57 protein-coding genes (2 of these 57 only partly in view) are annotated in these 54,639 nt (G+C 69.3%); 24 read left to right on the top strand and 33 right to left on the bottom strand.

Annotated elements, in window-relative coordinates:
- Both ACFVWL_RS04540 and ACFVWL_RS04545 read right to left on the bottom strand, forming a co-directional pair.
- A protein-coding gene (locus ACFVWL_RS04540; RefSeq protein ID WP_387179071.1) for an ABC transporter ATP-binding protein crosses the window boundary here: on the bottom strand, positions 1-2,216 show its 5' portion. 46 nt of this gene lie to the left of the window's left edge; only the first 2,216 of its 2,262 coding nucleotides appear in the window; the start codon lies at positions 2,214-2,216; the stop codon falls past the left edge of the window.
- Positions 2,213-3,940, bottom strand: coding sequence for an ABC transporter ATP-binding protein (locus ACFVWL_RS04545; protein ID WP_387179074.1), 1,728 nt, complete (start codon positions 3,938-3,940; stop codon positions 2,213-2,215). Before ACFVWL_RS04545 ends, ACFVWL_RS04540 begins: the two co-directional genes overlap by 4 nt.
- A 266-nt stretch (positions 3,941-4,206) precedes the next feature.
- On the opposite strand from ACFVWL_RS04545, the gene ACFVWL_RS04550 reads away from it, so the two are divergent.
- Positions 4,207-5,271: a hypothetical protein gene (locus tag ACFVWL_RS04550; protein ID WP_387179076.1), complete on the top strand. Its 1,065-nt coding sequence runs from the start codon at positions 4,207-4,209 to the stop codon at positions 5,269-5,271.
- Entirely contained in the window at positions 5,268-5,657 is a 390-nt protein-coding gene (locus ACFVWL_RS04555) for a GntR family transcriptional regulator (RefSeq protein WP_387179079.1), read from the top strand. The genes ACFVWL_RS04550 and ACFVWL_RS04555 overlap by 4 nt, the downstream gene beginning before the upstream one ends.
- On the opposite strand, the gene ACFVWL_RS04560 is transcribed toward ACFVWL_RS04555, so the two are convergent.
- Complete coding sequence (locus ACFVWL_RS04560) at positions 5,654-6,736, bottom strand: enoyl-CoA hydratase/isomerase family protein (protein WP_387179082.1); 1,083 nt, start codon at positions 6,734-6,736, stop codon at positions 5,654-5,656. The genes ACFVWL_RS04555 and ACFVWL_RS04560 overlap by 4 nt on opposite strands.
- 113 nt (positions 6,737-6,849) lie before the next feature.
- Between ACFVWL_RS04560 and ACFVWL_RS04565 the strand changes: the two genes are divergently transcribed.
- Positions 6,850-8,790, top strand: a complete 1,941-nt coding sequence (locus ACFVWL_RS04565; protein WP_387179085.1) for an ATP-binding cassette domain-containing protein — start codon at positions 6,850-6,852, stop codon at positions 8,788-8,790.
- Between the two features lie 106 nt (positions 8,791-8,896).
- On the opposite strand, the gene ACFVWL_RS04570 is transcribed toward ACFVWL_RS04565, so the two are convergent.
- Positions 8,897-9,346, bottom strand: a complete 450-nt coding sequence (locus ACFVWL_RS04570; RefSeq protein WP_387179088.1) for a hypothetical protein — start codon at positions 9,344-9,346, stop codon at positions 8,897-8,899.
- A 133-nt stretch (positions 9,347-9,479) separates the two neighbouring features.
- On the opposite strand from ACFVWL_RS04570, the gene ACFVWL_RS04575 reads away from it, so the two are divergent.
- A complete protein-coding gene (locus ACFVWL_RS04575) occupies positions 9,480-10,949 on the top strand; it encodes a DUF222 domain-containing protein (protein ID WP_387179091.1) in 1,470 nt (489 codons plus the stop codon).
- 12 nt (positions 10,950-10,961) lie between these two features.
- Here ACFVWL_RS04575 and ACFVWL_RS04580 read toward each other — a convergent pair whose 3' ends face one another.
- The 10 genes from ACFVWL_RS04580 to ACFVWL_RS04625 all read right to left on the bottom strand — a co-directional run bounded on the left by ACFVWL_RS04580 (position 10,962) and on the right by ACFVWL_RS04625 (position 19,100).
- Entirely contained in the window at positions 10,962-12,284 is a 1,323-nt protein-coding gene (locus tag ACFVWL_RS04580; RefSeq protein ID WP_387179094.1) for a glutamate-1-semialdehyde 2,1-aminomutase, read from the bottom strand.
- A gap of 22 nt (positions 12,285-12,306) precedes the next feature.
- Positions 12,307-13,284, bottom strand: coding sequence for a porphobilinogen synthase (gene hemB / locus ACFVWL_RS04585; RefSeq protein ID WP_387179097.1), 978 nt, complete (start codon positions 13,282-13,284; stop codon positions 12,307-12,309).
- Positions 13,281-14,078, bottom strand: a complete 798-nt coding sequence (locus ACFVWL_RS04590) for a uroporphyrinogen-III synthase (RefSeq protein WP_387179099.1) — start codon at positions 14,076-14,078, stop codon at positions 13,281-13,283. The genes hemB and ACFVWL_RS04590 overlap by 4 nt, the downstream gene beginning before the upstream one ends.
- Positions 14,075-15,070 carry a hydroxymethylbilane synthase gene (gene hemC, locus ACFVWL_RS04595; protein ID WP_387179102.1) on the bottom strand — a complete coding sequence of 332 codons (996 nt, stop codon included), beginning with the start codon at positions 15,068-15,070 and terminating at the stop codon, positions 14,075-14,077. Before hemC ends, ACFVWL_RS04590 begins: the two co-directional genes overlap by 4 nt.
- 4 nt (positions 15,071-15,074) lie before the next feature.
- A complete protein-coding gene (hemQ, locus tag ACFVWL_RS04600) occupies positions 15,075-15,755 on the bottom strand; it encodes a hydrogen peroxide-dependent heme synthase (protein WP_387179105.1) in 681 nt (226 codons plus the stop codon).
- A gap of 79 nt (positions 15,756-15,834) precedes the next feature.
- Entirely contained in the window at positions 15,835-16,107 is a 273-nt protein-coding gene (locus ACFVWL_RS04605) for a hypothetical protein (protein ID WP_387179108.1), read from the bottom strand.
- Complete coding sequence (locus ACFVWL_RS04610) at positions 16,094-16,501, bottom strand: phage holin family protein (RefSeq protein ID WP_021198266.1); 408 nt, start codon at positions 16,499-16,501, stop codon at positions 16,094-16,096. Before ACFVWL_RS04610 ends, ACFVWL_RS04605 begins: the two co-directional genes overlap by 14 nt.
- 1 nt (position 16,502) lies before the next feature.
- Positions 16,503-16,949, bottom strand: coding sequence for a hypothetical protein (locus ACFVWL_RS04615; protein WP_387179111.1), 447 nt, complete (start codon positions 16,947-16,949; stop codon positions 16,503-16,505).
- Positions 16,950-17,114: 165 nt separating this feature from the next.
- Complete coding sequence (locus ACFVWL_RS04620; protein WP_387179113.1) at positions 17,115-18,701, bottom strand: protoporphyrinogen/coproporphyrinogen oxidase; 1,587 nt, start codon at positions 18,699-18,701, stop codon at positions 17,115-17,117.
- A 66-nt stretch (positions 18,702-18,767) separates the two neighbouring features.
- The gene (locus tag ACFVWL_RS04625) at positions 18,768-19,100 is read right to left on the bottom strand and encodes a metalloregulator ArsR/SmtB family transcription factor (protein WP_017829549.1); all 333 of its coding nucleotides are present in this window, start codon (positions 19,098-19,100) and stop codon (positions 18,768-18,770) included.
- Positions 19,101-19,167: 67 nt separating this feature from the next.
- On the opposite strand from ACFVWL_RS04625, the gene ACFVWL_RS04630 reads away from it, so the two are divergent.
- Positions 19,168-20,070, top strand: a complete 903-nt coding sequence (locus ACFVWL_RS04630) for an NAD(P)H-binding protein (RefSeq protein WP_387179117.1) — start codon at positions 19,168-19,170, stop codon at positions 20,068-20,070.
- A gap of 3 nt (positions 20,071-20,073) precedes the next feature.
- On the opposite strand, the gene hemE is transcribed toward ACFVWL_RS04630, so the two are convergent.
- Positions 20,074-21,096: a uroporphyrinogen decarboxylase gene (gene hemE / locus ACFVWL_RS04635; protein WP_387179119.1), complete on the bottom strand. Its 1,023-nt coding sequence runs from the start codon at positions 21,094-21,096 to the stop codon at positions 20,074-20,076.
- An 87-nt stretch (positions 21,097-21,183) separates the two neighbouring features.
- On the opposite strand from hemE, the gene ACFVWL_RS04640 reads away from it, so the two are divergent.
- The 4 genes from ACFVWL_RS04640 to ACFVWL_RS04655 all read left to right on the top strand — a co-directional run bounded on the left by ACFVWL_RS04640 (position 21,184) and on the right by ACFVWL_RS04655 (position 24,311).
- Positions 21,184-22,479, top strand: coding sequence for a glutamyl-tRNA reductase (locus ACFVWL_RS04640; RefSeq protein WP_387179121.1), 1,296 nt, complete (start codon positions 21,184-21,186; stop codon positions 22,477-22,479).
- Between the two features lie 67 nt (positions 22,480-22,546).
- Entirely contained in the window at positions 22,547-23,302 is a 756-nt protein-coding gene (locus ACFVWL_RS04645) for a class I SAM-dependent methyltransferase (RefSeq protein WP_387179124.1), read from the top strand.
- Positions 23,303-23,316: 14 nt separating this feature from the next.
- Positions 23,317-23,889 carry an HhH-GPD-type base excision DNA repair protein gene (locus ACFVWL_RS04650; protein WP_387179127.1) on the top strand — a complete coding sequence of 191 codons (573 nt, stop codon included), beginning with the start codon at positions 23,317-23,319 and terminating at the stop codon, positions 23,887-23,889.
- Entirely contained in the window at positions 23,886-24,311 is a 426-nt protein-coding gene (locus ACFVWL_RS04655; protein WP_387179129.1) for a DUF1801 domain-containing protein, read from the top strand. Before ACFVWL_RS04650 ends, ACFVWL_RS04655 begins: the two co-directional genes overlap by 4 nt.
- 30 nt (positions 24,312-24,341) lie before the next feature.
- Here ACFVWL_RS04655 and ACFVWL_RS04660 read toward each other — a convergent pair whose 3' ends face one another.
- Both ACFVWL_RS04660 and ACFVWL_RS04665 read right to left on the bottom strand, forming a co-directional pair.
- On the bottom strand, positions 24,342-24,824 hold the full coding sequence (locus ACFVWL_RS04660; protein ID WP_387179131.1) for a hypothetical protein: 483 nt from the start codon (positions 24,822-24,824) through the stop codon (positions 24,342-24,344).
- 72 nt (positions 24,825-24,896) lie between these two features.
- On the bottom strand, positions 24,897-26,054 hold the full coding sequence (locus tag ACFVWL_RS04665; protein WP_387179134.1) for an epoxide hydrolase family protein: 1,158 nt from the start codon (positions 26,052-26,054) through the stop codon (positions 24,897-24,899).
- 69 nt (positions 26,055-26,123) lie between these two features.
- Here ACFVWL_RS04665 and ACFVWL_RS04670 point away from each other — a divergent pair, with 69 nt between their 5' ends.
- Positions 26,124-27,083 (top strand): helix-turn-helix transcriptional regulator, encoded by a 960-nt coding sequence (locus ACFVWL_RS04670; protein WP_387179137.1) that lies wholly within the window; start codon positions 26,124-26,126, stop codon positions 27,081-27,083.
- A 49-nt stretch (positions 27,084-27,132) separates the two neighbouring features.
- On the opposite strand, the gene ACFVWL_RS04675 is transcribed toward ACFVWL_RS04670, so the two are convergent.
- A complete protein-coding gene (locus ACFVWL_RS04675) occupies positions 27,133-28,518 on the bottom strand; it encodes a glycine--tRNA ligase (protein WP_387179140.1) in 1,386 nt (461 codons plus the stop codon).
- Positions 28,519-28,633: 115 nt separating this feature from the next.
- Between ACFVWL_RS04675 and ACFVWL_RS04680 the strand changes: the two genes are divergently transcribed.
- Positions 28,634-30,103 carry a peptide MFS transporter gene (locus ACFVWL_RS04680; RefSeq protein WP_387179143.1) on the top strand — a complete coding sequence of 490 codons (1,470 nt, stop codon included), beginning with the start codon at positions 28,634-28,636 and terminating at the stop codon, positions 30,101-30,103.
- A 27-nt stretch (positions 30,104-30,130) separates the two neighbouring features.
- Here the strand turns inward: ACFVWL_RS04680 and ACFVWL_RS04685 are convergent, their stop codons facing one another.
- The 3 genes from ACFVWL_RS04685 to ACFVWL_RS04695 are packed head-to-tail and all read right to left on the bottom strand — an operon-like array spanning position 30,131 to position 32,849.
- Positions 30,131-30,820: a GNAT family N-acetyltransferase gene (locus tag ACFVWL_RS04685; RefSeq protein WP_387179146.1), complete on the bottom strand. Its 690-nt coding sequence runs from the start codon at positions 30,818-30,820 to the stop codon at positions 30,131-30,133.
- Between the two features lie 50 nt (positions 30,821-30,870).
- Positions 30,871-31,491 (bottom strand): hypothetical protein, encoded by a 621-nt coding sequence (locus ACFVWL_RS04690; protein WP_387179148.1) that lies wholly within the window; start codon positions 31,489-31,491, stop codon positions 30,871-30,873.
- A 32-nt stretch (positions 31,492-31,523) separates the two neighbouring features.
- Positions 31,524-32,849: an alpha-hydroxy-acid oxidizing protein gene (locus tag ACFVWL_RS04695; RefSeq protein WP_387179151.1), complete on the bottom strand. Its 1,326-nt coding sequence runs from the start codon at positions 32,847-32,849 to the stop codon at positions 31,524-31,526.
- Positions 32,850-32,910: 61 nt separating this feature from the next.
- On the opposite strand from ACFVWL_RS04695, the gene ACFVWL_RS04700 reads away from it, so the two are divergent.
- Positions 32,911-34,353 (top strand): MFS transporter, encoded by a 1,443-nt coding sequence (locus tag ACFVWL_RS04700; RefSeq protein WP_387179154.1) that lies wholly within the window; start codon positions 32,911-32,913, stop codon positions 34,351-34,353.
- A gap of 20 nt (positions 34,354-34,373) precedes the next feature.
- Here the strand turns inward: ACFVWL_RS04700 and ACFVWL_RS04705 are convergent, their stop codons facing one another.
- Together ACFVWL_RS04705 and ACFVWL_RS04710 are read right to left on the bottom strand one after the other, a co-directional pair.
- Positions 34,374-34,775, bottom strand: coding sequence for a hypothetical protein (locus ACFVWL_RS04705; RefSeq protein WP_387179157.1), 402 nt, complete (start codon positions 34,773-34,775; stop codon positions 34,374-34,376).
- 17 nt (positions 34,776-34,792) lie between these two features.
- Positions 34,793-35,737: a zinc-binding dehydrogenase gene (locus ACFVWL_RS04710; RefSeq protein ID WP_387179159.1), complete on the bottom strand. Its 945-nt coding sequence runs from the start codon at positions 35,735-35,737 to the stop codon at positions 34,793-34,795.
- Between the two features lie 72 nt (positions 35,738-35,809).
- Between ACFVWL_RS04710 and ACFVWL_RS04715 the strand changes: the two genes are divergently transcribed.
- Positions 35,810-36,229 (top strand): MarR family winged helix-turn-helix transcriptional regulator, encoded by a 420-nt coding sequence (locus tag ACFVWL_RS04715; protein ID WP_387179161.1) that lies wholly within the window; start codon positions 35,810-35,812, stop codon positions 36,227-36,229.
- A 53-nt stretch (positions 36,230-36,282) separates the two neighbouring features.
- Here ACFVWL_RS04715 and ACFVWL_RS04720 read toward each other — a convergent pair whose 3' ends face one another.
- From ACFVWL_RS04720 to ACFVWL_RS04735, 4 genes are all read right to left on the bottom strand, one after another.
- Positions 36,283-37,248: a serine hydrolase gene (locus ACFVWL_RS04720; protein ID WP_387179164.1), complete on the bottom strand. Its 966-nt coding sequence runs from the start codon at positions 37,246-37,248 to the stop codon at positions 36,283-36,285.
- 110 nt (positions 37,249-37,358) lie between these two features.
- Positions 37,359-39,323, bottom strand: coding sequence for a M13 family metallopeptidase (locus ACFVWL_RS04725; RefSeq protein WP_387179167.1), 1,965 nt, complete (start codon positions 39,321-39,323; stop codon positions 37,359-37,361).
- A 10-nt stretch (positions 39,324-39,333) separates the two neighbouring features.
- The gene (locus tag ACFVWL_RS04730; protein ID WP_387179169.1) at positions 39,334-40,488 is read right to left on the bottom strand and encodes a sensor histidine kinase; all 1,155 of its coding nucleotides are present in this window, start codon (positions 40,486-40,488) and stop codon (positions 39,334-39,336) included.
- Positions 40,485-41,183 (bottom strand): response regulator transcription factor, encoded by a 699-nt coding sequence (locus ACFVWL_RS04735; protein ID WP_387179171.1) that lies wholly within the window; start codon positions 41,181-41,183, stop codon positions 40,485-40,487. The genes ACFVWL_RS04730 and ACFVWL_RS04735 overlap by 4 nt, the downstream gene beginning before the upstream one ends.
- A gap of 167 nt (positions 41,184-41,350) precedes the next feature.
- Between ACFVWL_RS04735 and ACFVWL_RS04740 the strand changes: the two genes are divergently transcribed.
- Both ACFVWL_RS04740 and ACFVWL_RS04745 read left to right on the top strand, forming a co-directional pair.
- Positions 41,351-41,797: a DM13 domain-containing protein gene (locus tag ACFVWL_RS04740; RefSeq protein ID WP_387179174.1), complete on the top strand. Its 447-nt coding sequence runs from the start codon at positions 41,351-41,353 to the stop codon at positions 41,795-41,797.
- A complete protein-coding gene (locus ACFVWL_RS04745) occupies positions 41,794-42,282 on the top strand; it encodes a DoxX family membrane protein (protein ID WP_387179176.1) in 489 nt (162 codons plus the stop codon). Before ACFVWL_RS04740 ends, ACFVWL_RS04745 begins: the two co-directional genes overlap by 4 nt.
- Before the next feature lie 63 nt (positions 42,283-42,345).
- On the opposite strand, the gene ACFVWL_RS04750 is transcribed toward ACFVWL_RS04745, so the two are convergent.
- The gene (locus tag ACFVWL_RS04750; protein WP_387179179.1) at positions 42,346-42,897 is read right to left on the bottom strand and encodes a DUF1992 domain-containing protein; all 552 of its coding nucleotides are present in this window, start codon (positions 42,895-42,897) and stop codon (positions 42,346-42,348) included.
- 96 nt (positions 42,898-42,993) lie between these two features.
- On the opposite strand from ACFVWL_RS04750, the gene ACFVWL_RS04755 reads away from it, so the two are divergent.
- Positions 42,994-44,316 carry an MATE family efflux transporter gene (locus tag ACFVWL_RS04755; RefSeq protein WP_387179182.1) on the top strand — a complete coding sequence of 441 codons (1,323 nt, stop codon included), beginning with the start codon at positions 42,994-42,996 and terminating at the stop codon, positions 44,314-44,316.
- A gap of 160 nt (positions 44,317-44,476) precedes the next feature.
- The gene (locus tag ACFVWL_RS04760) at positions 44,477-44,776 is read left to right on the top strand and encodes a hypothetical protein (RefSeq protein ID WP_387179184.1); all 300 of its coding nucleotides are present in this window, start codon (positions 44,477-44,479) and stop codon (positions 44,774-44,776) included.
- A gap of 26 nt (positions 44,777-44,802) precedes the next feature.
- On the opposite strand, the gene ACFVWL_RS04765 is transcribed toward ACFVWL_RS04760, so the two are convergent.
- Positions 44,803-45,270: a VOC family protein gene (locus ACFVWL_RS04765; protein ID WP_387179186.1), complete on the bottom strand. Its 468-nt coding sequence runs from the start codon at positions 45,268-45,270 to the stop codon at positions 44,803-44,805.
- Positions 45,271-45,340: 70 nt separating this feature from the next.
- Positions 45,341-46,021 (bottom strand): TrmH family RNA methyltransferase, encoded by a 681-nt coding sequence (locus tag ACFVWL_RS04770; protein ID WP_387179189.1) that lies wholly within the window; start codon positions 46,019-46,021, stop codon positions 45,341-45,343.
- A 153-nt stretch (positions 46,022-46,174) separates the two neighbouring features.
- Between ACFVWL_RS04770 and ACFVWL_RS04775 the strand changes: the two genes are divergently transcribed.
- Positions 46,175-47,443, top strand: coding sequence for an Nramp family divalent metal transporter (locus tag ACFVWL_RS04775; protein WP_387180919.1), 1,269 nt, complete (start codon positions 46,175-46,177; stop codon positions 47,441-47,443).
- A 19-nt stretch (positions 47,444-47,462) separates the two neighbouring features.
- Complete coding sequence (locus ACFVWL_RS04780; protein ID WP_387179192.1) at positions 47,463-47,762, top strand: hypothetical protein; 300 nt, start codon at positions 47,463-47,465, stop codon at positions 47,760-47,762.
- Positions 47,763-47,793: 31 nt separating this feature from the next.
- Here ACFVWL_RS04780 and ACFVWL_RS04785 read toward each other — a convergent pair whose 3' ends face one another.
- Positions 47,794-49,257, bottom strand: a complete 1,464-nt coding sequence (locus tag ACFVWL_RS04785; RefSeq protein WP_387179195.1) for a Na+/H+ antiporter NhaC family protein — start codon at positions 49,255-49,257, stop codon at positions 47,794-47,796.
- Positions 49,258-49,316: 59 nt separating this feature from the next.
- Entirely contained in the window at positions 49,317-50,930 is a 1,614-nt protein-coding gene (locus tag ACFVWL_RS04790; protein WP_387179198.1) for an amidohydrolase, read from the bottom strand.
- Positions 50,931-51,013: 83 nt separating this feature from the next.
- Here ACFVWL_RS04790 and ACFVWL_RS04795 point away from each other — a divergent pair, with 83 nt between their 5' ends.
- The 5 genes from ACFVWL_RS04795 to ACFVWL_RS04815 are packed head-to-tail and all read left to right on the top strand — an operon-like array spanning position 51,014 to position 53,924.
- Positions 51,014-51,670 carry a TetR/AcrR family transcriptional regulator gene (locus tag ACFVWL_RS04795; RefSeq protein ID WP_387179199.1) on the top strand — a complete coding sequence of 219 codons (657 nt, stop codon included), beginning with the start codon at positions 51,014-51,016 and terminating at the stop codon, positions 51,668-51,670.
- Positions 51,671-51,679: 9 nt separating this feature from the next.
- Entirely contained in the window at positions 51,680-52,312 is a 633-nt protein-coding gene (locus ACFVWL_RS04800) for a metal-dependent transcriptional regulator (RefSeq protein WP_387179202.1), read from the top strand.
- Between the two features lie 53 nt (positions 52,313-52,365).
- Positions 52,366-53,178: an HAD-IIA family hydrolase gene (locus ACFVWL_RS04805; protein ID WP_021198233.1), complete on the top strand. Its 813-nt coding sequence runs from the start codon at positions 52,366-52,368 to the stop codon at positions 53,176-53,178.
- Positions 53,179-53,181: 3 nt separating this feature from the next.
- Positions 53,182-53,760, top strand: a complete 579-nt coding sequence (locus ACFVWL_RS04810; protein WP_387179205.1) for a YdeI family protein — start codon at positions 53,182-53,184, stop codon at positions 53,758-53,760.
- Positions 53,757-53,924: a hypothetical protein gene (locus tag ACFVWL_RS04815; protein ID WP_387179207.1), complete on the top strand. Its 168-nt coding sequence runs from the start codon at positions 53,757-53,759 to the stop codon at positions 53,922-53,924. Before ACFVWL_RS04810 ends, ACFVWL_RS04815 begins: the two co-directional genes overlap by 4 nt.
- Before the next feature lie 2 nt (positions 53,925-53,926).
- Here ACFVWL_RS04815 and ACFVWL_RS04820 read toward each other — a convergent pair whose 3' ends face one another.
- Positions 53,927-54,639: the end of an ABC transporter ATP-binding protein gene (locus tag ACFVWL_RS04820; RefSeq protein WP_387179210.1), read on the bottom strand. The gene runs 916 nt beyond the window's last position; 713 of the gene's 1,629 nt are visible here — the last part of the coding sequence; the start codon falls outside the window, past its right edge; the stop codon is at positions 53,927-53,929.

Raw genomic sequence — 54,639 nt, forward strand, 5'->3', positions numbered from 1 at the left:
TGCGCTGCGGCCGTCTCGGCTGCGGGCACCTGAGCGCCCACCGACGCACCGGCGACGGCGGCAGCAGCCTCCGCGCCCGTACCTTCGGCGTTGCTCGCGTCGCCGGTGACGACGACGGGCGTCGTGCCGGTGAGGGCGTCTTCGGCGTCGATGTCGGTCGCCGCCTGCTCGAACTGCGACTGGTACAGACGCCAGTAAGCGCCCTGCGCGGCGATGAGCTCGTCGTGCGTGCCCTTCTCCACGATGTCACCGTGCTCCATCACCAGGATGAGGTCGGCGTCGCGGATGGTCGACAGTCGGTGCGCGATCACGAACGACGTGCGTCCTTCACGAAGCGCGGCCATTGCGTGCTGCAGCAGCAGTTCGGTGCGGGTGTCGACCGCCGACGTGGCCTCATCGAGGATGAGGATCGACGGCTGCGCGACGAATGCCCGCGCAATGGTGATGAGCTGACGCTCGCCCGCCGACACGTTCGCGGCATCCTCGTCGAGCACCGTGTCGTAGCCCTCGGGGAGGGCGTGCACGAAGCGATCGACATAGGTCGCCCTGGCAGCGGCGAGAACCTCGTCGTCGGTCGCGGTGGAGCGACCGTAGCGGATGTTCTCGCGGATGCTGCCGGCGAACAGCCACGGGTCCTGGAGCACCATGCCGGTGCGCGACCGCAGTTCGTCGCGGGTCACCTCGGCGATGTCCTGGCCGTCGAGCATGATGCGCCCGCCGCTGAGCTCGTAGAAGCGCATGATCAGGTTGACCAGGGTCGTCTTGCCCGCACCGGTCGGACCGACGATGGCGACGGTCTGCCCCGGCTCCACCCGGAACGACAGGTCCCGGATGAGTGGACGCTCAGGCGTGTACGAGAACGCGACGTTCTCGAACTCGATGACACCCTTGCCCTCCACCAGCTCGGGAGCATCGGCGTCGTCCGCCTCCTGCTCTTCCGCGTCGAGCAGCTCGAAGACCCGCTCGGCAGACGCCGTGCCGGACTGCACGACGGCGGCCATTCCCCCCAGTTCGGACAGCGGCTGCGTGAACTGCTGCGAGTACTGGATGAACGCCTGCACGTCACCGAGACGGAGCTGACCGTTCGCGACCATCAGCCCGCCGAGCACCGCGATGCCCACGTAGCTGAGGTTTCCGACGAACATCATCGCCGGCATGATGATGCCGGAGAGGAACTGCGCCTTGAAGCTCGCCTGGAACAGCTCTTCGTTCTCGACCTGGAACTTGTCCAGCGCGTCCTTCTCGCGACCGAACACCTTCACCAGCGCGTGGCCGGAGAATGCCTCCTCGACGCGGGCGTTCAGTCGACCGACCTTGCGCCACTGGGTGCCGAAGGCCTTCTGCGAACGCGGTCCGATGATGCCGAAGATGACGCCCATGAGCGGCAGCGTGACGAGGGCGACGAGGGCGAGCTGCCACGAGATCGAGAACATCATCACGAGCACGCCGATCACGGTGAGCACCGAGGTGAGGGCACCGGAGAGCGACTGCTGCATCGTCTGCGTGATGTTGTCGATGTCGTTGGTGACGCGCGAGATCAGCTCACCGCGCTGCACCTTGTCGAAGTACGCCAGCGGCAGACGGTTGATCTTCGCCTCGACCGACTCGCGCAGCCGCCACATGGTGCGGACCATGATCACGTTGATGACGTAGCCCTGGATCCAGGTGAGGAAGGCCGCGGCCACGTAGATGCCGAGAACGGCGGCGATGACCAGCCGCAGTGCGTCGAAGTCGACACCCTGTCCGACCGTGAAGTCGCCCAGCGCACCGACCTGGTTCGCGAAGTCGTCCTGCCCACCGGCACGCAGCGCCTCGACGACCACGTCCTGCGACGTGCCGGCGGGGAAGCCGGGGAAGCCATCGGTCGGCTGCCCGAGCTGGATCGAGATGAAGCCCTTGTAGACGAGGTTGGTGGCCTCGGCGAGCACCTTGGGCGCCGCGACCGTCAGGACCACACCGATCGCACCCAGGATCGACACGAAGACGAACCAGATGGCCGACGGCTTCAGCAGACCGATCATGCGCGCGAAGCTGGGGCCGAAGTTGTCGGCCTTGCCCGGTGCGACGCTGTCCCAGTCGCCGGAGTTCTGACGGGCCTGCTCGGCGAGCTCGGCCTCGTACTTCTCCTCGGCGCTCAGCTCGACCTCGGCGACGGCGGCTGCTGCCTTGCCGCGGCCGCGCTTGCGCCCTGCCTGTTCGTTGTCCTGCGCGCTCATGCGTCCACCCCCAGCTGCGACTCGACGATCTCTCGGTAGGTGTCGCTCGTCTCGAGCAGCTCCTCATGCGTGCCGACGCCGACCATGGTTCCACCGTCGAGGACGACGATGCGGTCGGCATCCGTGATGGTGGAGATGCGCTGCGCGACCACGATCTTCGTGACGTGCGGGAGTTCCCGCCACAGCGCCTGGCGAAGCCGGGCGTCCGTGGTGAGGTCGAGCGCCGAGAACGAGTCGTCGAAGACGAGGATCTGCGGCTGGTGCACGATCGCACGGGCGATCGCGAGTCGCTGACGCTGACCACCCGAGACGTTCGTGCCGCCCTGGGCGATGCGGGACTCGAGACCGTCGGGCATCTCTTCGACGAAGTCGCGACCCTGTGCGATGTCGAGCGCGTGCCAGAGCTCCTCGTCGGTGGCGTCTTCACGGCCGTAGCGCAGGTTCGACGCGACGGTGCCGGTGAAGAGGAACGGACGCTGCGGCACCAGGCCGATGCTGTCCCAGAGCGACTCCACGTCGGCCTCGCGCACGTCGGTGCCCCCGACGTGGACGGAACCGCCCGAGACGTCGAACAGACGCGGGATGAGCGACACCAGGGTCGTCTTGCCCGAGCCCGTGGATCCGACGATCGCGACCGTCTCACCCGGCTGCGCGGCGAAGCTGATGCCGGTGAGCACGGGGGAATCGGCGCCGGGGTAGGTGAACTCGACGTCGTCGAGCGCCACCGATCCGGGGACCGGGAACGAGGTGACGCCGTTCTCGGGGCGGACCAGCGTGGACTCGGAGTCGAGCACCTCGCCGATGCGCTCGGCCGAGACCGCGGCGCGGGGGATCATCATCGCCATGAAGCTCGCCATGATGACACCGCCCATGATCTGACCGATGTACTGCATGAAGGCGAACAGCGTGCCGACCTGCACCGTGCCGTTGTTGACCTCGATGCCGCCGAACCAGATGACCGAGACGACGGTCACGTTGAGGATGAGCATGAACAGCGGGAACAGCAGCACGAAGAGCGAGCCGACCTTGCGTCCGACGACCATGATGTCGGTGTTGGCGCCGCGGAAGCGCTCTTCCTCGATGCGCTCGCGCACGAACGCGCGCACCACGCGCACACCGGTGAGCTGCTCGCGCATGATGCGGTTGACGTTGTCGAGCTTGCCCTGGTAGCTGCGGAACAGCGGCACCATGCGCCCGATCACGAGGGCGGCCAGGATCAGCAGCAGCGGCACCGAGACGGCGATGAGCCAGCTGAGGGTCACCTCGGTTCGCACGGCGAAGATGATGCCGCCGATCGCGAGGAGCGGGGCGGTGACGAGCATGGTCGCACCCATCATCGCGAGCATCTGCACCTGCTGCACGTCGTTGGTGTTGCGAGTGATGAGCGAGCCGGCGCCGAACTGCGACACCTCGCGCTCGGAGAAGCCGCTGACCTTGCCGAACACATCGGCCCGGATGTCGCGGCCGGCACCCATCGCGGCGCGCGCGGCGAAGTAGGTCGCGGTGACCGAGGCGATGATCTGCCCCAGGGACACCGCGAGCATGAACAGCCCCGTGCTCCAGATGTAGCCGGTGTCACCGCGGGCGATGCCGTTGTTGATGATGTCGGCGTTCAGGCTCGGGAGGTAGAGGGTCGCCGCCACGCTGGCGAGCTGGAAGACCAGCACCGCGAGCAGCAGCCATCGGTATCGGGAGAGATAGCGGAGGAGAATTTTTCCCAGCACAGGCGGACTTTCTAGGAAGGATGAAGCGGCGGATTTCTCGGCAGACGGATGCCGACCGACAATCGGCCACAAGACAGAGTGCCACGATCCACGGACATTCGTATCCCCCTCACGGTGGACCTTCGCTCACAGCGAACCGCTTCCCGTCCCGATCAGCGGTTTCTGCACACGGGCGAACAACGGCGAGCCGATCCCTCTCTCCTCCTTTGTGTTTACTCACTGATACAACTTGTGATAGACATATGACACAAAGAGGACGGACTCCCATGCTCGCGACCACCGCATCCCCGCTCCGACCCGGCCAGCTCCTGCTGGACCCCGGCCAGGTGCTCGGCGCCGTCTTCTCGATGCCCTGGGTGTCTCTGATCCTCGCGGCGATCATCGCGGTCGGCATCACCGTCACACCCCGCTGGCGCGCACGGACCGAGAGCCGGGTGCGCCTCGCCGCGGCGGCATCCGGCGGGGTCTTCGCCCGTTACTCACCGGAGCACCGCACCCTCGGAGTCGCCGCGATCGCGGTGATCGTGATCTTCGTCGCCGAGAACCTGATCACCGGGTACGGCGTCGACCTCCACGACGTCGTCTCGTGGTGGCGGTACGCGACGCCGGTGTTCACGGCAGGCGTCGCAGTGGCCATCCTGCTGACCCTGATCGCGACGAGGGGCAGCACCCCGCCGGAGCGCCCCGTCTTCTCCGCCCGCCGCACCTGGCTGAGCTTCAGTCCGCGCATCGGAGCGGTGGCTGCCGCCGCAACGCTGCTCGCTCTCACGGTCACGACACTGCTCGCTGGACTCGCCTCCTCGAACATCGACGGCGGCCCGTACGTCTTCCTCGAGATCGACGTGCCCAACGAGACGATCGATCCGATCCGGCCCTGGTTCTACGGGTGGGCATACGGCGTCCCCGTCCTGATCTGCACCGCCGCGCTCATCGCCGTGGCCATCGCAGCGCTGCGCGCCAATGCGGTCCGCCCCTTCCTGCGGCCGGAGACGATCGTCGCCGAGCAGCGCGAACGACGCGACATCGCGACGGGGATCACCCGGATCGCCACATCGGCTGCGATTCTCGCTCTGGCGGGCGCATGGCGGTTCATCGCCGACGCCGGTTCGATCAACGGACTCACCATCCAGGGCGACGGGCGCAGCGACTCCTACGACACCTTCTGGCGATACGGCGAAGTCGCGGCCGTCGGCGGCTGGCTGGCGCCGGCACTCGAGATCACCGCATTCGTGCTCCTGCTCCTCACGACCGCACAGCTGTGCCCGCCGAGGCATGACCTGGAGTCTGCTGTCGACGTCGAGAACTCGGCCGAACGGGAGAGCGCACGGTGACTCCGACGCCCAGGCTCTCACCGGCCGATGAGACGAATCCGGCACTCGACATCTACCGACAGCTCCGCGGCCTCATCGTCTCGGGGCAGCTCGGCGCCGGGGAACGGCTGCCGACGGTCAGGCAGACGGCGAGCGATCTGGGCGTCGCCCCCGGAACCGCCGCGCGTGCGTACAAGATGCTCGAGGGCGAGGGACTGGTGGTCTCGCGCACGGCTGCCGGCACGCGGGTCGCTGAGACGGCGGGAGTCCTTCCCGCATCCGTGATCCGCCGCATCCGCGAGCTGGTCGATGAGGCCGACGTCGTCGAGGCGGATCCGGACGACGTCATCGACGTGCTCCGTGCGATCTGGCAGGCGCGTTCGAGCCCCGACCAGACCCCCGACTAAACCCCCGAGTCCGCCGACGAGAACAGGGCGGGCTGCGGAACGTACTCGCGCGCGGGGGCACCGGCGTCCGGGGCGAGCTCCGCCAGCGTCGGCGGGTCCCACTTCGGGTCGCGGTCCTTGTCGACGATCTGCGCGCGGATGCCCTCGACGAGGTCGGGGTGCTCGTTCACGAACCACAGCACGCGGCGGTACTCGCCCTCGAGCGCGGCACGAAGCCCCGGCAGCGCGCGCGCCTCGCGAACGGCGTCGAGCGTGACCGTGAGGCCCGTCGGCGCGAGGCCCTCGAGAAGATCCGCGGTCGCGGCGGCCTCGGTCGTTCCCTGCGCCTGCAGACGCTCGATGATCTCGCTCACCGTGGGGGCGGAGAAGGCGTCGTCGATCCATTCTCGCGACGCGGGCAGCTGCGAGGGCTCCGGCGTCTCGTCGAACAGCAGGACGATCTCGCTGGGACCGGTCGGATCGGCGCGGAAGGCGAGAGCCTCGCTCAACGCGTCGAGCCGGTCCGACGGCACGAAGTGGTCGGCGAAGCCGAGGTACACGGCATCCGCGCCACTCATCGTCGCCCCGGTGAGACCGAAGTACTCGCCGAAGCGTCCCGGCGCACGGCCGAGCAGCCAGGTGCCGCCGACGTCGGGCGTGAATCCGATGCGCGTCTCCGGCATCGCAAGCTTCGAACGCTCCGTGACGATGCGGATCGCCGCGTGCCCGGCCAGGCCGATGCCGCCACCCATCGTGATGCCGTCGGCGAAGGTCACGACCGGCTTGGGGTACTCGGCGATCATCGCGTTCAGCGCGTACTCGGCGCGGAAGAACTCCGCGGTCTGAGCGGACTGCCCCGCGACGATCTGCGCATGCAGAGCGCGGACGTCACCCCCGGCGCACATGCCCCGATCGCCCGCGCCGTCGAGCAGCACGATCTGCACGTCGGTGTCGTCGCGCCAGGCGTCGAGCGCTGCGGTCAGGCTCTCGATCATGTCGACATCGAGGGCGTTGATCGCCTCAGGACGGTTGAGGGTGAGCCGCCCGAGGGCTCCTTCGGTGCGGACGAGGACACGGGATGCAGCGTGAGAATCGGTCACGCTGGCCAGGCTACCCCTTTCGGCAAGGGCGGTATTCCGCGCGAAATGCGGGATCCGACAGGCTTTTCCGGCAGGATAGGGAGGAACTGTTCAAATGCGACGAGAGGTCACGGATGCCTGAAGGACAGGTGCTCGAGTTCACGCACGTGACGAAGCGCTTCAATGAGGTGACCGCTGTCTCGGACTTCTCCGCGCGCGTCGAGCCCGGAGCGGTCACCGCCTTCCTCGGCCCGAACGGAGCCGGCAAGACCACGACGCTGCGCATCCTGCTCGGCCAGGTGCGCGCCACATCCGGCACGGCGACGATCGGCGGCACGGCGTATGCCGAGCTCCGTCAGCCGCTGCGCACGATCGGCGCCGTGCTCGAGGAGACGGTCTACCGTCCTCGTCGCACCGCCGAACGCCAGCTGACCATCGCCGCCAAGGCGAACGGCATCCCGCTGGCACGCGTCGGCGAGGTGCTCTCCCTGGTCGGCCTCGAGGGCGAAGGAGACTCCCGCATCGGCGGCTTCTCCCTCGGCATGCGTCAGCGGCTCAGCGTCGCGCACGCGCTCCTCGGCGACCCCGGCGCCCTTGTCTTCGACGAACCGGCCAACGGACTCGACCCCGAGGGAATCCGCTGGATGCGACTCCTGATGCGTCGTCTCGCCGACGAAGGACGCACGGTTCTCGTGTCGTCGCACGTCCTCAGCGAGGTCGAGCAGGTCGCCGACAACGTTCTGGTGCTCTCGAAGGGCACGCTCGTGCTGGCCAGCGGCATCGAGACGCTCGCCGACCCGAAGGGCGGCTCCGTCATCGTGGATGCCGCCGATCGCGGCGCGCTGACGTCCGCTCTCGCTGCGGCCGGTTTCGACATCGAAGTGCTGCGCTCGGGTCTGACGGTACGCGGCGGAGATGCCGGCACGGTCGGAGCCGTCGCGGCCGACGCGGGCATCGCCCTGAGCACCCTGGTGCAGCGTGGACCGACGCTCGAAGACGTCTTCATCGACCTGATGCGTGGCGGCCGGTTCGTGCCGAGCGCTCCGGCGACGCCCCCGCCCCTCGCGGCGGCCCCCTCCGAGTCCGCTCCCGAAGATGCCGCCCCCTCCGAGCCAGCCCTCGAAGACGCACTGGGCGAGTCCACTCCGGCACCCGTCGATTCCGTGGTGGCCATCCCGGTCGCGGCGGCGGCGGCGTGGGCGGCCGAGGCCGCCTCCGCTCCTGCGGGCGAGGCCGTGGCCGACGACCTCGCGGCCTCCGTGCGCACCGACGACGACTCGGAGCGCATCACGGACGAACCGGGCACCCCTTCCGACGACGCAGATGCGGCCCCGCAAGAAGTTCCCGCCGACGACGCCTCCGCCGGTGCTGCCACCGAGGGTACTTCTCCCTCCGGCGCGGACGCCCCGGCAGTCGATAGCGCGGAAGCCGGCAGCGCGGAGGCCGACGCCCTCGCAACCGAGGACGAGCACTCCGAGGACGAGCACTCCGAGGGCGAGCACTCCGAGGACGAGCACTCCGAGGACGAGCAGAGCCCCGTCGCCCACGACGACGACGCCACCGTCGAGGAGGCTCCGACACGATCGTTCGATGAGATTCTGTTCGGCGCCGCGGCACCGGCCGAGGCGTCCGACGCACCCTCGGCGGACCTCACGACCGGCGACGAGCACCACAGCGGCGTCGAGGTCTTCGCCGATCTCCACGACGGGACCGACGCCACGGACGTGAGCGGCTCCGATGACGAGCAGGCCGCGGCCTCCGAGGACGACGACGCTCTCGAGTCCGGCACCGACGACGTCGCCTCTTCTGCCGATGACGAGGATCCCCGCTCTGCGGCGGTGAGCTCCATGCTCGCGGCGGCTGCGCGCGCCTACTACGAGGACGAGCCCAAGGACTACCCGCTGAGCGCCGAGAGCGAGACGGCCGAGGGTGAGGACGAGACGGCCGAGGAAGAGACGACGGTCGGCGAGGACTCCGACACCGACGAACACCTCCAGAACCACGACACCGACAATCACGACGCCGAGAACCACGACACCGAGAACCACGACACCGACGAGCACCGTCACGGCTGAGCGTCTCGGCTGACGAGAACGCCCTCCAGACCTCGGGTCGTGGAGGGCGTTCTGCGTTCACGGGGAGGCCGCGCGTCTGACCGCGCGGGCTCGTGGGTGCGTCGCGTCAGGCGGGACGAGGGCGGATGACGGGACGACGACGTCCCTTCGAGACGGGGACCGGTGCAGTCGCTACGATCTCCTCGACGTTCGCCGGCTCGTCCGACACCTCGAGTCGCAGGGCCTGCGTGAGCGCGAGCCCGTGGCTCGTGGTGAGGATCAGACGTCGGTATTGCTCGTCGCCCTCGAGGTCGATCACGACACTCGGACGGCGTCGGCGGATGAGCACGAAGTCGAGGCTGCCTGCGGCCTTCCAGCTGCCTGCAGCGAGAACACCGGGGATGTGCGTCCCGGGGTTGGGAACTCCGCGGAGCCAGGTCCACGCGTCTTCCGTCAGCTGCACCTTGGTGATGGTGTCGCGCGCGATCCGCAGGTTGTCGCGGTGGAAGGTGGCGGCACGTTCGATCGGCGAGAGCACGACCTCCAGTTGCGTCTGGTCCAGCAACAACGTCACCATGTCACCCAGTCTGCCAGCGCCGCCCTGCCAGTTGTCTGGAAGTTGTTCACAGGAACGCAACAATCCCTTGTCGATCAGCACCAGTCATCATGATTCCCCTTCCGCTTTCGAACATATGTACTATACTCGAAGAATGAAGGCATCCACGAACAGCATCGATCAGCGCGAGGCGCTGCTCGATGCCTGGGTGGAGAAACGGCGATGCATCGCGGCGCTCGAAGCGGAAGCCTCCACCCTCCTCGCCGATCGACTGCGGCTGCTCGACGACGATGTCCGCGAGCAGCCGCAGCATCGCGAGTCGATCCATCGGTCGATGATCGCGGAGTACTCTGCGGCCGGTCGCATGTCGAAGGGCAGCATCGAGTACGCCTTCAGCGACGCCCACTTCCTCGAGGCCGAGCACCCCATCGTGCGAGACGCGTTTCGCCGCGGTGCGATCAGTGCGGCCCATGTCCGAGAGATCGTGCGGGAGGGAGTCATCGTGCGGCAGGGGGTCCGCGAGGGTCGAACAGACGCCGAGACCCTCACCGTCTACGACACGGGGGCGCTCGTCGTGGCCGAACAGGACTCTCCCGCGCGCACCCGCACGATGGTGCGCCAGATCGCCTCCTCCCTCGCCGGCGAGACCGTGGTCGAACGTCACCGACGGGCCCACGGCGAACGATCGGTCACGCTGAGGGCGCTCGACGACGGCCTCGCACTACTCCAGGTCGTGCTTCCGGAGCACCTCGCCCACGCGATTCTCGACCGCCTGACCCGGCTCGCACAGCACGTCATCGCCACGCGCGGTGATCGCGCCGCTCGCGCCGACGAGGTGCCGATGCTGTCTCCGGACGAGCTCGACTCGGGCGCCGACCAGGTCTTCCTGCAGGATCTGGCCGCCGACGACTCCCGCCGAGACGACCCTGTGCTCAATAGGTATCCCGTCAACGACCCCCGATTCGATGCCCACGTCATCTTCGGTGAGGGCGACACCTTCACGACCGATCCATCCCTCGGTGGCCCGCACCTCCTGACCGACGAGCGCGGCATCGATGCGGTGCGCACCGATCTGCTCAGCGACCTGCTCCTGACCACCGACCCCTCTGCGGCCGAGGGCACCGCGCTGGAGAGCATCCAGGCGCGCATTCAGGTCACGATCGCTGCCGAGACGCTGGCAGGAGGAGACGAACGGCCGGCCGAGCTCGATGGGATCGGCGCGCTGCATCCGGACGTCGCCCGCGATCTCGCCGGTCGCAACGGAGGCTGGTCCCGCCTCTTCCTCGACGGCGCGGGCACCGTGACGGCCACAGCCGCCTACGCCCCGACGACGGCGATGCGGCGGCACCTTCAGGCCCGCGATCAGCATTGTCGATTCCCCGGGTGCCGCACACCGGTCCACAGGTGTCAGGTCGACCACAATCACGACCGTGCCAAGGGCGGAAGCACGTCGATCGATAACCTCAGCCACTTCTGCGTGGGACACCACTCGCTGAAGCACCCCGACATCGCCGAGAAGCACCGTTGGCGTGCGAGACAGCTCCCCGGAGGCGACATCGAGTGGACCAGCCCACTCGGCCGCCTCTACACAGACGCATCACCGCGCCGCGTCATGTTCGTCTGACCGGAGTCGCCCCTACGGACGTGCTGCCGCCGCGGCAGCAGCAGCGACCGGAAGCGCGGCCTCGATCAGCTGCAGCTCCTCCTCGCCGTGTGCCGCCGTGAGGAACCACGCCTCGAACACGCTCGGCGGAAGCGCCACGCCCTGCTCGCGCAGCGAGTGGAAGAACGGTGCGTAGCGGAACGAATCCTGCGCCTGGGCTTCGGCATAGTCGCTCGGCGCCGAAGCACGGAAGGAGGCGTTGAACAGGTTTCCGGCGGTAGCGACCGCGTGCGTGACGCCGGCCGACGTGAGCGCGGCATCGAGAGCAGTCGACACCCGTGCGGAGGCGGCGTCGACGGTCGCATAGACCTCCGGCGTCGCGAGCCGCAGCGTCGCCAGACCCGCAGCGACCGAGAGCGGGTTGCCCGAGAGCGTGCCCGCCTGGTAGACCGGCCCGAGCGGCGCGAGCAGATCCATGACGTCGGCCCGTCCTCCGAGCGCGGCCAGCGGCATCCCTCCGCCGACGACCTTGCCGAACGTGAAGATGTCGGGCAGGTAGTCCTCGCCCGCTGCCGCCTGCAGACCCCAGTAACCTGCCGGGTGTACCCGGAACCCGGTGAGCACCTCATCCAGGATCATCAGCGCACCGTGGCCGTGCGCGGTCTCGGCGATCAGACGGTTGAATCCGGGGAGCGGGGCGACGACGCCCATGTTCGCTGCCGACGCCTCGACGATGACGGCGGCGATGCGCTGACCGTGCTCGGCGAACACCGCAGCCAGCGCATCCGGGTCGTTGTAACCGATCACGAGGGTCTGTGCGGCGATCGGCGCCGGCACCCCGGCCGAGCCGGGAAGGGCAAGTGTCGCGACCCCGGAGCCCGCCTCGGCGAGGAGGCCGTCGGAGTGACCGTGGTAATGCCCGGCGAACTTCACGAGCAGATCGCGACCGGTGGCCCCCCGCGCGAGCCGGATCGCCGTCATCGTCGCCTCGGTCCCGGTGGAGACCAGCCGCACACGCTCGACGGGACGGATCTCGCCGAACCGCACACGGTCGGCGATCAGCGCGGCGAGTTCGACCTCGCCCTCCGTCGGAGCGCCGAAAGACAGCCCACGGGACGCGGCTTCCTGCACGGCGGCGACGATCTCGGGATGCGCATGCCCGAGAAGGGCAGGGCCCCATGACGCGACGAGGTCGACGTACTCGCGGCCCGCCGCATCCGTGACCCGCGCGCCCTTCGCCGAGGCGAGGAACCGCGGCGTGCCACCGACCGACCCGTAGGCGCGCACCGGGGAGTTGACCCCGCCGGGGATCACCGCACGGGCAGCGGAGAACAGGTCGTCATTGCGGTCGGTCATGAAGGAGAGCTCCTCGGAGAGATCAGTCGCGCAGCCAACCGGCCGCTTCGGTGGCCCAGTAGGTGAGCACCGCATCCGCACCGGCGCGGCGGATGGAGAGAAGGGATTCGAGGATGGCAGCGCGACGATCGATCCAACCGTTCGCACCGGCGGCCTCGATCATCGCGTACTCCCCGGACACCTGATATGCCCACACCGGAATGCTCACGGTGTCTCGCACCTCGCGCAGCACGTCGAGGAAGGCCATGGCCGGCTTCACCATGACGATGTCAGCGCCCTCGGCCTCGTCGACGACAGCCTCCCGCACGCCCTCGCGCCGGTTGCCCGGATCGAGCTGGTACGTGCGGCGGTCGCCCTTCAGCTGAGAGTCGACGGCCTCGCGGAAGGGTCCGTAGAAGGCACTCGCGTACTTCGCGGCATAGGCGAGCAGAAGCGTGTCGGTGAAGCCCTCGGCATCAAGGGCGTTGCGGATCACGGCGACCTGGCCGTCCATCATCCCGGAGAGACCCAGCAGCTGCGACCCGGCACGCGCCTGCGCGAGCGCCATGGACGTGTACCGCTCGAGCGTCGCGTCGTTGTCCACGGAGCCGTCGGCCGCGAGCACGCCGCAGTGTCCGTGATCGGTGAACTCGTCGAGACACAAGTCGGTCTGCACGACGAGCGCGTCGCCGACCTCGGCGGCCAGCGCTTCGGTCGCGACGTTCAGGATGCCGCGCGGATCATCGGCACCCGAGCCGACGGCGTCACGCACTGCGGGTACACCGAACAGCATCACGCCGCCGACGCCGGCTTCCGCAGCCTCGACCGCTGCCGCACGCAGCGAGTCGAGCGAATGCTGGGCGACGCCCGGCATCGACCCGATCTGCACCGGCTGGTCGATGCCTTCGCGCACGAAGAGCGGCAGCACGAGCTGCCGCGGCTGCAACGAGGTCTCGCGCACCAGATCGCGCACCGCACGAGACTGACGCAGCCGCCTCAGCCGGACGTCGGGGAAGCTCACGGCGCGAACTCGTCGGCCGCGTGCGGAAGGGTGAAGTGCGAGACCGCGTCGATCAGCGCATCGATGGTCTGGCGGTCGGCGACCACCGACACCGGCAGACCCGCGCGCTGGGCGTCGTTCGCGGTCCGAGGGCCGATCGCCGCGAGCAGCGTCTCATCGGGGATCTCCGGGAATTGCTCTCGCACCTGCTCGGCGACCGAACCGCTCGTGATGAGGATCGCGTTGATCCGGCCGTTCTCGACATCGCGGCGGATCCGCTCCGTGACCGGGACGCCGACCGTGCGATAGGCGACGACACCGTGCACATCGTGACCCGCCTCCGAGAGCAGCCGGCTGAGCACGGGCTTGGCGATCTCGCTGCGAAGCGCGAGGATGCGACGCGGCTCCTTCTCGAGGGCGATCAGCTGCTGCGCCATCCCCTCCGCGGAGTTGTCCTGCTCCGGCACCAGCGTGACCTCGTAGCCGACCGCCTGCAGAGCTGCTGCGGTCGTCTCGCCCACGGCGGCGATCTTGGTCGCACGCGGCACGACGGCCCGATGGGCGAAGAGCACGTCGACGGTGGTGGCACTCGTGACGGTCAGCCAGTCGAACTCCCCCGCGGCCAGCTGCGCCAGCGCGGTATCGAGCGTCGCCTGGTCTGTCGTCGGAGCGAAGTTGATGAGGGGCGCGACGACGGGGACGGCGCCCAGCGCGCGCAGACTCGCGGCGACGCTGTCGCCCCACGGCCCGCCACGGGGCACGAGGATGCGCCAGCCGTCCAGCGGTCGGTCCTGCTTGATTTCGGAAGTGGTCATGAGGATTGCTCTCGGGATACGAGGCCGGCCGCCCCTTGATCGAGCAGCCGACGGGCAACAGTGAACCCGAGCTCGCGCGCTGCGTGCATCGGGTCTGCACCATCGGCAGCATCCGCTCCATTGCCACTGCCGTTCCGACGAATATACTCCCCGTTCAGGTCTTCGGTGACGTCGAGGCCGATCCGGCGCCCGCCGTCAGCGGCGTAGACGACCGTCCTGACCCGGACCGAGGAGCCGTCGACCACCGCGTGCGCGGCCATCGGCGCCTGACATCCCGCATCCAATCCCTGGAGGATCGCACGCTCGACGGTGATGGCCAGCCTGGTGTCGGCGTCGTCGAGGCCGGCGAGGGCCGTGAGCAGTTCGTCGCCCGCATCCGCACGGGTCTCGACGGCGAGAGAACCCTGACCTGGCGCTGTGGGCCACTCGGCGAGGCCGAGTTCCTCGCGCCGCAGCGGCGACTTCGCTCCGAGCCTGGAGAGGCCTGCCGCCGCGAGGATCACCGCATCGAGCTCGCCGGAGGCGACGCGGGCGAGACGCGAGTCGACGTTGCCGCGGATGTCGACCACCTCGGCACCCGGCGCACGTCGATGAACCTGGGCGATGCGACGCGGCGAACCGGTGCCGACGGTGCTGCCGGAACGCAGCTCATGCAGCGCGGTCCCGTCGCGGGTGAGGACCACGTCGCGCGGGTCCTCCCGCTTCGGTGTCGCCGCGATCACGAGGCCCTCGGGGATGGCCGTCGGCAGATCCTTGAGCGAGTGCACGAGGAAGTCGCACTCCCCCGCGAACAGCGCCTCGCGAAGGCGCGTGGCGAAGATGCCCTGGCCGCCGATCTCGGAGAGGGACGCACGATTCGTGTCGCCCTCGCTGGTGATCGGGACGAGCTCGACCGGGCGCCCCGAGAGCTTCTCGAGGGCCGCGGCGACATGACCCGACTGCGCCTGCGCGAGCGCGCTGCGACGGGTGCCCAGACGAATGGGGGTACTCATGCGCTTACTGGAGGACGTCCGCGATCTCGTCGAACCGGAGCCTGCGCCCGGTGTAGAAGGGCACCTCCTCCTTCACGTACATGCGGGCGTCGGTGTAGCGGAGGTCGCGCATCATGTCGACGAGGTCGGTGAGCTCATCGGCTTCGAGCGGAAGCAGCCACTCGTAGTCGCCGAGCGCGAAGGAGGCGACGGTGTTGGCGAGCACTCCCTTGAAGGCGGCACCCTTGCGTCCGTGATCGGCGAGCATCTTGCGACGCTCCTCCTCCGGGGCGAGGTACCACTCGGGCGTGCGCACGAACGGGTACAGGCACAGCCAGTCCTTGGGGTCGACTCCGCGGAGGAAACCCGGGACGTGCGAGCGGTTGAACTCCGCATCGCGGTGCACACCCATCACGTTCCACACCGGAAGGAGGGAACGCAGCAGCTCGGTTCGACGCAGGCGGCGGAGCGCCTTCTGCAGTTCCTCGGCCGTGTCGCCGTGCAGCCACACCATGAGGTCGGCATCGGCCTTGAGACCGGAGACGTCGTAGAAGCCGCGGACGGTGACGCCCGAGTCCTCGATGTAGGAGACGATCGTCTCGAGCTCGGTCGAGTCGTTCTCCGTCACGGGGACGTCGGGGTTTCGTCGCCAGACAGCCCAGAGGGTGAAGCCGGACGGGTTCTCATCGCGCTCTTCGGACATCATGCTCCCCAGTCTGCCTCGTTTGCGCAGGAGCCGCTAATCACCCCGGAGGGCTCGTCACGGCATCCCGGAATGCTACGTCTCAGCGTGAGAGGAAGCGCGCGATCGCCCAGACCGCGCCCCCCACTGCCGCAGCGATGCCCACTGTCGCGGCGATAGCCCCGATCGGGTTGCGATCGGCGAACACGCGGGCCTTCGCCACCGCACGCGTCGACGCCTTCTCGACTCGGCGCGGGATGTTCCCCTTGACCTCGATGGCCGCGAGAGCGGCCTTCAGCTCGGCACGGGCCGAGGCGACAGGGTCGACGATCCCGCCGGGAACGGCGGTGCGCGGCAGCGACTCAGAATTCGTCATCGCCGGCCTCCTTCACGAGTCGGATGTCTTCGGCCACGGCCTGCGCCGGATTCTGGCGCGCGAGCACCTTGCGGAACTTGAGGATCCCGAGCAGCGCGAACAGCAGCACCGCGAGGATCAGGATGCCGAACACCGCGATCGCCGAGAGCCACACGGGCCACCATGAGGAGAGCCCGGCGATCGCGAACACGAGGATCACGGGCACGGCCCAGAACAGGAAGAAGAGCGCGACGAGGAACCACACGGAACCGATGCCGGCGTCCTTCGAAGTGCGCGAGATCCACGCCTTCGCGGCGTCGATCTCGGCCTTGACCAGGTTCGTGACGAGCTCCGGCAGATCTCCGAGGAGAGTCAGCAGGCTGTCGTCGGCGCGATCACGGTATCCGCGGGGCATGTCAGGCGCCGGTCTTCTTGGGGGCGGACTTCGCGGCCGGCTTCTTCGCCGCCGGCTTCTTGGCGGCGGAGTTGGCTGCGGTCTTGGTCGACGTCTTGGTCGACGAGGCGGTGGACTTCGCAGCCTCGACCGCTTCCTCCGTCGCCTCGGCGAGGTCTTCTGCCGCCTCACGGCCGGTGGCGATGGCGGAGTCGAGTCGCTGACCCGGTGTGCCGTTGCCGCTGACGGACTTGGCGACCTTCACGACACCGGTCCAGAGCGCACCGGGAACGGCCGCGGCCTTGTCACCGACGAAGCCCTTGACCTTGGTGACCTGCTCCTGCACGGGATCGAGGTTCCACACCTTGAGCCACTGCGTCTTGATCTGCTCGTAGCGCTCACGTCCGGCACGGGTGCCGAGGACGTAGCCCACGCCGAGCCCGACGACGAGTCCGATCTTCCCCTTCATGGGGTCTCCTCACCTTGTTCCGGTAGTCCGGCCAGATTCGCCCGGTTGGGACCGGCCACAGGTATTCGCACCCCGCGACCAGGTACCCAGCGTAACCCCGTATGCCGATTTCGGCATCTATGGGTCAGAGGGTTGACACGGAGGCATCCCCCACTCCCACTGCTGTCAGTCCCACAACAGAGCGCGCCGCAGGCGGTCGGCTTCGTCCCGCGCATCCGGGATCACCTGGGCGAGCCCGGTTCCCGCGAGCCAGGCGCCGACCGCGGCCACACCGGGCACCGCCTCGATCGCTGCACGCGCCGCCGTTCGCCTTTCCCCGGAGCCGATGATCGAGGCGGGCTGCGACTGGATGAAGCGGCCACGATGCGAGGCCACCACGGCCTCGGGGGCGATGGCGACTCCGAGCAGGGCGGCGGCCTCGCGCCGTGCGAGATCTGCGGCCTCGCCGTCGCTCAGCCCCGTGGTGGCCGCCGGCTCGCCCTGCGCGCCGAACGACACCCGGACGATCTGCCGGGCACCCGCCGCATCGCGCACCCAGCCCCACTTCGCGGTCGAGTGGGTGAGGGCCTTGGCGGTGTGGCTGCCCGGAACGGTGAGCACCCCCGTGCCGCGCGGGGCGGCGGCGAGTTCGGGCGCGTCGAGGAGAAGAGTGACGATCTCGATCTCGGGCGAGGCCGCGGCCTTCGTCTTCAGGAGGGCCGGCACCACCGCGGCGAGGAGTTCCCGCGCAACGGACTCGGGCGTCGCGATGATGACGGCGTCGGCGTCCAGCTCCTCGATCGCCGGTTGGACGGATTCCGTCGCGGCCGCATGCAGCTCCGCGACGATCGCACCCTCGTCGTCGTTGCTCGCGGGAACGTCACCGGCAGGCGCGACCTCGATCTCGACCACCCAGGTCGCCCCGGTCTTGCGCACTCCGCGCACGTGCACGCCCGTTCGCACGTCGGCGTCGAGGCGCTCCAGGTCGGCGGCGAGCGCGTCGACGAGGGTGCTCATGCCTCCGGCGAGTCCCTCCACTGCGGCTCCCGGCGTCTTCGCCTCCGCCGTGGCTGCCGCCTTCGCCTCCGACGCTCTCGCTGCGGCTTCGTCACGCAGCGTCTGCACCGCCCCGGAGAGGGAGCCGACCCGGGTCAGCGCGGCGTTGAGTCCCGGTGCCGCGACATCGATGTCGACATCGTCGGGAGATGCCGAGTAGACGCCGGTCGTCACCGGAGCGACGAGGCGATCCCGCACCTTGGCGCCCATGCGTGAGGCGACGAGCTTTCCGAGGCTGAGCTGGTGTCCGATCGTGAGGGGCGGCCGCACGCGATCGAGGTAGGCCCGCCAGACGCCCGACCACCCGATGATGCGCCGGACATCGGGCTGGAACGGATTGGCGGGAATGCCGAGGATGCCGCCCACGGGCAGGGGCGCCGCACCGACGCCGGGGATGCCGGAGAGCCACGCGCCGCCGGCCTGGGGGGCCACGATGCGGTCGCCCAGGTCGAGTTCCTCCACGAGAGCGCGCACGAGTCCACCCCTGGTCGCATAGCTCTCGGCCCCGGCGTCGACCGTCACTCCGTCGAGTTCGACCCGGCGGATCGCGCCCCCCGGAACGTCTGCGGCCTCGAGCACGGTGACGCGCATCCCGACCTTCGCGCACTCCCGCGCTGCGACGAGACCTCCGATGCCGCCACCGACGACGACGACGTGCTTTTCGGCCGCGCGGGCGGCGAGGTCGGACGGCTCGGCGGAGGAGGGCTCAGGGCTCATGCCCTCAATTCTCGCACCGGGCGGGTCCGCCCCCTCTCGCACCGGGCGGGTCAGACTCCGACGGACTCAGGCCTCGACGGGCTCGGATGCACCGCGCCCGCGCTTGCGGACCTCGCGCAGCACGATCTGCTCGGGGCACACCGTGGAGAGGAAGTCACCGACCGAGAGCGCGAGCCGCTCGCCGACGAGGGAGTAGAGGATGCGGTTGGCGTCGCGCCGCTCGCTGATGAGGCCCGCCTGGCGGAGCACGCTCAGGTGACGGGAGATGGTCGGGCCGCTTGCGGAGAAGCGCGACGCGATCTCGCCGGCCGCGAGCTCACCGTCTTTCAGGTCCTGCAGGATCTGACGCCGGGTGGGGTGCGCCAGCGCTGCGAAGATGTCCGTCGCGCTGTCTGTCATGGTTGCAATATAGCACCTTTGCTAGATAGTCTTTAGCCGCGTAGCTAATGAGCGAAGGAGAACCATCATGAGGGTTGCGATCACGGGCGGAACCGGATTCGTCGGCAGGAATCTCGCCGAGCGACTCGACGAGGCAGTCGTCATCTCCCGTCGCAGCGGGGTCGACATCACCGACGTCGCCGCGCTGACCTCGGCGTTCGAAGGGTGCGACGCCGTGGCCCACTGCGCGGGCATCAACCGCGAGGTCGGGGAGCAGACCTTCCGCCGCGTCCACATCGACGGCACACGCGCTGTCGTGGAGGCCGCCCGCCGCGCCGGAGTGCAGCGCATCGTCCTCGTCAGCTTCCTCCGCGCACGTCCCGACTGCGGCTCCGGCTATCACGAGTCGAAGTGGGAGGCGGAGGAGATCATCCGCGCCTCCGGCATCCCGCACACGATCCTCAAGTCCGGGATGATCTACGGCCCGGGCGACCACATGGTCGACCACGTGACCAAGGCGGTGCGGACGCTGCCCTTCTTCTGGACCGTCGGCTATCGCGAGCGCACGGCCCGACCGGTGCCGGTGGACGACGCGGTCGACGTGCTCGTCGCGGCGCTGGAGGGGCGCATCGCGGAGCCGACCATCGCGGTCATGGGAGCGGACGAGGTCACACTCGGCGAGGCCATCCGCCGCATCGCCCGTGTCGCCGGACGCCGTCCCGCCTTCCTCCCGGTGCCGACGTGGATGGTGCGGGTGCTGGCCCAGGTCACGGAATGGACGATGGTCGTGCCCCTCGTCGCGAAGGCCCAGGCGCGGATGCTCGCCGAGGGCGTGAGCGAACCCGCGCCGTTCGCCCCGGAAGCACCCCTCGGGATCCGCCCGTCACGTCCGTTCGACGACGAGCGCATCCGCGCCGCCCTCCCGGCCGGACGCTTCACCCTCGACGACCTGCGGATCACGCGTCGCCTGCGGCGGGCGCGAGCTGCCTGACGGTCAGATCGTGTGCGCCAGCTCGACGATGCGGGTGAGCTGATCGGGGTCGGTCTCCGGCGGAACGCCGTGACCGAGGTTCAGGATGTGCCCACGAGCCGCACGGCCGCGCTCGACGACGTCGCGCACGTGGGCCTCGAGCACCGACCACGGCGCGGAGAGCAGCGCGGGGTCGATGTTGCCCTGCACCGTGACATCCGGTCCGAGGATCGCGGCGGCTTCGTCGAGCGGCTGGCGCCAGTCGACGCCGACGCCATCGGCCACACCGTCGAGGCGCATATCGGCGAGGAACGGTCCGGTCCCGACGCCGAAGTGGATGGTCGGCAGTCCGATGCCCGCAAGCGCCGCGTGCGAATGCGGGGCGACGAAGGCGCGGTAGTCGGCGGTGCTGAGAGACCCGGCCCAGCTGTCGAAGAGCTGGACGACGGATGCTCCGGCGTCGCGCTGCGTCTCAAGGAAGCGGCGAGAGACCTTCGCGAGCCAGCCCGCGAGACGGTTCCACGAGTCCGGGTCGGAGTGCATCATGGCCCGCGCGCGCAGGTGCTCCTTGGAGGGACCACCCTCGACGAGATAGGCCGCGAGCGTGAAGGGGGCACCGGCGAACCCGATCAGCGGGGTGTCGCCGAGCTCTGCCGTGACGAGTCGAACGGCTTCGGCGATGGCGGTGCCGTCGAGGTCATCCGGGTCGATCGCGGTGATGCGCTCGACGTCGGACGCCGTGCGCACCGGATTCGCGAACACCGGGCCGCGACCGGGCTCGATCTCGACATCGACGCCGGCCAGGCGCAGCGGGATGACGATGTCGCTGAAGAACACGGCCGCGTCGACCCCGTGGCGGCGCACCGGCTGCAGAGTGATCTCGGCGGCGAGGTCGGGGGTGAGGCACGCGTCGAGCATCCTGGTCCCGACACGCAGGTCACGGTACTCGGGCAGCGACCGGCCGGCCTGTCGCATGAACCACACCGGGGCGTGGGCAGGACGGTCGCCGGCGAGGGCGCGCAGGAGCGGGGCGTCGGAGAGGGCCATGCGTCCATCCTCCCATCAGCGCCTTATGGAGCCGCCGAGTTCGACCGGTCGGACCCTCGCCCGCAGACGCTCCGGTACAATCGATCTGTGCTGCTGTGTGTGACGGCGAGTCACAAGACCGCCTCCTTCGAATTGCTCGAACGCCTGAGCCGCACCCCCGACGACGTCGCTCCCACCATCGTGGGCATGACGCCGTGCGTGCAGGGTGCGGTCGTCCTGGCGACGTGCAACCGGTTCGAGGCGTACGTGGAAATGGACGAACCGGTCACCGCCGCCGGCGCCATCGGCGTCGAAGCCGTGATCGAAGCGGTCGAGTCCGCGACCGGCATCGCTGCCGCCGACCTCGACGGCGCCTACACCGTGCACTCGGGGAGACGCGTCGCCGAGCACCTCTTCTCCGTCGCCTCCGGCCTCGAGTCCGTCGTCTCCGGCGAGGGCGAGATCGCGGGGCAAGTGCGCCGCGCCCTCAAGTCCGCCCGCAAGGACGGCACCACCTCCCCCGAGCTCGAGCGTCTGTTCCAGCGCGCCAGCCAGGCTCAGCGCAAGGTCAAGAACGTCACCGCCCTCGGTCGCGCCGGCCGCTCGCTGGTGCGCCTCGCCCTCGAACTGGCCGACAGCCGCATCGCCGACTGGTCGGCCGAGCGCGTGCTGCTGGTCGGCACCGGCGCCTACGCCGCGGTCACTCTCGCCACGCTCCGCGAGCGCGGTGCCGTGAACATCTCGGTGTACTCGCCCTCCGGTCGTGCCGAGGTCTTCGCCGCGAAGCACGGCATCCGTCCGATCAGCGCCGACGAGTACGCCCGCACCGCCGCACGGTCGAGCCTGCTCATCACCTGCACCACGGCGACGGAACCCGTGCTCGGGCCCGAGCACCTGCAGCTGCCGACCGGCCTCGCAGCCGCCGGATGCCCCGTCGGTGCACACAGCCAGCTCGTGGTCGACCTCGGCATGCCGCGCAACGTCGACCCCGCTGTCGCCTCCCTCGAGGGCGTGGCCCTGCTCGACCTCGAGACCATCCGCCTGCACGCACCGCTCGAAGAGCTGCAGGCGACGGATGCCGCCCGCAGCGTCGTCCGCGAAGCCGCCGAGACCTTCCACGTGGTGGGCGCTCGCCAGAGCGTGACCCCCTCGGTCGTGGCCTTCCGCTCGCACATCTTCGAGCTGCTGGAGCGCGAGATCGATCGTGCCCGTGCACGCGGCGACGAGGACGGCAAGGTCGAGCAGGCCCTGCGTCACCTCTCCGGCGTGCTGCTGCACACACCGACCGTGCGGGCTCACGAGCTCGCTGCCGCGGGCCGCGCCGACGAGTTCACCGCAGCACTGTCGGCGCTGTACGGCATCGCACCCGAAGCCGACGCCGCAGACGACGCCGCGACCGCCTGACGTCTCGTCCGCACGGGGCGGCACTGGAGGCCCACGCCATGAGAGTGTGGGGAACGAGGAGGCGCGGATGACACAGGATCTGTACTCGGACGCGAGGCTGTACGATCTGCTGTTTCCGGCGAGCAAGGCAGCCGTGGATTTCTACCGCGCCGAAGCGGACGGCAGGGGCGGGCACGTTCTCGAACTCGGATGCGGAACAGGTCACAAGCTGATCCCTATCGCGGCCGATGGACACCCGAGCGTCGGCCTCGACCTGTCGCAGGACATGCTGACTGCGGCGCGGCAGAAGGCTGACGAGCGCGGCGTGTCTGTCGAGTGGCAGCAAGGCGACATGCGTGACTTCGACCTGGACAACGAGTTCGACCTCATCTTCATCGCGGGCAACGCACTGCTGCACCTGCACGAGGCTGACGACATCGTGCAGTGCTTCCGCGCGGTCAGGCGTCACCTCGCGCCCGGCGGACGGTTCGCATTCGACGTCTTCAATCCCGATGTGCGTCTCCTGGCCGACGCCGACGGGGTCCGGCGCCCGCGCACATCATTCACCGATCCAGGCCGCGGCGATGTCCACGTCGACGTCGCCGACGCATACGATGCTGCCGCGCAGGTTACACGCGGAACCTGGCACTTCTCGACGGACTCCGAGCCCGACTTCCAGACGGTGTCAATCGAGGTGCGAAGCATCTTCCCCCAAGAACTGCCGATGCTCCTTGCGCACGCTGGACTCCGGCTGGTCGAGCGCCTGGGCGATTGGGACGGCAGCCCCTTCGGGGCGGACTCCTCGACCCAGCTCTGCATCTGCGAATCCGCCGCCTGGTCGTAAGAGAGGATGGACTCATGGCCCTTCACATCACCGGAGACACCGCCGCCGACGAGCTGCTGACCGACAATCCGCTCGCCCTGCTGGTGGGGATGCTGCTCGACCAGCAGGTTCCGATGGAGACCGCGTTCGCCGGTCCGCTCAAGATCGAGCAGCGCACCGGCGCAGCTGACGCCGCGACGATCGCTCACATGGCACCGGACGAGTTCCTCGAGGCGTTCACGCAGACGCCGGCCGTGCATCGGTTCCCCGGGTCCATGGCGACACGCGTGCAGACGCTGTGTCAGACCCTCGTCGAGGACTGGGACGGCGACGCCGCAGCCCTGTGGACCGAGGGCGACCCGGACGGGTCCGAAGTGCTGAAGCGCCTGAAGGCGCTCCCCGGGTTCGGCGAGCAGAAGGCCAAGATCTTCCTCGCCCTCCTCGGCAAGCAGTACGGCTTCACGGGGGAAGGGTGGCGTGAGGCCTCCGCTCCCTACGGTGAGGACGGGTCGTACCGCAGTGTCGCCGACATCGTCTCGCCCGACTCGCTCGCGAAGGTGCGCGAGCACAAGAAGGCCATGAAGGCCGCGGCGAAAGAAGCGAAATGAAGCCGACGGGTGATGACGTCGCAGGGCTCATCGCCCGCTCCTCCCCCGCCATCCGACGTCGCGACGCCGAGACGCTGACCGCGCTCATGCAGGAGATCACCGGGCGCGAGCCGCAGACGTGGGGCACCATCATCGGGTTCGGATCCTGCCACTACCGCTACCCCACCGGCACAGAGGGCGACAGCGGGCTGCTCGGCTTCGCACCGCGCAAGGCCGCCTCCACGATCTATCTGTTCGACGGAGTGGCCGAGCACAGCGAGGCCCTGGCGAAGCTCGGACCGCACACCACCGGCGTCGGCTGCCTGTACATCAAAGACCTCGAGCAGATCGACCTCGACGTGCTGCGCGGCATCCTGGAGCGCTCGCTCGCCTGGGTCGAGGCGGGCGGCACTCCCGAGGTGCAGCTCACCGTGACGGGCTGACGCCCCTGTCCCGTCTCCGCGAGTAACCGCTCAGCGCAGGACTTCGACGAGTGCGACCCACGACACGACCACGGCCGAGACGATCGCGAGCAGGCAGCCCGCAGCCGCGAGGTACAGTCCGGCCGGATGCCCGATCCACACCAGGACGCCCGCGGCGAGGTAGGCGAAGATCGGCAGGAAGCCGACCAGGTACTTGAGCGGACGGGCACGATCCTCGGGGCTCGGGTCGGTCGCGATGAGGCGCGTCGCGTGCACCTGGAACACCGCGGCCAGCAGCGTCGCGATGACGGCCACCGCGCCGAACCACGGGCCGTCGATATCGGGGACCAGCCCCAGCGCCGACACCGCGAGCGCCAGGAGCAGTGCGGCGATCCCGGCCAGCAGCCGCGCGGTCAGGGTGCGCGACTTGACGATCTCGGCGATGTTCACACTCGCGGCGACGATCACGAGTCCGGCGAGCGCGGCCGTCGCCCCCGCCATCGCGACGTTGAACTCGCTCCACGGCTCGAACATGCCGACATGCTAGACCCACCCGCGCGGCGAGCGCACGGGTGGGCCGGGACAACAGGGGTTCGAGATCGAGGGTCAGCGGACGTCGGCGAAGAATGCCCGGATGTCGCCGGCGAGCAGGTCGGGACGCTCCAGAGCGGCGAAGTGCCCGCCCTCGTCGAAGCGGCTCCAGTGCACGATGCTCGAGTTGTCGCGCTCGGCGAAGACCCGGATCGTCTGGAAGTCGTCCGCGAACACGGCGACCCCGGTCCGTGCAGCGTTGATCAGCGGCCCCGCGCCCTCAGCGCCCTCAACAGCCGCATCCGCCCTCGCGTTCTCCAGGTAACTACGGCTCATGCCCGATGCCGCGTTCGCGAACCAGTTCACGCTGACCTCGAGCAGGATCTTCTCCAGCGGCACCAGCGACGTGCCGTTGCCGAACGAGTTGAACAGCTCGCTGTAGGCGAGCAGTCCGACCGGGGAGTCGCTGATCCCCACCGACACGGTCTGCGGGCGCGAGGAGTTCATCGTGTTGTACCCGCCGACCGACTGGAACCACTGCATGTGCTCCAGGCCGGCGTAGTCCGCGGGCTCGAGCTTCTCGAACTCCGCCGGGTCGCCCGAGGGGAACGAGAACAGCTGCAGCACGTGCAGTCCGAGGAAGCCCTCCGGGTTCCGCAGTCCCAGCTCGCGGGCCACCATGGCGCCGTTGTCCGAGCCGTGGATGCCGTAGCTGTCGTAGCCGAGACCGCGCATGAGCCGGTCGTAGGCGTCCGCGACCTTTCCGACCGTCCAGCCTGCAGACGAGAGGGGCTGCGAGAAGCCGTAGCCCGGAGCATCCGGGATCACGACGTCGAACGCGTCTTCCGCGCGGCCGCCGTGCCGGACCGGGTCGACGAGACGATCGATCACGTCGAGGTAGTCGACCGAGGAACCGGGATAGGTGTGCGCGAGCAGCAGCGGCATCGCGCCCTCGTGAGCCGAGCGCACGTGGAGGAAGTGGATCGTCTGGCCGTCGATCTCGGTGGTGAAGTGCGGGACGGCGTTGATCCGCTCCTGGGCGGCGGCCCAGTCGAACTCGCGCCAGGCGGCGATGGCTTCCCGGAGGTAGGAGTTGGGGGTGCCGGCATCCCAGTCGTCCGTCGGCGACGGCTGCGGAAGGCGGGTGCGGGCGAGGCGATCCTGGAGATCGGCGACCTCGGCGGCGGAGACCGAGACGGTGAAGGGGCGGAAGGTGAGCGTCGTGTTTTCCATATCTCGAAGGTAGGAGGGCATTAGGTTGGATTCGTTCCTAATGGATGGATGACTTTTCGAGGAGTTCCGATGGCCGATCCGACCGCTCGACTGCTCGCGCTGCTGGCTCTGCTGCAGACCGGCCCCGAGCGTTCCGGGACCGACCTGGCCGCCCGGCTCGGCGTCTCCTCCCGCACCGTGCGGCACGACATCGAGCGGCTGCGCGACCTCGGCTACCCCGTCGACGCCACGCGAGGCTCCATCGGCGGGTACCGTCTCGGGGCGGGCGGCACCCTTCCTCCGCTGCTCCTCGACGACGAGGAGGCCGTGGCGGTCACGGTCGGGCTCCGCGCCGCAGCAGGCATCGCGGGGGTCGCCGAATCCGGGGCTCGGGCGCTCGCCAAGCTCGAACAGGTGCTGCCGTCGCACCTGCGCCCCACGGTCGACGCACTCCGGTCGAGCGTCGACCGCGCTCCGGAGAACAACGACACCGATGCCCCCGACCCCGAGGTCGACGCCGCGTCGCTGCAGGCCATCGCACGCGCGATCCGCGACGAGGAGTGGCTGCGCTTCGACTACGAGGGCGCACCCGTGCTGGTCGAGCCGTACCGACTGCTCACCTGGGTGCGGCGCTGGTACCTGGTCGCACGCGATCCGCAGACCGACGAGTGGGGCACGTACCGGGTCGACTGGATGCAACTGCGGATGCCGACGCATCGCCGCTTCGATCCACAGCCGCTGCCCGGCGGCGACTACACGGCCTTCGCGATGCGCACCATCGCGGTGAGCGGCTGGATCGTGCACGCCCGGCTGCGTATCGACGCGCCGGCTGCGGCCGTGCTCGACCGGATCCACGCCGCGGTCGGGGTGGTCGAACCGGTCGACGACGAGCACTGCATCCTCGTCACCGGCGCCGACAGTCTCGACACCGTCGCCGCCTACATCGGGATGCTCATGATGGACTTCACGGTCGAGAGCCCACCCGAGCTGATCCCCCGCCTGCAGCTGCTCTCCGAGCGGTACGCACGCGCCGTGGCCGGGAGCTCATGAGAGAACCCCGTCGACCTGCATAGGCCGACGGGGTCCGGATGACGCGTGCTCAGGCGCCGCGCAGGCGCTCGGCGAGGTAGGCGTGCAGCTCGTCGATCGAGACGCGCTCCTGGGCCATCGTGTCGCGGTCGCGCACGGTGACGGCACGGTCGTCGAGCGAGTCGAAGTCGACCGTGACGCAGAACGGGGTGCCGATCTCGTCTTGGCGACGGTAGCGGCGGCCGATCGCCCCCGCGTCGTCGAAGTCGACGGCCCAGGAGCTGCGGAGCGTGTCGGCGACCTCGCGAGCGAGCGGGGACAGGTTCTCGTTGCGCGACAGCGGCAGCACGGCGGCCTTGACCGGAGCGAGGCGCGGGTCGAGCTTGAGCACGGTGCGCACGTCGGTGCCGCCCTTGGCGTTGGGCACCTGCTCCTCGACATAGGCATCGACGAGGAACGCCATCATCGCGCGCGTGAGGCCGAACGACGGCTCGATCACGTACGGGGTGTAGCGCTCGCCCGTAGCCTGATCGAAGTAGGTCAGGCTCTGGCCGGACGCCTCGCTGTGGCTGGAGAGGTCGTAGTCGGTGCGGTTGGCGACACCCATGAGCTCGCCCCACTCCTTGCCCGCGAAGCCGAACTTGTACTCGACGTCGATCGTGCCGGCCGAGTAGTGCGCGCGGTCATCTTCCGGCACGTCGAACTGACGCATGTTCTCCGGGTCGATGCCCAGGTCGATGAACCAGTTCCAGCAGGCCTCGACCCAGTGCTCGAACCACTCCTGCGCCTCTGCCGGCGGCGTGAAGAACTCGATCTCCATCTGCTCGAACTCGCGGGTGCGGAAGATGAAGTTGCCGGGGGTGATCTCGTTGCGGAACGCCTTGCCGACCTGGCCGATGCCGAACGGCGGCTTCTTGCGGCTCGCGGTGAGCACGTTCGAGAAGTTCACGAAGATGCCCTGAGCGGTCTCGGGACGCAGGTAGTACAGGCCCGACTCGTCGTCGACGACGCCGAGGTACGTCTTCACCAGACCGGAGAACGCCTTCGGCTCGGTGTACTGCCCCTTGGTCCCGCAGTTCGGGCACGGGATGTCGGCGAGGCCGTTCTCGGCCTTGCGGCCCTTGCGCGCCTCGAAGTCCTCGATGAGGTTGTCGGCACGGAAGCGCTTGTGGCACTGCAGGCACTCGACCAGCGGGTCGGTGAAGGTCGCGACGTGACCCGATGCCTCCCACACGCGCTTGGGCAGGATGATGCTGGAGTCGAGGCCGACCATGTCGCCGCGGCCGCGCACGAAGGTCTGCCACCACTGCCGGCGGATGTTCTCCTTGAGCTCCGTGCCGAGGGGCCCGTAGTCCCAGGCCGACCGGGAACCGCCGTAGATCTCACCCGCTTGGAACACGAACCCGCGGTGGCGGGCGAGGGCGATGACCTTGTCGAGGCGGGACTGTTCGGCCATGGTGGCTCCAATGGTCGGATGCGGGAGGAAACCCGTGAACACGGGCACCTCATTCTATCCGTGGTTCCCGCGCGCTCCCTGGCCTCGACGCCTGCGCCGGAGTAGCGTCCTGGGGATGAGCACTGCAGCGCGAACACCGCGGACCCGCGACGACGACACCCGTTTCTTCGGGCAACCGTGGGCCCTGGTGCACATCTTCGGCGTGGAGATGTGGGAACGCTTCAGCTTCTACGGCATGCAGGGCATTCTGCTCATCTACCTGTACTTCTCGCTGACCGAAGGCGGCCTCGGCATCCCCAAGGCGATCGCGGGCGGCATCGTGGGCGCGTACGGAGGGTCGGTCTACCTCTCGACGATCCTGGGGGCCTGGCTCGCGGATCGCCTGTTCGGCGCGGAGCGGGTGCTGTTCGTCAGCGCGATGGTGATCGTGGCGGGACACCTCGCCCTCGCGCTGCTTCCCGGCGCGGTCGGCGTGGGCGTCGGCCTCGTGCTCGTGGCACTCGGGTCCGGCGGTCTCAAGGCGAATGCGACCTCGGTCGTGGGCAGTCTCTACAGCGCCGACGACCCGCGACGGGATGCCGGGTTCTCGCTCTTCTACCTCGGCATCAACCTCGGCGCGTTCCTCGGCCCGATCCTCACCGGCATCCTGCAGTCGTCGCTCGGCTTCCACTACGGCTTCGGACTCGCGGCCATCGGGATGACGCTGGGACTCATCCAGTACGCGTTCGGCCGCAAATCGCTGCCCGCCTCGGCGCGGGAGGTGCCGAACCCGCTCCCGAAGTCCCGCTACCTCCTGGTCGGACTCATCGCGGGTGGCGCGGTCGTGCTCATCGCCGTCCTGGTGCTCACCGGGGTGATCCGGCCCGACAACCTGGCCACCCTCGTGATCGGCGTCACGATCGTCGCCGCGGTCGCCTACTTCTCGGTGATCCTCGGCAGCCGTCGCATCGACGCCACCGAACGATCCCGGGTATGGGCCTTCCTGCCGCTGTTCATCACCAGCGTCGCGTTCTGGTCGCTGTACCAGCAGCAGTTCACGGTGCTGACGATCTACTCCGATCAGCGTCTGGATCGGAACCTCTTCGGCTGGGAGATGCCGATCTCGTGGGTGCAGTCGATCAATCCGGTGTTCATCATCATCCTGTCCGGCGTCTTCGCGGCGATCTGGACCAAGCTCGGAAAACGACAGCCCTCGACCCCGGTCAAGTTCGCGCTGGCCGCGATCATCATGGGGTCGGCGTTCCTGCTCTTCCTGCCGTTCGCCGGCGGAGGGGCGAACTCCACGCCACTCCTCGCCATCGTCGGGATCCTCTTCGTGTTCACGGTCGCCGAGCTTCTCATCTCGCCGGTCGGCCTGTCGGCTGCCACCAAGCTCGCACCGGCCGTGTTCCGCACGCAGATGGTCGCGCTGTTCTTCCTGTCGATCGCGCTCGGGACCGCGATCTCGGGCGAGCTCGTACGCTTCTACGATCCGAACGACGAGGTGCCGTTCTTCTCGATCCTCGGTGGCATCGCCATCGTCGTGGGCATCGGACTGCTGCTGAGCGTGAAGCCCGTGCTGAAGCTGATGCGCGGGGTGCGCTGAGCGCCCCCTCTGATCAGGCGGTGAAGCTCAAGCGGTGAAGAGGTAGCCGCGCGCGGTGTCGTAACCGGCGATGCGCAGGCCGCTGCCGAGCAGACCCTCCATCTGCGCACGCAGACGAAGACGCCAATCGTGGGCGGCTGCCGGGTCGGAGACGCGCAGCGCCTCGATGTCGGCGGGGATCTCGAGGGTCTCGACGACCGCGTCGTCGGCCGGAGGCTTGGCGATGTCGGCGAGGGCCCACTCGACGTCGAGCCGGTCGCTCTCGTCGCCCGCGTCGCCGCCGCCGAAGATGCCGTAGCGGTTCACCGAGTAGCCGGTCGCACGTGCGCCCAGCACGGTGAAGAAGAAGTGCGCGTTGCGTGCCACGAGCGGATCGAACACCCACGTGATGCGGCCGACGTCGCGGGAGAACGCCCACTGACGCTGGTGCTCCTTGAGCTCACGACCCCAGCCGCGGCCACGGTACTCGGGCAGCAGAGCCGTGATGTGCGAGTGCATCGCACGTCGGGCGGGCTCGCCGAAGAAGGCGATGGACGCGCCGACCATGCGCTCGTCGTCGCCCTCGCCGTCGAAGAACCCGACGACGTAGTTGCCCGACTGCTGCAGGGCACGCAGGGTTCCGGCATCCACCACGCGCTGCGGACCCCGGATGGAGTCGAGCAGGCCCTGGGCGTCGAGGATGAGTTCAACGGTGTCGAGGTCACGGATGGTTCGCACGCACCCAGTCTGCCCCTCCTCGGCCCGTTCGAGGAATCGGAACCTCGGGATCACCGCGTCGGGAACGCCTCCCCGCCCCCTGCGGCGAGCGCCTCGGCCACGATGCGGATGTGCTCCTCGGCCATCGGCGGCGCCATCGGGGGCAGGATGCCGTCCCAATACGCGAGCACCGCGCCTCGGCCCTGCATCATCCCTTCGGGACGTCCCATCGCCCACAGGTGCAAGTGCGCGGAGCCGTCGTTCCACCGTGCGAAATGGCACCGCGCGACCCCCGGGATGCTCTTCACGGCCTGGGAGATCCGCTGCATCAAGGGCCCGTAGGCGGCGAGGACCTCGTGCGGGGCGTCTTCGAGCAGCCAGTGCTCCCGGGGCGCGATCGCGCCGATGAACGGCAGCCCACCGACGTCCCAGCCGGCGCGCACCTGCCAGTGCTCGTCGTGCCAGATGGTGAACTCACTCGGGGCGCACGACCCGCAATTCTGCGGGTCGACCTCTCCGTTGCGCGGCTTCTCGGGCACGAGCATCGGCTCGAGCGGTCGCATCGTGATCTTCTCGAACGCCCACGGCAGCCCGTCCGTGAGCGAGGAGGCATCGAGCACCTCTCCGATCGGGAGCCCGCGGTGGTACTCCGTGTCGGCCGGGTGCTGTTCGAATGCGGCATCGTCGCTCATGCCCCCATGCAATCACGCACGAGCGCAGGGCGTCACACGGCTCGCAGCGCGTCGCGATCCAACGCGGCCACCGTGGTCAGTCCGGCGAGGCCGAGTGTGATGTCGAGCTCGGCGAGCACGTTCCGCACGACCTCGCGCACCCCGATCTCTCCGGCGATGCCGAGGCCGTAGGCGTACGGACGACCGAGTGCCACGACCGTCGCGCCGAGCGCGAGGGCGATCACGGCGTCTGCTCCGCCCCGCACCCCCGAGTCGAAGACGATCGGCACCCGTCCCGCGACCCGCTCGGCGATCAGCGGCAGCACGTCCAGCGTCGGCACCGACTGGTCGATCTGGCGACCGCCGTGGTTCGAGATCCAGATTCCGTCCATCCCCGCATCCAACGCGGCCTGGGCATCGTCGGGGTGCACGATCCCCTTCAGGATGATCGGCAGGCTCGTCCACTCGCGCGCCTTCGCCAGGTCACCCCAGGTGAGCGCGGGAGTGGAGAACATGTCGAGGAACGTCTCGACCGCCGCACGTGGCAGCGGCGAGCGGAGGTTGTCGCGCAGCGAACCGCCACCCGTCAGCGCCGCGCCCTTGCGGGCGATCGTGACGGCAGCGGCCACGGCCTTCGGAGTCACGCGGACGCCGGGCGCCTCGCCCTTCGGTGCGGCTGCACGCTCGCGCACCAGCTGCTGGAACACCGGATCGCTCGTGTACTGCGCGATCCCCATCCCGCGGGTGAACGGCAGGTACGCGAGATCGAGGTCGCGGGTGCGCCAGCCCAGCAGGTGCGTGTCGAGGGTCACGACGATCGCCTCGCATCCGGATGCCTCGGCACGGGCGAGCAGCGAGCGGTTGAGGTCGTCCGACGCCGACCAGTAGAGCTGGAACATCCGCGCGCCGCGAGGAGCCGCAGCCGCGATCTGCTCCATCGGGAACGACGCCTGGTTGGAGAGCGTGTACAGTACGCCGAGCGATTCCGCGGCACGAGCGACCGCGAGATCGGCATCCGCGTGGGCCATCTCCATCACTCCGAGTGGGGCGAGCACCAGCGGCGTCGGACGTCTCTTGCCGAGGAACTCCACGCCGAGGTCGCGCGTCGAGACGTCGCGCAGCGGGCGCGGCCATACCTGCCAGCGGTCGAACGCTCGACGGTTGGCGGTCATGGTGCGCTCGGAACCCGCGCCACCGGCGATGTACGCGAACGCCTCGGCGCTCAGTGCCGTGCGCGCGGCCCCCTTCAGAGCGACGGGATCGATCGGCACGGCCGGTCTCGTCCCGCTGATGCCCGCGCGGTAGATGTCGGACTGGGTACGCCGGGAGATGCCGCGGTGGGCGGCGGGATCGTCCGGAGCGACACTGCTCATGACCATGACCACATGCTAGTCAGGGCGGGTCGGCCCTGCATCGCTCGATCGCCGATAGCCTGAGTCGGTGGGTGCGAGCGATGACAGAGCCAGGAAACGCCTCTCCCGGACCCCTCCCAAGTGGGCGATCGTCGCCGTCCTCGCCTTCGCGGGGCTCTGCTCCTCCTTCATGTTCACGCTGGTCGTGCCGCTGCAGGCCGAGCTTCCGCAGCTCCTGAACGCCTCCCGCGAGGACACCACCTGGGTCGTCACGATCACCCTGCTCGTCGCCGCGGTCGCCACCCCCATCTCGGGTCGACTCGGCGACATGTACGGCAAGCGCCGGGTCGTGATCGCACTGCTCGCGATCCTGATCCTCGGCTCCGTGATCGCCGCGGTCTCCGGCTCGATCGTCGGCGTGATCATCGGCCGCGCACTGCAGGGTGCCGTGACCGGCGTCGTCCCGCTCGGCATCGCCATCATGCGCGACGTGCTGCCGCCCGAACGCCTGGGCACCGCGGTGGCCCTCATGAGCGCGACGATGGGCGTCGGCGGGGCGATCGGCATGCCGGTAGCCGCCCTCCTTGCACAGAACGCCGACTGGCACATGCTCTTCTGGCTCGCCGCCGCCCTCGGCGTCGTCGGGCTCGCCCTGGTGCTGGCCGTGATCCCCGAGGACGTGCTGCGCTCCCCCGGCCGACTCGACGTGATCGGCGCCATCGGGCTGGCGATCGGCCTCACCGGCATCCTGCTCTTCGTCTCGCGGGGCGCGCAGTGGGGCTGGACCTCGCCGCTGACGCTCACCTGCATCATCGGCGGACTCGCGGTGCTGTTGGTGTGGGGCTGGTATCAGCTGCGCACGAAGGATCCTCTGCTCGACCTCCGTGTCGCCGCGCGGCCCGCTGTGCTCTTCACGAACATCGCCGCGATCGGCATGGGGTTCGCGCTGTTCGCCTCGAACGTGACGTTCCCTCAGCTGCTCGAGATGCCGGCGGTCGGCGGCGCGGGGTTCGGACTCGACATGCTCGCGGCCTCCCTCGTGATCATGCCGGCCGGTCTCGTGATGATGGTGATCTCGCCGCTGTCCGGGTGGCTCGAGCGCACGGTCGGACCGCGCCCGCTGTTCACGGTCGGCGCCGCCGCGATCGTGCTCGCCTACGTCTTCGTGCTGTTGTGGTCTTCCGAGGTGTGGCACATCTTCGTGGCGAACATCTTCATCGGCGTGGGTATCGGGTTCACGTTCGCCGCGATGCCGATGATCATCATGCGCTCGGTCCCGGCCAACGAGACCGGTGCATCGAACGGCCTGAACGCGCTGTTCCGCTCGGTCGGAACGTCGAGCGCCTCGGCCGTCATGGGCGGTGTGCTCGCCGCGATGAGCATCGACGTCGACGGGGTCGCTGTCCCCACGCGCGCCGCCTTCGAGGTGTGCTTCTGGCTCGCCATCGCGGCCGGCATCGTCGCGGTAGTGCTCTCGCTCTTCATCCCGAAGCAGCGCTCCACCGAGCAGCATCCGTCACTGCCCGGCTGAACGCGCAGTTCCGCACGACGTCAGCGGGTGATCGTGCGCGGGTCCGGGTCGCCCTCACGCGGTGGGCGCAGCCGGTCCGGGATCGGCCACGCCAGGATGAACTGCGCGGTCGCCGGGCGGGTCATGTCTCCGAAGTCGTCGATCTTCACCACGATCCGTCCCGGAGCATCGTGCTCGTCGGGAGTCACCTCGAGGATGCGCACCCGCAGCGGACGGTCGTCTTCGCCGTCCAGCATCCACGGATCGGCGAGCCAGGCGATCCCGTGCTCCTCCAACGCGGCCTCGGCATCGAGCCACTCGGCGGGAGCGGAGACGAGTCGCCCGAGCACATCGACGGGCACCCAGTCGTCGCCCGCAGGATGGATCCAGCCCAGCAGCTCGCCGTCATCGCGACGGTGCGGGGTCCAGTCAGGTCGTGGCATCCGATGATCCTACTCAGTCAGAACGTGAGCACCAGTCGGCTCCGCCCGGACCCCTCAGCGGCGTTCCACGCTGCCTCGACCTCGGATGCGGGAACAGCCGTCGATGCGCTCACGATCGTCCCCTCCGCGATCACCCGGATGATCGCGGGAAGCTCCGCGACGAAAGCCGAGCGGCCGACCGAGCCTTGGCCGCTGCCGACGATCGTGAGACCGGATGACCGGAGCGCTGCCGACGGGATCTGCGCCTCGTGGCCGGCGGATGATCCGATGGCGATCCAGTCGAGCCTCGCACCCTTCCTCGTCCTGGCAGTCACCACCGCACGCATGGCGTCGGCAGCCGGGCCGCCCCACACGTAGTCGAGGACGACATCGACGTCGGCGGCGGCACGCCCGATCGCATCGATGTCACCCAGCGGCACGATCTCGTCGGCGCCGAGGCCCGGCAGCCCTGCAAGCTGAGCGACGTTGCGCCCGCTCGCGATGACCTGCGCAGCTCCCAGGTGCTTCGCAACCTGCACCGCCGCCGTTCCCGCCGCCCCCGTCGCGCCGAGGATCAGCACGCGAGCGTCCCGCGGGAACGAGATTCGATGGCGCAGTGCGACCCACGACGACATGACGGGGTTCGCGGCAGCGGCGATCGCGGCGGGATCGGCACCCTCCGGGAGGATCACGCTGGCTCGCGGATCAACAGCCACGCGCTCGGCCATCGATCCACGGGTGTCGCTGGCCACCGCGAAGTAGCGCGTGGTGCCGTCGGGAAAACGGCCGACGCCGTCCACTCCCGGAATGAGCGGAAGGGAGCCTTCACTCGTGTAGTGCGAGCCGTCGGCCTGCGATCTGACCCTCGGGTGCACACCCGCCGCGAGGACATCGACGACGACCTCGCCGCTGCGTGGTTCCGGCTCCGGAAACGGCTGCCATACGGGTGCGGCGCCGAACGAGTTGACGACAGCTGCGTACATGATGATCTCCTTTGGTTCGTATTACGAATGAATCTAGTTCGTAATACGAACATCGTCAACTATGCTCGGATCATGCCCCGCGACATCTCCGACGACGACGACCTCATCGATGCCCTCGGGCAGACGGCGTTCATGACCATGGGCGCACTCACCGGGCTCGCCGCCGACGCCGGCCTGTCACTGACGCAACTGCGCGTCCTCGCGATCCTGCGAGATCGACGACTGCGCATGAGTGACCTCGCCGAGTACCTGGGGCTGGAGAAGTCCACGATGACCGGGCTGGTCGCACGAGCCGAGCGCAAAGAGCTGCTCGCACGCGTACCGAACGAACAGGATGCGCGCGCTGTCGATGTCGTACTCACCGATCAGGGACGGGGCATCGCCGATGCGCTCAGCATCGCCCTCCGCGACACGCTGACGCCGCTCACCGAGCAACTGCCCCCGGCGGATCGCGGCGCGCTGACCGCGCTGCTGCGACGAATGCTCCCCTGAGTCCGGCCGGCCACTCGTCAGGCCGCTCGTCAGGCCACTCGGCCAGCCACTCGTCAGTGCGTGTACTCCATGAGCTCGACGCCGAGCACCCGGAACGCGTCGTGCGCGCGCAGGCGGTGCGTGATCGAGAGGTCGTCGAAGCAGACGATGAGCGAGTAGGCGACACCGGCGCGTGGTCCCGCCAGCACGCCCGCCTCGGCTCGCACGCCGCGGTCACGCCCGGTCTTGTTCACGAAGAGCAGGCCGTGCGCGTCGTGATCGTGGGCGAACGGGTCAAGGCCAGTGGATGCCGCGACCAGGCTCAGGTCCTGATTCAGGCTCAACCACTCCGATACCTGCGCGCTGACGGCGGCGTCGACCACCTGCGAGTTCACCAGGGCGGAGAAGAGTCCGGCGAGCTCGCGGGCGGAGCCCACAGCGACCTGCGGGGCGTCGTCGGGTCCGCGGCGGTCGCGGAAGCGGTCGAGAAGGGCCGTGCGGCGCAGACCCAGCGACTCGATGCGCTCGCGCACCCGGTCGTGGCCGACCTTGTGCAGCAGAGCGTTCACCGCGATGGGATCCCCCGCGGTCGCCGCCATCACGGCGAGGTCTTCCAACGGCAGGGCCGGTGCGTGCAGATGCCGCCACAGACCCGAGGTCTCCACCGGCTCGAGGCTCTCGCGTTCGACGATCTCGAACGGATCGAGAGCACCGCTCTGGAAGCCGGCAGCCACCTCGATCAGCAGCGGCACCACCCCGAGGCCCGCGATCGGCATCGTGACATGGTCGTCGCCGGCCAGCACATGCACGTGGTTGTCGAGGTCGACGACGTGCACCGAGACCTGCGCACCGGAATCGACCAGCCCCTCCAGCGAGCGGAGCGTGGCGGTGAACGAGCGGCGACCCGCGGCTGCGCGACGAGGGAGTCGACGGCTGGTGCGCTGCGAGCGGCGCCCCGCACCGGATGCCTCCTGGGCACCGTCGAGGGACTCGGGGGCCGAGGAGTTGCGGAAGCCTTCACCAGGCTCGAGAGCGCCCACGCTGATCCTTAGGGGGGTGGATGTGCGGGATACCGAGGGGAGACGCTCCCCAGCGGCAGGGCTATCGTAACCCCACCGCCGGGGGATGCTTCACAGAGTCAGACGATTGGTCACCAGATGGTCACCCGCGATGCCGCGGGCAGCCAGAGCGCATCGGTCTCGCTCACGCCGAACGCCTCGTAGAAGGCGTCGATGTTGCGCACGATCTGGTTGCAGCGGAACTCGTTCGGCGAGTGCGGGTCGATCGTCAGCAGGCGCAGCGTCTCGGCGTCGCGGCTCTTCTGCTGCCACACCTGCGCCCACGACAGCAGCAGCCGCTGCACACCCGTGTATCCGTCGATGATCGGCGCCTCGGCACCGCCCAGCGACAGTTCGTAGGCCTTCAGCGCGATGCCGAGGCCGCCGAGGTCGCCGATGTTCTCGCCGATCGTGAGAGCGCCGTTCACGTGGTGCTCGGGGTCGAGTCCCTCGGGCACGAGGGCGTCGTACTGGGCGATCAGCGCCTTGGTGCGCTCCTCGAACGCCGAGCGGTCGGCGTCGGTCCACCAGTCCTGCAGGCGGCCGTCGCCGTCGTAGCGGCTCCCCTGGTCGTCGAAGCCATGGCCGATCTCGTGGCCGATGACCGCGCCGATGCCGCCGTAGTTCGCGGCGGCATCGCGACCGGCGTCGAAGAACGGGTACTGCAGGATCGCCGCCGGGAACACGATCTCGTTCATCGAGGGGTTGTAGTACGCGTTGACCATCTGCGGGGGCATGTGCCACTCGGTGCGGTCGATGGGCGTGCCGACCTTGTCGATGTTGCGGTCGTGCTCGAAGATCGACGCCCGGCGCACGTTGCCGAACAGGTCGGCCCGATCGATCTCGAGGGTCGAGTAGTCGCGCCACACCTCGGGGTGGCCGATCTTCGGCGTGAAGGAGTCGAGTTTGGCGAGCGCGCGCTCGCGCGTCTCGGCCGTCATCCACTCGAGCTCGGTGATGCTCTGCCGGTAGGCCTCGATGAGGTTCGCCACCAGCTCGTCCATCGCAGCCTTCGCCGTCGGCGGGTAGTGCCGCTCGACGTAGACCTTGCCGATCGCCTCGCCGAGCGCGCCCTCGGTGAGCGAGACGCCGCGCTTCCAGCGCTCACGGATCGTGGGGACGCCGGTGAGCTCGGTGCCGTAGAACGAGAAGTTCTCCTGCACGAGGTCGTCGGTCAGGTACGGTGCCGCGGCATGCACGGCCTTGGCCCGCAGCCACGCCTTCCAGTCGTCCAGACGCTCGGGAGTCAGCAGCGATCCGAGCCCCTCGAAGAAGCTGGGCTGCGAGACGACGACCTCGTCGAAAGCCGCGGGGTTCGACGGTGAGACCGCCTCGCGCCACGGAGCCAGGTCGACGCCGGCGAGCGCCTGCAGCTCGTCCCAGGTCTTGAGGTTGTAGGTGGCCACCGCGTCGCGGCTGCGCACGTTGTCCCAGTGGTGGCCCGCGAGCTCGGTCTCGAGCGCGATCGCCCTGTCAGCGTTGACGGCAGCATCGGTCACGCCCGCGAGTCCGAGCAGACGCTCGAGGTGCGCACGGTACGCGGCCCGGGTGTCGGCGAAGGTGTCGAGGCGGAAGTAGCTCTCGTCCGGCAGCGAGAGACCGGCCTGCACGAGCACCGGGACGTATCGCTCGGGGTCGCCCGGGTCGCCGTCGACGTACAGCCCGATGATCGACGCACGGCCGTCGCGGTCGTAGGCGCCCACGGTGCGCAGGAATGCCGGGACGTCGGCGATCGCGTCGATCTCGGCGAGGGTCTCGGCCAGCGGGGCGACCCCGGCGGCATCGATGCGCGCGGTGTCCATGAAGCTCGCGAACAGGTCGCCGATCTTGCGGGCGAGCGTACCCTCCGCGGCGTCCTGCGACTCCTCGATGATCGTGCGCACGTCGTTCTCGGCCTGCTCGGCGAGAAGGTGGAACGAGCCCCAGCGTGCCTTGTCGCCCGGGATCTCGGTGCGGGCGAGCCAGGCGCCGTTCACATGGCGATAGAGGTCGTCCTGCGGGCGGATGTCGGAGCTGAACTCATCAAGGGCGAGGCCCACGGGAAGAACGTCAGTCATGCGCTCCAGCCTATGACCCGCCTCCCCCGAACGGCAGGAGCACGTTCATACGGAAGCCCTCGTCGGTACGCTCGGCGAACACCTCTCCGCCGTGGGCGCGCGCGAGACCGCGGGCGATCGACAGCCCGAGGCCCGCCCCGGATGCCACGCCGTCCTGATCGATCGGGGCCGTGCGGGCCGTGTCCTCGCGCCAGCCCACGTCGAACATGCGGTCGAGATCCTCCACTGCGACGCCTGCGCCGTGATCGAGGATGCCGAGCACGAGCCGGTTCCGATCGCCCTCGGTGGTAGAGATGACGATCTCCGTGCCGCGTGGTGCGTGCCGGATCGCATTGGTCAGCAGATTGACGATGATCCGTCCGAGCTGATGCGGGTCCGCCCAGAGCACGTGCCCGCCCACTCCGCGCTCGACGATGCGCACGCCGTGGCGGGCGGCCGCGGCCGCGACATCGGCGACCGCATCCGAGACCACGTCGAGCAGCTCGACCTGCTGCGTCTGCAGCTGCACCGCTCCCGAGGTCAGCTTCGACAGCTCGAACAGGTCGTCGACCATGCGGCTCATCGTCTCCACCTGCCCCCGCACCTGCCCCGCGAAGCGTTCGGGGGCGTCGGACGCCCCCTCCTCGATCGACTCGGCGAGCGCGCGCACCGCCGTCAAAGGAGTGCGCAGATCGTGCGAGATCCACGCGAAGAACCGCCGCCGCGCCGAATCCAGCCGCTCCAGCTCGGCATTCGCGGCGTCCACCTTCGCCGACACCTCGGCCAGCCGGATCGACAGGTCGTCCAGCTCACGAGACGCGCCCTGCTCGGCGACGATCACACCGCCGCGGCCCACCTCATCGAGCGATGCGGACAGACGCTCGAACGACGAACGCATCGCCCTGGCCACGACCCAGGCGGTCGCGAGCCCCAGGATGAGGGACACGCCGATCACAGCGAGCAGCACGGTCAGGTCGTGCGTCGAGATATACATCTCCAGCGAGATCGCGACGACCGAGGCGGCCATCGTGACGACCCCCGCACTCGCGACGAGCATCAGCTGCGCACGGACCGACCGGCGGCGCAGCAGCCGCAGCAGACCGAGCGTGAGCGCCGCGACACCGACGGCGACGAGCAGACACGTCAGCACGATCAGCAGCACGTCGGCGCCGGCGAGCGTGATCACGAATGGCCCCCCTGCGCCGAGAAGCGGTAGCCGACACCCCATTCCGTGCGCAGGTGGATCGGGTCTCGAGGATCCTCCTCGATCTTCTCCCGCAGCCGACGCACGTGCACGGTGACCGTCGATGCGTCCCCGTAGCTCCAGCCCCACGCCTCACGGAGGATCTCCTCGCGCCCGAACGCGCGGTCGTCGTTGCGCACCAGGAAGTGCAGCAGGTCGTATTCACGCCCGGTGAGGGCGATCTCCTCTCCGCGCACCCACACCCGGCGGCGGAGCGGATCGATCGCGAACACCCCTGCCCGCACCTCGCCGGCCGACGCCTGCACCACCTGCGAGCGACGCACCAGCGCTCCGACGCGCATGAGCAGTTCCCGCAGCGAGAACGGCTTCGCGAGGTAGTCGTCGACGCCGAACTCGAACCCCTCGATGCGGTCGTCCACCTGGCCGAGAGCGGTGAGCATCATGATCGGCACGTCGGAGAACGCGCGCAGATCGCGGCACAGCTCGTCGCCGCTGATGCCCGGCAGCATCCGATCGACGATCACCACGTCGGGAACGCTGTCGCGAAGGGCCGTCCGCGCCGAGACCCCGTCGCCGAAGCTCGACACCGCGTAGCCGTTGGCCCGTAGGTACGCCCCCACAGCCTCCCTGACGGTGGGGTCGTCTTCGACCACGACGACCTCGGTTGCCTCCTGCATGGGGTCGACACTAGTCGCGAGATCCGTGCCGCCGACCGGTTCCTTACGGTTCTGAAAGGTCTCCCCCACCGTCGTCCGCACGTTCGTAGCGTTCTTCGAAGTGCGATCCGCCGCGGCATCCGTCGCTCCGGGCACAGAGTCGCACACACCATGAACAGGAGAACCTCATGCGCAAGATCGCTCTCGCCGCCACCGCGGCCGTCACCCTCGCCCTCGCCCTGTCGGCGTGCAGCTCGCCCGCCGCGATGGAGGACACCACGCCCTCCTCGTCGGCGTCGCAGAGCGCGGACGACGGCGCCACCATGACCATGACCGAGATGACAGGCGAGTTCATGGGCCTGAACGAGAAGAAGGTGTCCGGCACCGTCACCGTCACGGACGACGAGATCGCCCTGTCCGGGTTCTCGTCGGATGAGGGCCCCGACCTGCACGTCTACCTCACGAACGGCACCGATGAGGCCGACGTCTCGGCGGGCATGCTCGTCGACGCCGTGTCGTTCGACACCGCCACCCAGACGTTCATGCTCGACGGTGTCGACACCTCGAAGTACTCCTACGTCGTGATCCACTGCGACAAGGCGAAGGCCGTGTTCGGAGCAGCCGAGCTCTCATGACCGGAACGCGACCCGCAGGCGCCCTGGCCCTCTCGCTGCTCGGCGGCGGGGCCAGGGTCGCGGTCGGGGTGCTCTGGCTGATCGAGGGCATCCTGAAGTACCGGGCCGGATTCGGGGCGGCCGACATCGAGCTGGTGGCGCAGAGCACGGAGGGGAACCCTCGGGTGCCGTGGTTCTTCGAGCCGCTCGCGTCGTTCATGGGCATGGCGCCCGGCTTGTTCGGTGTGGTGATGCCCGCCCTCGAGATCGCTCTCGGCGTGCTGCTGGTCGCGGGATTCCTGACCAGGATCACGGCCTTCCTGTCGATCGGGACGCTGATGCTCTACTGGAGCGCTGATCAGCTGATCGCCCAGTATCCGGCGATGGTCGTGCTCTCCGCGGTCGTGCTCCTCCTCCCTGCCGCCGGACGGTTCGGGGTGGACGGATGGCGGCGTGCGCGTCGGGCGCGAGTGACCGACGCGGCTTCCGGTCTGTGGGAGGCCTGAAGCGGCCGGTGGGCGGAGCCCGTCGGAGGGACACGGATGCGGTCGGGGGCGGCCGGATCCGTCTCAGCTGCGAGGCCGCACGCGGAAGCGTCGGCGTCGCGGCGGCTCGTCAGGGGCGACCGTCGGCCGCGCCGCACGGCGCTCAGCCCAGGCGGCCACCTCGGCGTCGACGTCACGGGGAGACGTGACGACGGGTGGGCCGCCCTGGAGCTGTCGGCGTGCATCGCGCACTCGCCGGTTGAAGTCCTCCAGGACGTCGCGCACATCGGCTTCGCGCCCGAGAAGGTCGAGCTGGTCGTTCAACTCCCGATCCTCGGCGCGCAGCAGGATCGCCGGCGGCCCGAGACCCGTCAGATTCTCGGTCTCGATCTTGCGGCGGATCCACCAGTCGGGGTCGTGGTGGGTGCCGAGCCCTTCGAGGGGCTTGCCCGCTCCGGGCAGGTCGTCGAACTCTCCGCGGCGGATCGCGACCTGGATGGCCGTCTCGATGAACGCGGCACGATCGACCGCCGCGGCGATCCCGGGCGGCGTACCCGACTCCTCGTCGCCGTCCGCGCTCTCGCCGCTCCGCCGGCTCGCGAGATACCTCGCGGCCGCGTCTCTGGGATCCGTCATGATGCACCTCCGTGGCATCCGAACTCCCTTCCACCCTACGACGGCCGCGACCCGGAGCGGATGAGCAGGATCGGCTCCAGGTCCTAGGCTCGGGGGATGACCGCGCGCGCCTCCCTCAACCGAGAGATCCTGCGCCTCGCCGTCCCCGCGCTCGGTGCGCTGATCGCGGAGCCCGCGTTCCTGATCGTGGATGCCGCGCTCGTCGGACACCTCGGCACCACCCCGCTCGCCGGACTCGGCATCGCGGGAGCCGTGCTCCAGACGATCGTCGGGCTGATGGTCTTCCTGGCCTACTCGACCACGCCGGCGGTCGCCCGACGCTTCGGTGCGGGGCAGCCCGGCGAGGCCGTCTCCGTCGGAGTGAACGGCATGTGGCTGGCGCTCGGGCTCGGCGCCGTGCTCGCGGTCATCGGCGCCGTCTCGTCCCCCTGGATGGTCTCGCTGTTCGGGGCGAGCGACGCCGTCGCCGCCCAGGCGAACGAGTATCTGGTGATCTCGATGTGGGGTCTGCCGGCGATGCTCATCGTGTTCGCCGCGACCGGTCTGCTGCGCGGCATGCAGGACACCATGACGCCGCTGTGGATCGCGGGACTCGGGTTCGGCGCCAACGCCCTGCTGAACTGGCTGTTCATCTACGGACTGGGGTGGGGCATCGCCGGCTCGGCCGCGGGCACCGTGACCGCGCAGTGGGGAATGGTCGCCGCCTACGTCCTCGTCGTCCGCCGCCTCGCCACCCGGCACAGCGCCTCGTTGCGCGCTCAGGGCGCCGGTCTTCGCAGCACCGCGACATCGGGCGGATGGCTGTTCCTGCGCACCGTGAGCCTGCGCGTCGCCCTGCTCGCGACCGTGGGGATCGCCACCGGCATCGGCACCGAGGAGCTGGCCGGGTGGCAGATCGTGTTCACGATCTTCTCGGCGGCGGCCTTCGCGCTCGACGCGCTCGCGATCGCGGCCCAGGCGCTCATCGGCAAGGAGCTCGGGGCAGGAGACGAACAGCAGGTGCACCGCGTGCTGGCCCGCACCGTCGCGTGGGGAGCCTGGTTCGGCGTGATCGTCGGCGGGCTGATCGCCGCGCTGTCCGGGGTGCTCGGGATCGTCTTCACGGGTGACCCCGAGATCGCAGCGCTCGTGCAGCCGGCGCTGCTGGTGCTCGCGGTCGCCCAGCCGATCGCCGGTGTGGTGTTCGTGCTCGACGGGGTGCTCATGGGCGCGAACGACGCCCGGTACCTCGCGATCGCAGGCGGCCTGAACCTGGTGCCGTTCCTGCCTGCCCTGTGGATCATCGCCGCGACGGGGGTCGACGGCACCGCCGGTCTCGTCTGGCTCGCGCTCGCCTTCTTCGGCGTCTACCTGCTCGCGCGACTCGGCACCCTGGGATGGCGCGTGCGGTCGGGGCGCTGGCTCGCTGCCACGGTCTGACACCGCAGCCCTTCCTCCACAGGCAGCTCCTCCACAGGCAGCTCCTCCACAGGCGCCGTCGAGAACGACTTCTCCTCATCCCCTGGATTCCGCGGAATACTACGCCGCCGCCCCCTGGCGCCCTCGACGATGATCGGGTGACACTGAAGGGATGTTGGGGATGACGGAACCACAGGTCTGGACCTTGATCGGCGTTTTCGCCGCAGGCATGTTCGGCACGATCACGCTGGTCTCGACGATGTTTCTGCGTACGATGCAGAACGGTTTCGATGGGGTGCAAAGAGAGTTCGACAGCGTGCGGGGAGAGTTCCGGAACGAGTTCGCGAGCGTGCGGACCGAGTTCGGAAGCGAGTTCGCCGGCATGCGGACAGAGATCCGGGCTCTACACGGGCGCATCGATCACCTGGATCGCGACGTCAACGCCATCTACCACCACCTGTTCGGCATCGACCGCGGCTGACCTAGACGGTCGACGCGGCCAGCGGATCAGGCGCTCTCGAGCTCCGCGATCACGATCTTCTTCATGTGCATCAGGGCCTGGATCTGTTCCGGCCGCTGCTGCATCAGGTCGAGGCCGGCAGGGATGACCTGCCAGCTCACACCGAACCGGTCCTTGCACCAGCCGCACGCCTCCGACTCGGGTACGGCCGAGAGCGCCTGCCAGTAGTTGTCGATCTCGGCCTGGTCCGCGCACTCGATCACGAACGAGATCGCCTCGTTGAAGGCGAACTCCGGCCCGCCGTCGATGCAGCCGAACCGCGTGCCGTTGAGGGTGAACTCGCCGTTGAGGACCTTCCCGGTCATCCCTTCGAAGTGTTCACTGAGGTTCTCGTCCGGGTAGAGGGTCACGCTGTCGATCGACGAATTCGGGAACACCGAGACGTAGTAGTCCATCGCCTCCTGCGCGCCGTCGACGAACCAGAGATACGGACGGATGGGTGTGACGCCTGCCATGTCGGCCTCCTCGATCGGCACTCACGCTACGCCCGCGAGCACCGCCTGTCGAGGGAGTCTCGGCGCGGACTCAGCCCGCGTATCTCCGGCACCACTCGTACATGATCACGGCGGCCGCAGCGCTGGCGTTGATCGAGCGCGTCGAGCCGTACTGCGTGATCTCGATGTGGGCCGAGGCCGCGGCGAGCGCTTCGGACGAGAGCCCCGGCCCCTCCTGGCCGAACAGCAGCACGCAGCGCTGCGGCAGGTCGGCCCTGTCGACGGGCACCGCACCCTCGACGTTGTCGACTGCGATGATCGGGAGCCCCTCGGAGGCGGCCCAGGCGGCGAAGGTCTCGACGTCTTCGTGATGCACGACGTGCTGGTAGCGGTCGGTGACCATGGCCCCGCGCTTGTTCCAGCGACGACGACCGATGATGTGCACGGTGTCGGCGAGGAACGCGTTGGCACTGCGCACGATCGACCCGATGTTCATGTCGTGCTGCCAGTTCTCGATCGCGACGTGGAACGGATGCCGCTGAGTGTCGAGGTCGGCGACGATCGCCTCCATCCGCCAGTAGCGGTACCGGTCGATCACGTTGCGGGTGTCGCCTGCCGCGAGGAGCTCCGGGTCATACTGCTCACCCGTCGGCCAGGCCTCTTCGCCACCCGGCCAGGGTCCGACCCCGTAGCCGGGTTGAGCGATCGACCCCGTGCTCACCACGTCCGCGGGAACATCGGGGTTCGTGCTGTTCGGCGCGGTGTCGTCCATCCCGCCAGGCTATCGCCGTGCCACCCCAGTTCGAATCGCGCAACTGGCCCTATCCCGGCCACATATGCGGCAATTCACGCGATTCGAAAAGATATTTAGGTATACCGAAAAATACGCTACGGTTTCGGTGTGCCTAAAAATTCCCCGCTCCCGATGACGGCTCCGTCCACATCCCCCGCACGGGCTCCGCGCAGCCTCTGGCTGCTGGGCCCCGCCCTCGTCGCGGGCGTCGCCTACCTCGACCCCGGCAACGTCGCGAGCAACATGACCGCGGGGGCGCAGTACGGATACCTGCTGGTGTGGGTGGTGCTCGCGGGCAACGTGATGGCATGGCTGATCCAGTACCTCTCCGCGAAGCTGGGCGTCGTCACCGGCCAGAGCCTTCCCGAGGTGCTGGGAGCGCGGCTGAAGCGCCCCTGGGCCCGCCGCGCCTACTGGCTGCAGGCCGAGCTCGTCGCCATGGCCACCGACCTGGCCGAGGTCATCGGCGGCGCGGTCGCCCTGAATCTGCTGTTCGACGTGCCGCTGCTGCTGGGCGGCGTGATCACCGGGGCGGTCTCGATGATCCTGCTCACGGTGCAGAGCCGCCGCGGCGCCCGCCCGTTCGAGTTCGTGATCATCGGCCTCATGGCGATCATCACGATCGGATTCGTCGCGGGAGTATTCGTCGCCCCGCCGGACCCGGCGGGCGTTCTCGGCGGGATGGTGCCGCGTTTCGAGGACACGGGCTCGGTCCTGCTGGCCGCGTCGATCCTCGGTGCGACGATCATGCCGCACGCGATCTACGCGCACTCCTCACTCGCCCGCGACCGCTTCGGCGCCACGACCGCCCACGCCGGCGACGAGGCCGTGCGCACCGAGACCTCGCGCATCCGCCGCCTGCTCAGGGCCACGCGCTGGGACGTCTCGATCGCGATGGTGATCGCCGGGTCCGTGAACCTCTGCATCCTGCTGCTCGCCGCCGCGAACCTCGCCGGCGTCGAAGGCACCGACTCGCTGGAGGGCGCGCACGCCGCCCTGGCCGCCGGACTCGGACCGGTCGTGGCGACCTTCTTCGCCGTGGGACTGCTCGCCTCGGGACTGGCATCGACCTCGGTGGGCGCCTACGCGGGAGCGGAGATCATGCACGGGCTGTTGCACGTGCGCATCCCGCTGCTCGCCCGTCGACTGGTCACGCTGATCCCCGCGCTCGTGATCCTCGGCATCGGCTTCGACCCGACACTCGCCCTCGTCCTCAGCCAGGTGGTGCTGTCGTTCGGCATCCCGTTCGCGCTGATCCCCCTGGTCGTGCTCACCGCGCAGCGACGCACCCTCGGCGCCTGGGTGAACCGGCGATGGACGACGGCGGCCGGGGTCATCGCCTCCGTGCTGCTGATCGCCCTCAACGGCGCCCTGCTCTGGCTGGTGCTGACGGGAGCCTGAGCCCGGATAGGCTCGATGCATGTCTGCCGAGAGCGCCCGCCGCAACGTCCGCATCCTCACCTGGATCGGCTTCGCGACCGGCGTGATCGGCGGTCTGCTGATCGCGTTCCCGACGGTCATCGGTCTCGCCAGCCCGTGGGTGCAGCTCGCGCTCGGCGTCGCCACCCTCGTGCTGGCCTTCCATGCCCGCAAGATCGGCATGGCCGAGGTGGAGGGGTTCGACGGCCGGCTCTCGTTGGCCGCCGCCCTCCTCGGATTCCTCGTCCTGTTCTTCGCCGGCCAGGCCGCGTTCGGCATCCTCGTCGCCGTGGCGAACTGACTCGTCGCCGTGGCGAACTGAGCAGCCCCGCCTACGCCGTGACGAAGCCCATCACCAGATAGAGCACGAACGACAAGCCGGCGGCGATGCCCGCATAGGGCAGGATCGCGAGCATCAGGTTGATCGGCTTGATGCCGATCGACCTCGACGCGAGGATGATGCCGTCGCCGTAGAGGCAGGTGGTGCTGCCGAGCGCCGCACCGGAGAACACGGCGGCACCGGCCAGGATCGGGTCGGCGCCGAGCGCGAGCGCCAGGGGCAGCACGACCGGGGTGATCACCGCGGCCAGGTCCCAGAAGGACCCGGTCGCGTACGCGTAGATGCCGCACACCGCGAACACGATCGCCGGCAGCAGCGCGGGGGTGAGCACGGGCTCGGTGACCTGGATCACGAACTCCGCGAGCTGCAGCGTGATGTTCATCTCCTGCACCATGAACGCGAGGACCGTGAGGATCATCACGAACAGCATGCTCTCGATGCCCTCGAGCGCAGCATCCAGCACCCCGCGGATGCTGAGACGACGCTGCACGAGCACGATCACGATCGTCACGGCGAGGGACGCGGCGGTGCCGGCGACGACGTTGGCGTTCGTCGCGATCGTCACGCCGACGAGCACGGCCATGGCGATCAGGAACCCCCACGGCTGCGGCTTGCGCCCGGCGTCTGTCGAGGGATCGGTCTCGGTCGAGGTCGCGAGCGCGGTGGCGACCCGCTGCGCAGTCGAGCCGTCGGGGTCATCGGCCTTGAGCTCTGCGAGGAGAGCCGCGCCCTCGGCCCGACGCTCGTCGTCGGTGGTGCCGAGGGGGAAGACGTCGCCGTCGCGCTCGGCACGGATCGCGTCTCGCTTGATCACACCCAGCTTCGGCAACCAGCCGATGCTCATCAGCAGCGCGACCGCGAGGGCGGCCCAGCCGAAGAAGATGAACGGGATCGCCTGCAGGTACGCCCCGAACCCGGTGCCGCCGACCGTGACGCCCTGCGCCTCGAACAGTCCGGAGAAGAACAGCGCCCACGTCGAGACCGGGATGAGGACGGCGATCGGCGCGGCCGTCATCTTCATGATCGCGCCGAGCTGCGTACGCGGCACCCGGTAGCGATCGGTGACCTGCTTCATCGAGGTGCCCGTGGTGAGCACGTTCAGGTAGTCGTCGACGAACAGCACGACCGACAGCAGGAAGGTCAGCACCATCGATTTGCGACGCGAGGTGACGAAGCGCTCGGCCCAGTTCGCGAAGTCGGTCACGATGCCGGACTTCTCGAACAGCATCATCAGGATGCCGAACAGCGCCACGATGAGCAGCAGCCACTGCGCCGTCTCGTTGGAGAGGGCCTTTCCGGTGTACTCGACCCAGACGTCGAAGCCGCCCCATCCGCCGAGGATCAGCGCCCCGGCGACGGTGCCGAAGAACAGGGCGAAGAGCGTGCGTCTGGTGGCGACCGCGACGATCAGGATCACCACGATGGGGAGGAGCGCGAGAGCGCCGAATTCTGGCATGGAAGTCACCTCAGTGTGAAGGGGGGTGCGACGTGGGAGGGTGCGGCCGAGCCGGGGGGTCAGGGCTCGACGCCGCCGACGACCGTCCCCTGTACGGGAAGGTCGGGGAGGTCGTCCGGGGAGACGTGCAGCGGGTTCTCCGCCCACACGGCGTAGTCGGCCCGGAACCCGGGAGCGATGCGGCCGAGGTCGGCATCGCCCTGGGCCAGGGCGGCGCCCACGGTGTAGCCGTGCAGCGCCTGGTAGGGGGTGAGCACCTGGTCGGGCTCGAACACCGGGGCGTCGGGGTCGCCGGGGCGTCGGCGCAGCATCGACCAGGCGAGGCCGATGCGGGCGTCGTTCTGCGCGATGGGCCAGTCGGATCCGAGGGCGAGCGCTGCTCCGGCCTCCCAGTAGTCGCGCACACGCCACGCGCGGGCGGCGCGCTCCGGTCCGAGCCGATGCGACCAGTCGTCCGACCCGTCGGCCTTGCGCCACTGCATGTGGAGGGGCTGCATCGAGGCGGTGATGCCGGCGGCGGCGATGCGCGCGACGTCGCGGTCGGTCGTGGTCTCGAGGTGCTCGATGCGGTGCGGGGCTCCCCCGGCGCTGCGCACGCCCGCGGCGAGATAGGCGTCGACGACCTCCGCGACGGCCCGGTCGCCGATCGCATGCGTCGCCACCTGGAATCCGGCCTCGGCGTATCGCCGCACGGTGCGGGCGTAGGCGGCGGCGTCCTTCCAGAACGGTTCCAGACCCGCCCCCGCGCTGTCCGGCTCGTGCAGCCAGGCGGTTCCGGTCTCGACCACGCCGTCGGCGTAGAGCTTGACCACGCCCCCGCGCCATCGGTCACCGCGGCGGTCGCGCATCGCGAGGTTCGCGCCCGTCCGCTCCTCGTCGAAGCCGGGCTCGTGGTCGATGGCCGAGACGATGCGGATCGGCAGCCCGGGTCCCTGCTCCAGAGCGTCGAGCAGTGCGAGCGTGGCGAAGCCGCCGTCCATGATCGTGCCGCCGGTCAGGCCGGAGTCGCGCAGGCCGCGCAGCAGGTCGTGTCCGACCGCGAGGGTCTGGTCGCGGGTCAGCGCCGGGGCGCTCAGCCGCACGGGTTCGTAGGCGCCGAGTTCGCGCAGTTCCCCGGTCGGGCGACCGTCGGCATCGACGACGACGCACGACGAGTCCTCGAACTCGCGCGCGCCGCTGATGCCCGCACGTTCGAGGCCGGCACGACTGGCGAGGGCGGTGTGGCCGTCGAACACGATCAGCAACGATGGGAGGCCGCGCACCGCATCCTCGATCGCGTCCGCCGTCATCGGCAGGTCGTGGAACACGTCGTAGTCGAGGTTCCAGCCGCGCACCCACGGGTCGGCGTCTTCGGCGAGCGCGCGATCGGCCTCGGCCCGAAGCGCCGTCAGCAGCGCCGCGCCGGTGCTCAGACCGCCCAGGTCGATCCCGGCCGTCAGCTCGATCCCCTGGATCGGATGCAGGTGCGCGTCGATGAGGCCGGGGGTCACGGCGGCACCGGCGAGGTCGCGCACGACGGTGCGGGGTCCGCGCAGCTCGCGGATCAGTGCATCGTCGCCCACGGCGAGGAAGCGGCCGCCGCGCACTGCGAAGGCCGTGGCGTGCGGGCGGCGCGGGTCCATCGTCACCACATGCGCGCCGGTGACAATGGTGTCGGCGTCGAAACCGGTCATGGCAGTACCTTCATCGGTAGTGGAGCATTCGGTATTGAAAGAGTTTCAATAAAATACCAGACGCCTGAGCAGAATCGAGCACGATGACGAAATCTCCCCGCAGCGTCGGCCGACCGTCGACCCAGGTGCTCACCGAGGAACGCATTCTGAAGGCGGCCTTCGCGCTCAGCGCGCAGCGCACCCCGCGCCAGTTCACGATGACCGCGCTCGCGGAGTCGCTGGGCGTTCGCACCTCGGCGCTCTACCACCACTTCGCGAACCGCGACGCGGTGATCCGGGCCATGCGCGGACAGGTCAGCCGTGCGCTCGTCTCTCCCGTGCTGCACGAGATGCCCGTCGAGGACGCACTCCTCACGTGGGCGCACAGCTACCGAGACGCCGCGATCGCCGCGCCGGAGGCCATGGTCATGCTCGCCACCTCGCCGATCGACGCCGACGAGGGCTCGTTCGCGGACTACGAGCAGATCGCGCGCCTGCTCGCGGACGACGGCTGGCCGACCGACACGATCGTCGACGCCATCGTCGCGCTCGAGTCGTTCATCATCGGCTCCGCCCTCGACGCGCTCGCCCCCGCAGACAACATGGCCCCGCGAGAGCTCGCCCCGGAGTTCCCCACCTTCGCCGAGGCCGAGGCAGCCCGAGCGCGACTCAGCGACGACCCCGCCCGCCGCACGTTCGAGATCGGCGTGCGCGCGCTGATCCACGGACTCACCGCCTGGGCGCGCGAGAGCACCACGTAGGCTGGACCGGTGGCATCCCCTGCAGCTGACGACTACCTGAAGACCGTCTACGCGCACACCGAGTGGCAGGACGCGCCGATCACTCCCTCGGTGCTCGCTGCGAAGCTCGGCATCGCTCCGTCGTCGGTCACCGAGATGGTGAAGAAGCTCGCCGCCGCCGGCCTCGTCTCGCACGTGCCGTACGGCGCGGTGCGACTGACGGATGCCGGCACCGCGCGCGCCCTCGCCATGGTGCGCCGGCACCGCCTGATCGAGACCTGGTTGGTGCAGGAGTTCGACTACGGCTGGGACGAGGTGCACGACGAGGCCGAGGTGCTCGAGCACACCATCAGCGACCGGCTGCTCGAGGGCATCGACGCGCGTTTGGGGCGTCCGCGCTTCGACCCGCACGGCGATGCGATCCCCGCCGCCGACGGTCACATCGAACGTGAGCCCTTCGTGCTGCTGGCCGATGCGCCGGTCGGGCACACGGGCCACGTGCTGCGGGTCGACGACCGTGACCCCGAGCTGCTCCGAGCCCTCGAGGCGCTGGGCCTGGCGGTGGCATCGACCGTGACGGTTGCGGCATCCGGGGTCGAGATCGACGGCGCGGAGACGGCACTGCCCGACGGTGCGGCACAGGTGGTCTGGCTCAGCGCCTAGCTCCTGCGCAACACGGTCAGGTGCGCGTCGCCCGCGGCCTCTAGGCTGTGCACATGGCACAACGAGATGACATCGAATGCTGGCTCACCGACATGGACGGCGTGCTCGTCCATGAGAACGACGCCATCCCCGGGGCCTCGGAACTGCTGGCCGGCTGGGAGAGCGCGGGCATCCCCTACCTGGTGCTCACCAACAACTCGATCTTCACCGCGCGCGACCTCTCCGCTCGCCTGCGCATCAGCGGACTGCACGTTCCCGAGGAACGCATCTGGACGTCGGCCCTCGCCACCGCCGACTTCCTGAAGCAGCAGCTCCCCGGCGGCTCGGCCTTCGTGATCGGCGAGGCCGGCATCCTCACCGCCCTGCACGACGCCGGCTTCATCATGACCGAGACGAACCCCGACTTCGTGGTCGTCGGCGAGACGCGCAACTACTCGTTCGAGGCGATCACCAAGGCGATCCGCCTCATCATCGGCGGCGCGCGCTTCATCGTCACGAACCCGGACGCCACGGGCCCGAGCACCGACGGACCGCTCCCGGCCACCGGCGCGATCGCCGCCCTCATCACGAAGGCCACGGGCAAGGAGCCCTACGTCGTCGGCAAGCCGAACCCGATGATGTTCCGCTCTGCCCTGAACAAGATCGGCGCGCACTCGAAGCGCACCGGCATGATCGGCGACCGCATGGACACCGACGTGGTCGCCGGCATCGAAGCGGGCCTGCACACCGTGCTGGTGCTCACCGGCATCAGCGACCAGGCCGAGATCGAGAAGTACCCGTTCCGCCCTGACGAGATCGTGCAATCCGTGGCCGACCTGCTGCCGCGGATCACCGAGACGATCACGACGGTGAAGACCAAGAAGTAGCCCATGGGCGCACTGGACGACGGCGAGCGGCTCAGGGCGGCGGATGCCGCGGCCTGGCGCACCTGGCTCGAGGAGAACCACGAGCGGGCGGCGGGTGTCTGGCTGCTGAGCGTGCGGGGCGCGTCCGACGGTGTCGCCTACGAGGATGCCGTGCGGCAGGCGCTGTGCTTCGGGTGGATCGACGGGCCTGTGCGCGTGTTCGACGAGGGCACGGGCGACCGCGCCAACGGTCAGTGGTTCTCCCCGCGCCGTCCCGGCAGCGGCTGGGCGGCCACGAACAAGGCACGCATCGCGGAGCTCGAAGCCGCGGGGCTGCTCGCCCCCGCCGGCATCCGCGTGCTCGACGTCGCGAAGGCGAACGGCTCCTGGACCGTGCTCGACGGACCGGAGGCCGGCATCGAACCCGACGAGTTCACCGCCGCGCTCGATGCCGTTCCCGCCGCTCGGGAGAACTGGGACGCCTTCCCGAAGTCGGTCAAGAAGTTCGGGCTCACGCACATCGCGATGGCCAAGCGGCCGGAGACGAAGAGCGCCCGCATCGCGAAGATCGTGGCGGATGCCGCGGAGGGGAAACGTCCATGAACCAGAACGACCTGCTGTTCCTCGTCGTCTTCCTGATCCTGCTCACGACGCTGACGGTGTTCATCGTGCAGTTCGTGCGCTCGCGCCGTGGTCGCGGCGGCTCGGACGAGGGCCGCGCCGGCTGGTGGGAAGGCCCCTGGGACGACGACGACCGCAAACGCTGAGGTCAGGACGCCAGCGACGCCCCGGGGATCGCCGCGAGCAATTCACGCGTGTAGGGATGCTGCGGGGCGTCGAAGATACGCTCCGGCGTACCGCTCTCGACCACGACGCCGCGCTGCATGACGTGCACCTCGTCGGAGATCATCCGCACGACGGCGAGGTCGTGGCTGATGAAGAGGTAGCTCAGGCCGAGACGGCGCTGCAGATCGGCGAGCAGGTCGAGGATCTGCGCCTGAACCAGCACGTCGAGCGCCGACACCGCCTCGTCGAGCACCACGAGCTCGGGTTCGAGCGCCAGGGCGCGGGCGATCGCCACGCGCTGCCGCTGCCCACCGGAGAGCTCATGCGGCAGGCGCTCGGCCATCGCGGTCGGCAGTGCCACCTGCTCCAGCAGCTCGAGCACGCGCGCGTGACGTGAGGCGGTGGTGCCGATGCGGTGCACGCGCAACGGCTCGGTGATCGACTGCTCGATCGTGTAGCGCGGGTCGAGCGAGGCATAGGGATTCTGGAACACCGGCTGCACGCGACGGCGCAGGGCGAACAGCTCCTTGCGGCGGAGCGTGGTGAGGTCGAGCCCGTCGAACAGGATCGACCCCGACGTGGCGTCTTCAAGCCCGAGCACCATGTTCGCGGTGGTCGACTTGCCCGAACCCGACTCGCCCACGATCGACACCGTGGTGCCCTTTCGGATCTCGAAGCTCACCCCGTCGACGGCCG

It is taken from the genome of Microbacterium sp. NPDC058269, from assembly GCF_042881445.1.
Classification (GTDB): Bacteria; Actinomycetota; Actinomycetes; order Actinomycetales; family Microbacteriaceae; genus Microbacterium.

Excerpts from the sequence above, each read along its gene's own strand:
- ACFVWL_RS04590 (WP_387179099.1), bottom strand. The coding sequence starts at position 14,078 with ATGACCACTTCCGAAATCAAGCAGGACCGACCGCTGGACGGCTGGCGC.
- ACFVWL_RS04675 (WP_387179140.1), bottom strand. The coding sequence starts at position 28,518 with ATGGCCGAACAGTCCCGCCTCGACAAGGTCATCGCCCTCGCCCGCCAC.
- ACFVWL_RS04785 (WP_387179195.1), bottom strand. The coding sequence starts at position 49,257 with ATGCCAGAATTCGGCGCTCTCGCGCTCCTCCCCATCGTGGTGATCCTG.
- ACFVWL_RS04570 (WP_387179088.1), bottom strand. The coding sequence starts at position 9,346 with ATGGTGACGTTGTTGCTGGACCAGACGCAACTGGAGGTCGTGCTCTCG.
- hemC (WP_387179102.1), bottom strand. The coding sequence starts at position 15,070 with ATGAGTACCCCCATTCGTCTGGGCACCCGTCGCAGCGCGCTCGCGCAG.
- ACFVWL_RS04775 (WP_387180919.1), top strand. The coding sequence starts at position 46,175 with ATGACGGCTCCGTCCACATCCCCCGCACGGGCTCCGCGCAGCCTCTGG.
- ACFVWL_RS04610 (WP_021198266.1), bottom strand. The coding sequence starts at position 16,501 with ATGCCCCGCGGATACCGTGATCGCGCCGACGACAGCCTGCTGACTCTC.
- ACFVWL_RS04620 (WP_387179113.1), bottom strand. The coding sequence starts at position 18,701 with ATGAGCCCTGAGCCCTCCTCCGCCGAGCCGTCCGACCTCGCCGCCCGC.
- ACFVWL_RS04660 (WP_387179131.1), bottom strand. The coding sequence starts at position 24,824 with ATGTTCGAGCCGTGGAGCGAGTTCAACGTCGCGATGGCGGGGGCGACG.
- ACFVWL_RS04810 (WP_387179205.1), top strand. The coding sequence starts at position 53,182 with ATGGGCGCACTGGACGACGGCGAGCGGCTCAGGGCGGCGGATGCCGCG.
- ACFVWL_RS04765 (WP_387179186.1), bottom strand. The coding sequence starts at position 45,270 with ATGGCAGGCGTCACACCCATCCGTCCGTATCTCTGGTTCGTCGACGGC.
- hemE (WP_387179119.1), bottom strand. The coding sequence starts at position 21,096 with ATGGCCCTCTCCGACGCCCCGCTCCTGCGCGCCCTCGCCGGCGACCGT.
- ACFVWL_RS04625 (WP_017829549.1), bottom strand. The coding sequence starts at position 19,100 with ATGACAGACAGCGCGACGGACATCTTCGCAGCGCTGGCGCACCCCACC.
- ACFVWL_RS04710 (WP_387179159.1), bottom strand. The coding sequence starts at position 35,737 with ATGTACGCAGCTGTCGTCAACTCGTTCGGCGCCGCACCCGTATGGCAG.
- ACFVWL_RS04690 (WP_387179148.1), bottom strand. The coding sequence starts at position 31,491 with ATGAGCGACGATGCCGCATTCGAACAGCACCCGGCCGACACGGAGTAC.
- ACFVWL_RS04715 (WP_387179161.1), top strand. The coding sequence starts at position 35,810 with ATGCCCCGCGACATCTCCGACGACGACGACCTCATCGATGCCCTCGGG.
- ACFVWL_RS04655 (WP_387179129.1), top strand. The coding sequence starts at position 23,886 with ATGAAGCCGACGGGTGATGACGTCGCAGGGCTCATCGCCCGCTCCTCC.
- ACFVWL_RS04760 (WP_387179184.1), top strand. The coding sequence starts at position 44,477 with ATGACGGAACCACAGGTCTGGACCTTGATCGGCGTTTTCGCCGCAGGC.
- ACFVWL_RS04645 (WP_387179124.1), top strand. The coding sequence starts at position 22,547 with ATGACACAGGATCTGTACTCGGACGCGAGGCTGTACGATCTGCTGTTT.
- ACFVWL_RS04695 (WP_387179151.1), bottom strand. The coding sequence starts at position 32,849 with ATGGTCATGAGCAGTGTCGCTCCGGACGATCCCGCCGCCCACCGCGGC.
- ACFVWL_RS04705 (WP_387179157.1), bottom strand. The coding sequence starts at position 34,775 with ATGCCACGACCTGACTGGACCCCGCACCGTCGCGATGACGGCGAGCTG.
- hemQ (WP_387179105.1), bottom strand. The coding sequence starts at position 15,755 with ATGATGTCCGAAGAGCGCGATGAGAACCCGTCCGGCTTCACCCTCTGG.
- ACFVWL_RS04615 (WP_387179111.1), bottom strand. The coding sequence starts at position 16,949 with ATGAAGGGGAAGATCGGACTCGTCGTCGGGCTCGGCGTGGGCTACGTC.
- ACFVWL_RS04735 (WP_387179171.1), bottom strand. The coding sequence starts at position 41,183 with ATGCAGGAGGCAACCGAGGTCGTCGTGGTCGAAGACGACCCCACCGTC.
- ACFVWL_RS04750 (WP_387179179.1), bottom strand. The coding sequence starts at position 42,897 with ATGACGGATCCCAGAGACGCGGCCGCGAGGTATCTCGCGAGCCGGCGG.
- ACFVWL_RS04745 (WP_387179176.1), top strand. The coding sequence starts at position 41,794 with ATGACCGGAACGCGACCCGCAGGCGCCCTGGCCCTCTCGCTGCTCGGC.
- ACFVWL_RS04630 (WP_387179117.1), top strand. The coding sequence starts at position 19,168 with ATGAGGGTTGCGATCACGGGCGGAACCGGATTCGTCGGCAGGAATCTC.
- ACFVWL_RS04670 (WP_387179137.1), top strand. The coding sequence starts at position 26,124 with ATGGCCGATCCGACCGCTCGACTGCTCGCGCTGCTGGCTCTGCTGCAG.
- ACFVWL_RS04770 (WP_387179189.1), bottom strand. The coding sequence starts at position 46,021 with ATGGACGACACCGCGCCGAACAGCACGAACCCCGATGTTCCCGCGGAC.
- ACFVWL_RS04815 (WP_387179207.1), top strand. The coding sequence starts at position 53,757 with ATGAACCAGAACGACCTGCTGTTCCTCGTCGTCTTCCTGATCCTGCTC.
- ACFVWL_RS04740 (WP_387179174.1), top strand. The coding sequence starts at position 41,351 with ATGCGCAAGATCGCTCTCGCCGCCACCGCGGCCGTCACCCTCGCCCTC.
- ACFVWL_RS04665 (WP_387179134.1), bottom strand. The coding sequence starts at position 26,054 with ATGGAAAACACGACGCTCACCTTCCGCCCCTTCACCGTCTCGGTCTCC.
- ACFVWL_RS04565 (WP_387179085.1), top strand. The coding sequence starts at position 6,850 with ATGCCTGAAGGACAGGTGCTCGAGTTCACGCACGTGACGAAGCGCTTC.
- ACFVWL_RS04805 (WP_021198233.1), top strand. The coding sequence starts at position 52,366 with ATGGCACAACGAGATGACATCGAATGCTGGCTCACCGACATGGACGGC.
- ACFVWL_RS04790 (WP_387179198.1), bottom strand. The coding sequence starts at position 50,930 with ATGACCGGTTTCGACGCCGACACCATTGTCACCGGCGCGCATGTGGTG.
- ACFVWL_RS04605 (WP_387179108.1), bottom strand. The coding sequence starts at position 16,107 with ATGACGAATTCTGAGTCGCTGCCGCGCACCGCCGTTCCCGGCGGGATC.
- ACFVWL_RS04580 (WP_387179094.1), bottom strand. The coding sequence starts at position 12,284 with ATGACCGACCGCAATGACGACCTGTTCTCCGCTGCCCGTGCGGTGATC.
- ACFVWL_RS04575 (WP_387179091.1), top strand. The coding sequence starts at position 9,480 with ATGAAGGCATCCACGAACAGCATCGATCAGCGCGAGGCGCTGCTCGAT.
- ACFVWL_RS04650 (WP_387179127.1), top strand. The coding sequence starts at position 23,317 with ATGGCCCTTCACATCACCGGAGACACCGCCGCCGACGAGCTGCTGACC.
- ACFVWL_RS04550 (WP_387179076.1), top strand. The coding sequence starts at position 4,207 with ATGCTCGCGACCACCGCATCCCCGCTCCGACCCGGCCAGCTCCTGCTG.
- ACFVWL_RS04780 (WP_387179192.1), top strand. The coding sequence starts at position 47,463 with ATGTCTGCCGAGAGCGCCCGCCGCAACGTCCGCATCCTCACCTGGATC.
- ACFVWL_RS04755 (WP_387179182.1), top strand. The coding sequence starts at position 42,994 with ATGACCGCGCGCGCCTCCCTCAACCGAGAGATCCTGCGCCTCGCCGTC.
- ACFVWL_RS04795 (WP_387179199.1), top strand. The coding sequence starts at position 51,014 with ATGACGAAATCTCCCCGCAGCGTCGGCCGACCGTCGACCCAGGTGCTC.
- ACFVWL_RS04680 (WP_387179143.1), top strand. The coding sequence starts at position 28,634 with ATGAGCACTGCAGCGCGAACACCGCGGACCCGCGACGACGACACCCGT.
- ACFVWL_RS04725 (WP_387179167.1), bottom strand. The coding sequence starts at position 39,323 with ATGACTGACGTTCTTCCCGTGGGCCTCGCCCTTGATGAGTTCAGCTCC.